The 56889-nt window shown below is 50.4% G+C and carries 57 protein-coding genes (1 of these 57 cut by a window edge); 24 read left to right on the top strand and 33 right to left on the bottom strand.

Annotated features, from left to right (window positions below; translation table 11 throughout):
* Positions 1-134: 134 nt before the first annotated feature.
* The 7 genes from ACO0LD_RS15100 to ACO0LD_RS15070 form a co-directional block, all read right to left on the bottom strand.
* Complete coding sequence (locus tag ACO0LD_RS15100) at positions 135-380, bottom strand: hypothetical protein (protein ID WP_423008184.1); 246 nt, start codon at positions 378-380, stop codon at positions 135-137.
* A gap of 279 nt (positions 381-659) precedes the next feature.
* Positions 660-2006: a TAXI family TRAP transporter solute-binding subunit gene (locus tag ACO0LD_RS15095; protein WP_423008182.1), complete on the bottom strand. Its 1347-nt coding sequence runs from the start codon at positions 2004-2006 to the stop codon at positions 660-662.
* Between the two features lie 2 nt (positions 2007-2008).
* Positions 2009-2809, bottom strand: coding sequence for a competence/damage-inducible protein A (locus tag ACO0LD_RS15090; protein WP_423008180.1), 801 nt, complete (start codon positions 2807-2809; stop codon positions 2009-2011).
* An 18-nt stretch (positions 2810-2827) separates the two neighbouring features.
* On the bottom strand, positions 2828-3682 hold the full coding sequence (locus ACO0LD_RS15085; protein WP_423008178.1) for an EI24 domain-containing protein: 855 nt from the start codon (positions 3680-3682) through the stop codon (positions 2828-2830).
* Positions 3679-4659, bottom strand: a complete 981-nt coding sequence (locus ACO0LD_RS15080; protein WP_423008176.1) for a sterol desaturase family protein — start codon at positions 4657-4659, stop codon at positions 3679-3681. The genes ACO0LD_RS15085 and ACO0LD_RS15080 overlap by 4 nt, the downstream gene beginning before the upstream one ends.
* Complete coding sequence (locus ACO0LD_RS15075) at positions 4659-5417, bottom strand: polysaccharide deacetylase family protein (protein ID WP_423008174.1); 759 nt, start codon at positions 5415-5417, stop codon at positions 4659-4661. The genes ACO0LD_RS15080 and ACO0LD_RS15075 overlap by 1 nt, the downstream gene beginning before the upstream one ends.
* A gap of 43 nt (positions 5418-5460) precedes the next feature.
* Positions 5461-6435 carry a cytochrome D1 domain-containing protein gene (locus ACO0LD_RS15070; protein ID WP_423008172.1) on the bottom strand — a complete coding sequence of 325 codons (975 nt, stop codon included), beginning with the start codon at positions 6433-6435 and terminating at the stop codon, positions 5461-5463.
* A gap of 437 nt (positions 6436-6872) precedes the next feature.
* Between ACO0LD_RS15070 and ACO0LD_RS15065 the strand changes: the two genes are divergently transcribed.
* A complete protein-coding gene (locus ACO0LD_RS15065) occupies positions 6873-7229 on the top strand; it encodes an FKBP-type peptidyl-prolyl cis-trans isomerase (protein ID WP_422951232.1) in 357 nt (118 codons plus the stop codon).
* 31 nt (positions 7230-7260) lie between these two features.
* The gene (locus tag ACO0LD_RS15060) at positions 7261-7695 is read left to right on the top strand and encodes a VOC family protein (protein ID WP_423008171.1); all 435 of its coding nucleotides are present in this window, start codon (positions 7261-7263) and stop codon (positions 7693-7695) included.
* Positions 7696-7778: 83 nt separating this feature from the next.
* Here the strand turns inward: ACO0LD_RS15060 and orn are convergent, their stop codons facing one another.
* Positions 7779-8375: an oligoribonuclease gene (gene orn, locus ACO0LD_RS15055; RefSeq protein WP_162040688.1), complete on the bottom strand. Its 597-nt coding sequence runs from the start codon at positions 8373-8375 to the stop codon at positions 7779-7781.
* A 42-nt stretch (positions 8376-8417) separates the two neighbouring features.
* Between orn and ACO0LD_RS15050 the strand changes: the two genes are divergently transcribed.
* From ACO0LD_RS15050 to ACO0LD_RS15035, 4 genes are read left to right on the top strand one after another with little or no spacing between them, the layout of a single operon-like run.
* Complete coding sequence (locus ACO0LD_RS15050) at positions 8418-9677, top strand: M48 family metallopeptidase (RefSeq protein ID WP_423008169.1); 1260 nt, start codon at positions 8418-8420, stop codon at positions 9675-9677.
* A 10-nt stretch (positions 9678-9687) separates the two neighbouring features.
* A complete protein-coding gene (locus ACO0LD_RS15045; protein WP_423008167.1) occupies positions 9688-10038 on the top strand; it encodes a 4a-hydroxytetrahydrobiopterin dehydratase in 351 nt (116 codons plus the stop codon).
* Entirely contained in the window at positions 10038-10943 is a 906-nt protein-coding gene (rsgA, locus tag ACO0LD_RS15040) for a ribosome small subunit-dependent GTPase A (RefSeq protein WP_423008165.1), read from the top strand. The genes ACO0LD_RS15045 and rsgA overlap by 1 nt, the downstream gene beginning before the upstream one ends.
* Positions 10944-10966: 23 nt before the next feature.
* Positions 10967-11602, top strand: a complete 636-nt coding sequence (locus ACO0LD_RS15035) for an SMI1/KNR4 family protein (RefSeq protein ID WP_423008163.1) — start codon at positions 10967-10969, stop codon at positions 11600-11602.
* A gap of 14 nt (positions 11603-11616) precedes the next feature.
* On the opposite strand, the gene ACO0LD_RS15030 is transcribed toward ACO0LD_RS15035, so the two are convergent.
* Genes ACO0LD_RS15030 through ACO0LD_RS15005 form a run of 6 tightly spaced genes read right to left on the bottom strand, consistent with a single transcriptional unit; the run spans position 11617 to position 16648 of the window.
* Entirely contained in the window at positions 11617-12360 is a 744-nt protein-coding gene (locus ACO0LD_RS15030; protein ID WP_423008161.1) for a Sir2 family NAD-dependent protein deacetylase, read from the bottom strand.
* 23 nt (positions 12361-12383) lie between these two features.
* Positions 12384-12716 (bottom strand): hypothetical protein, encoded by a 333-nt coding sequence (locus ACO0LD_RS15025; RefSeq protein ID WP_423008159.1) that lies wholly within the window; start codon positions 12714-12716, stop codon positions 12384-12386.
* Positions 12717-12742: 26 nt separating this feature from the next.
* Entirely contained in the window at positions 12743-13885 is a 1143-nt protein-coding gene (locus ACO0LD_RS15020) for an alginate O-acetyltransferase AlgX-related protein (RefSeq protein WP_423008157.1), read from the bottom strand.
* Positions 13886-13894: 9 nt separating this feature from the next.
* Positions 13895-15292 carry an MBOAT family O-acyltransferase gene (locus ACO0LD_RS15015; RefSeq protein WP_423008155.1) on the bottom strand — a complete coding sequence of 466 codons (1398 nt, stop codon included), beginning with the start codon at positions 15290-15292 and terminating at the stop codon, positions 13895-13897.
* 20 nt (positions 15293-15312) lie between these two features.
* The gene (locus ACO0LD_RS15010) at positions 15313-15969 is read right to left on the bottom strand and encodes an alginate O-acetyltransferase AlgF (protein WP_423008153.1); all 657 of its coding nucleotides are present in this window, start codon (positions 15967-15969) and stop codon (positions 15313-15315) included.
* A gap of 19 nt (positions 15970-15988) precedes the next feature.
* The gene (locus ACO0LD_RS15005) at positions 15989-16648 is read right to left on the bottom strand and encodes an SGNH/GDSL hydrolase family protein (protein WP_423008151.1); all 660 of its coding nucleotides are present in this window, start codon (positions 16646-16648) and stop codon (positions 15989-15991) included.
* Positions 16649-17180: 532 nt separating this feature from the next.
* Here ACO0LD_RS15005 and argF point away from each other — a divergent pair.
* From argF to ACO0LD_RS14990, 3 genes are all read left to right on the top strand, one after another.
* Positions 17181-18095, top strand: coding sequence for an ornithine carbamoyltransferase (gene argF, locus ACO0LD_RS15000; protein ID WP_423008149.1), 915 nt, complete (start codon positions 17181-17183; stop codon positions 18093-18095).
* A 298-nt stretch (positions 18096-18393) separates the two neighbouring features.
* A complete protein-coding gene (locus ACO0LD_RS14995) occupies positions 18394-19626 on the top strand; it encodes an argininosuccinate synthase (RefSeq protein ID WP_423008147.1) in 1233 nt (410 codons plus the stop codon).
* A gap of 83 nt (positions 19627-19709) precedes the next feature.
* On the top strand, positions 19710-20024 hold the full coding sequence (locus ACO0LD_RS14990) for a pyrimidine/purine nucleoside phosphorylase (protein WP_423008145.1): 315 nt from the start codon (positions 19710-19712) through the stop codon (positions 20022-20024).
* 71 nt (positions 20025-20095) lie between these two features.
* Here the strand turns inward: ACO0LD_RS14990 and ACO0LD_RS14985 are convergent, their stop codons facing one another.
* The gene (locus ACO0LD_RS14985; RefSeq protein WP_423008143.1) at positions 20096-21103 is read right to left on the bottom strand and encodes a helix-turn-helix transcriptional regulator; all 1008 of its coding nucleotides are present in this window, start codon (positions 21101-21103) and stop codon (positions 20096-20098) included.
* A 111-nt stretch (positions 21104-21214) separates the two neighbouring features.
* Here ACO0LD_RS14985 and ACO0LD_RS14980 point away from each other — a divergent pair, with 111 nt between their 5' ends.
* Positions 21215-21805, top strand: a complete 591-nt coding sequence (locus tag ACO0LD_RS14980; protein WP_423008141.1) for a hypothetical protein — start codon at positions 21215-21217, stop codon at positions 21803-21805.
* Between the two features lie 84 nt (positions 21806-21889).
* Here the strand turns inward: ACO0LD_RS14980 and ACO0LD_RS14975 are convergent, their stop codons facing one another.
* Entirely contained in the window at positions 21890-22288 is a 399-nt protein-coding gene (locus ACO0LD_RS14975) for a glutaredoxin family protein (RefSeq protein WP_423008140.1), read from the bottom strand.
* A 247-nt stretch (positions 22289-22535) separates the two neighbouring features.
* Here ACO0LD_RS14975 and ACO0LD_RS14970 point away from each other — a divergent pair, with 247 nt between their 5' ends.
* Complete coding sequence (locus ACO0LD_RS14970) at positions 22536-22724, top strand: hypothetical protein (RefSeq protein WP_423008138.1); 189 nt, start codon at positions 22536-22538, stop codon at positions 22722-22724.
* Between the two features lie 163 nt (positions 22725-22887).
* Here the strand turns inward: ACO0LD_RS14970 and ACO0LD_RS14965 are convergent, their stop codons facing one another.
* From ACO0LD_RS14965 to ACO0LD_RS14955, 3 genes are all read right to left on the bottom strand, one after another.
* Complete coding sequence (locus ACO0LD_RS14965; RefSeq protein ID WP_423008136.1) at positions 22888-23412, bottom strand: GFA family protein; 525 nt, start codon at positions 23410-23412, stop codon at positions 22888-22890.
* Between the two features lie 66 nt (positions 23413-23478).
* Positions 23479-23637, bottom strand: coding sequence for a DUF3096 domain-containing protein (locus ACO0LD_RS14960; protein WP_162040668.1), 159 nt, complete (start codon positions 23635-23637; stop codon positions 23479-23481).
* 187 nt (positions 23638-23824) lie between these two features.
* The gene (locus ACO0LD_RS14955; RefSeq protein WP_423008134.1) at positions 23825-24001 is read right to left on the bottom strand and encodes a hypothetical protein; all 177 of its coding nucleotides are present in this window, start codon (positions 23999-24001) and stop codon (positions 23825-23827) included.
* A gap of 139 nt (positions 24002-24140) precedes the next feature.
* Between ACO0LD_RS14955 and ACO0LD_RS14950 the strand changes: the two genes are divergently transcribed.
* Both ACO0LD_RS14950 and ACO0LD_RS14945 read left to right on the top strand, forming a co-directional pair.
* Positions 24141-24764 (top strand): glycoside hydrolase family 25 protein, encoded by a 624-nt coding sequence (locus ACO0LD_RS14950; RefSeq protein WP_423008132.1) that lies wholly within the window; start codon positions 24141-24143, stop codon positions 24762-24764.
* A gap of 380 nt (positions 24765-25144) precedes the next feature.
* A complete protein-coding gene (locus ACO0LD_RS14945) occupies positions 25145-25591 on the top strand; it encodes a c-type cytochrome (RefSeq protein ID WP_423008130.1) in 447 nt (148 codons plus the stop codon).
* Positions 25592-25677: 86 nt separating this feature from the next.
* Here ACO0LD_RS14945 and ACO0LD_RS14940 read toward each other — a convergent pair whose 3' ends face one another.
* Positions 25678-26337, bottom strand: a complete 660-nt coding sequence (locus ACO0LD_RS14940; protein WP_423008128.1) for an NADPH-dependent F420 reductase — start codon at positions 26335-26337, stop codon at positions 25678-25680.
* Positions 26312-26923 carry an FMN-dependent NADH-azoreductase gene (locus ACO0LD_RS14935; protein ID WP_423008126.1) on the bottom strand — a complete coding sequence of 204 codons (612 nt, stop codon included), beginning with the start codon at positions 26921-26923 and terminating at the stop codon, positions 26312-26314. Before ACO0LD_RS14935 ends, ACO0LD_RS14940 begins: the two co-directional genes overlap by 26 nt.
* 131 nt (positions 26924-27054) lie before the next feature.
* Between ACO0LD_RS14935 and ACO0LD_RS14930 the strand changes: the two genes are divergently transcribed.
* A complete protein-coding gene (locus ACO0LD_RS14930; protein ID WP_423008124.1) occupies positions 27055-27957 on the top strand; it encodes a LysR family transcriptional regulator in 903 nt (300 codons plus the stop codon).
* 328 nt (positions 27958-28285) lie between these two features.
* Here ACO0LD_RS14930 and ACO0LD_RS14925 read toward each other — a convergent pair whose 3' ends face one another.
* Entirely contained in the window at positions 28286-29275 is a 990-nt protein-coding gene (locus ACO0LD_RS14925; RefSeq protein WP_423008122.1) for a helix-turn-helix transcriptional regulator, read from the bottom strand.
* A gap of 143 nt (positions 29276-29418) precedes the next feature.
* Here ACO0LD_RS14925 and ACO0LD_RS14920 point away from each other — a divergent pair, with 143 nt between their 5' ends.
* The 8 genes from ACO0LD_RS14920 (at position 29419) to ACO0LD_RS14885 (ending at position 41992) form a co-directional block, all read left to right on the top strand.
* Entirely contained in the window at positions 29419-30087 is a 669-nt protein-coding gene (locus tag ACO0LD_RS14920; RefSeq protein WP_423008120.1) for a glutathione S-transferase family protein, read from the top strand.
* Positions 30088-30412: 325 nt separating this feature from the next.
* Positions 30413-32005: a DUF2138 family protein gene (locus tag ACO0LD_RS14915; RefSeq protein ID WP_423008118.1), complete on the top strand. Its 1593-nt coding sequence runs from the start codon at positions 30413-30415 to the stop codon at positions 32003-32005.
* A complete protein-coding gene (locus ACO0LD_RS14910) occupies positions 32002-32739 on the top strand; it encodes a DUF1175 family protein (RefSeq protein WP_423008116.1) in 738 nt (245 codons plus the stop codon). Before ACO0LD_RS14915 ends, ACO0LD_RS14910 begins: the two co-directional genes overlap by 4 nt.
* A 9-nt stretch (positions 32740-32748) precedes the next feature.
* On the top strand, positions 32749-37410 hold the full coding sequence (locus ACO0LD_RS14905; protein WP_423008114.1) for an alpha-2-macroglobulin family protein: 4662 nt from the start codon (positions 32749-32751) through the stop codon (positions 37408-37410).
* The gene (locus ACO0LD_RS14900; protein ID WP_423008112.1) at positions 37388-39163 is read left to right on the top strand and encodes a DUF2300 domain-containing protein; all 1776 of its coding nucleotides are present in this window, start codon (positions 37388-37390) and stop codon (positions 39161-39163) included. The genes ACO0LD_RS14905 and ACO0LD_RS14900 overlap by 23 nt, the downstream gene beginning before the upstream one ends.
* The gene (locus tag ACO0LD_RS14895) at positions 39160-39939 is read left to right on the top strand and encodes a YfaP family protein (protein WP_423008110.1); all 780 of its coding nucleotides are present in this window, start codon (positions 39160-39162) and stop codon (positions 39937-39939) included. Before ACO0LD_RS14900 ends, ACO0LD_RS14895 begins: the two co-directional genes overlap by 4 nt.
* Positions 39940-39944: 5 nt before the next feature.
* Positions 39945-40745, top strand: coding sequence for a YfaP family protein (locus ACO0LD_RS14890; RefSeq protein WP_423008108.1), 801 nt, complete (start codon positions 39945-39947; stop codon positions 40743-40745).
* 32 nt (positions 40746-40777) lie between these two features.
* Positions 40778-41992 carry a serine hydrolase domain-containing protein gene (locus tag ACO0LD_RS14885; protein WP_423008106.1) on the top strand — a complete coding sequence of 405 codons (1215 nt, stop codon included), beginning with the start codon at positions 40778-40780 and terminating at the stop codon, positions 41990-41992.
* 21 nt (positions 41993-42013) lie between these two features.
* Here the strand turns inward: ACO0LD_RS14885 and ACO0LD_RS14880 are convergent, their stop codons facing one another.
* The 5 genes from ACO0LD_RS14880 to murJ all read right to left on the bottom strand — a co-directional run bounded on the left by ACO0LD_RS14880 (position 42014) and on the right by murJ (position 50000).
* Positions 42014-44227, bottom strand: a complete 2214-nt coding sequence (locus tag ACO0LD_RS14880; protein ID WP_423008104.1) for a DUF262 domain-containing protein — start codon at positions 44225-44227, stop codon at positions 42014-42016.
* Between the two features lie 376 nt (positions 44228-44603).
* Positions 44604-45905, bottom strand: coding sequence for a right-handed parallel beta-helix repeat-containing protein (locus ACO0LD_RS14875; RefSeq protein ID WP_423008102.1), 1302 nt, complete (start codon positions 45903-45905; stop codon positions 44604-44606).
* A gap of 103 nt (positions 45906-46008) precedes the next feature.
* Entirely contained in the window at positions 46009-47307 is a 1299-nt protein-coding gene (locus ACO0LD_RS14870) for a right-handed parallel beta-helix repeat-containing protein (protein ID WP_423008100.1), read from the bottom strand.
* 310 nt (positions 47308-47617) lie between these two features.
* Positions 47618-47947, bottom strand: coding sequence for a hypothetical protein (locus ACO0LD_RS14865; RefSeq protein ID WP_423008098.1), 330 nt, complete (start codon positions 47945-47947; stop codon positions 47618-47620).
* 499 nt (positions 47948-48446) lie between these two features.
* Positions 48447-50000 carry a murein biosynthesis integral membrane protein MurJ gene (gene murJ, locus ACO0LD_RS14860; protein ID WP_423008096.1) on the bottom strand — a complete coding sequence of 518 codons (1554 nt, stop codon included), beginning with the start codon at positions 49998-50000 and terminating at the stop codon, positions 48447-48449.
* Positions 50001-50102: 102 nt separating this feature from the next.
* On the opposite strand from murJ, the gene ACO0LD_RS14855 reads away from it, so the two are divergent.
* The gene (locus ACO0LD_RS14855) at positions 50103-51197 is read left to right on the top strand and encodes a serine hydrolase domain-containing protein (protein WP_423008094.1); all 1095 of its coding nucleotides are present in this window, start codon (positions 50103-50105) and stop codon (positions 51195-51197) included.
* A gap of 72 nt (positions 51198-51269) precedes the next feature.
* Here ACO0LD_RS14855 and ACO0LD_RS14850 read toward each other — a convergent pair whose 3' ends face one another.
* The 3 genes from ACO0LD_RS14850 to ACO0LD_RS14840 all read right to left on the bottom strand — a co-directional run bounded on the left by ACO0LD_RS14850 (position 51270) and on the right by ACO0LD_RS14840 (position 53175).
* Complete coding sequence (locus ACO0LD_RS14850) at positions 51270-51803, bottom strand: glycine zipper 2TM domain-containing protein (protein ID WP_423008092.1); 534 nt, start codon at positions 51801-51803, stop codon at positions 51270-51272.
* A 120-nt stretch (positions 51804-51923) separates the two neighbouring features.
* Positions 51924-52589 (bottom strand): hypothetical protein, encoded by a 666-nt coding sequence (locus ACO0LD_RS14845; RefSeq protein WP_423008090.1) that lies wholly within the window; start codon positions 52587-52589, stop codon positions 51924-51926.
* Between the two features lie 46 nt (positions 52590-52635).
* Positions 52636-53175: a hypothetical protein gene (locus ACO0LD_RS14840; RefSeq protein ID WP_423008088.1), complete on the bottom strand. Its 540-nt coding sequence runs from the start codon at positions 53173-53175 to the stop codon at positions 52636-52638.
* 62 nt (positions 53176-53237) lie between these two features.
* On the opposite strand from ACO0LD_RS14840, the gene ACO0LD_RS14835 reads away from it, so the two are divergent.
* Entirely contained in the window at positions 53238-54236 is a 999-nt protein-coding gene (locus tag ACO0LD_RS14835; RefSeq protein ID WP_423008086.1) for a type II secretion system F family protein, read from the top strand.
* Between the two features lie 30 nt (positions 54237-54266).
* Here the strand turns inward: ACO0LD_RS14835 and ACO0LD_RS14830 are convergent, their stop codons facing one another.
* The 3 genes from ACO0LD_RS14830 to ACO0LD_RS14820 all read right to left on the bottom strand — a co-directional run.
* A complete protein-coding gene (locus ACO0LD_RS14830; RefSeq protein WP_423008084.1) occupies positions 54267-55220 on the bottom strand; it encodes an MBL fold metallo-hydrolase in 954 nt (317 codons plus the stop codon).
* 48 nt (positions 55221-55268) lie between these two features.
* Positions 55269-56018 (bottom strand): hypothetical protein, encoded by a 750-nt coding sequence (locus ACO0LD_RS14825; protein ID WP_423008082.1) that lies wholly within the window; start codon positions 56016-56018, stop codon positions 55269-55271.
* Positions 56019-56180: 162 nt separating this feature from the next.
* A protein-coding gene (locus ACO0LD_RS14820; protein WP_423008080.1) for a hypothetical protein crosses the window boundary here: on the bottom strand, positions 56181-56889 show its 3' portion. Its footprint extends 41 nt past the window's final position; only the last 709 of its 750 coding nucleotides appear in the window; the start codon falls outside the window, past its right edge; it ends in the stop codon at positions 56181-56183.

The raw sequence follows: 56889 nt of genomic DNA, 5'->3' as shown, positions 1-56889 counted from the left end.
CGTGAAAAAAATTAAATGTAGCTGCGATACTAAATTATTCTGCGCCTAAGCTTCATTAAATGCGATGAACTGCCAATTACCATGCACAGACTGCAAACACATCGTTTAGTTTGCACGGCAAACGCATGATGAAATCATGGTTTTGCCTTGTTTTGACGAACTTCCAGTGCCTTGGCCAGCAATTCATCAGCACTCCAGTGCCGCGTCAGCCACACAGTAAGTGCCTCGCCAGAGATGTGCCAATTCACCATACGGCGGTCTTGCAGATGATCGTAATTATAGTTTCTGGCAACATACCAGGCCAAGCGTAAGCCAGCAGGGTCAGACTTATCCAGCAACAGAGAATATATTTCATAGGGCGTTAAGACCTCTACTTGCATAGCTCCCTGCTCTTTCAATTCTTTCCAGATCAGCGCTTTGTCTTCCTGTCTGAGCACTGCGATCTTGGCATGTTCGGGCCGGTCTGTAATGTTTGATAAACCGTATGCATACAATAGCCAGGGGCCACACAGCAGCGCCAGAAATATCAGACATAAAACTGCAGCCAAACTTTTTAAGATTAGTCTGTATAAGCGAGGTGCGGCAAATTTGATTTCATTGATAGTTTTTTTCTCAAGCATAAATTTGCTTTAAAAATCCTTACTGGAAGTACAGTTCCATTACTGCGCCGCCTGCCCCATGGCTGCGGTCAGCATGGTTTGTACTCTTGAGCGTACGAAATGGATATGGCTGCGCAAGCCATATAATTCTTCTGCATAGGACAAGGGTATGGTGATGCGATTGACTTTTTCTTCTATCTCATCAAGATGGCGCAATTGTTTCTCTGCGACGCTCTGTTTGTCTTCAAGCGCGACTTCTTCTATCGCCTGCTCTACCAGGCGCAGTTGCCCATACCAGCGGTAAATGCGTGAGCGTATGCGCCAGACATACAGGGGCGGAATAATCTTGGACAGCGGCAAGAACAAGGCACCGAGGGCGACGATAACGACCCACATGCGTTCTATAAAATTCGCAATCCAGAAGCTCAAGTAGCGTTGCAACATGGGCGGGCCGTTTTTATAGAACTTCTCAGCCTCATGGGACACAGGTATTTCTGTATATTTATCGGACGGGAATTCACCCTGACGACTGAACCAATCGGCACCACTATGTATCCTGTGTGCTGCCTGCAATAGCAAACCCATCAGTGCCGGATGCAGGCTTTCATGGGCGACCAGGGTTGCTGTCGGCGCGATCAAATGATAATCATGGGCTGGGATGTCCTTGCCTATGTCTACGATGCCACGCGGCAGCACGACATGCGACAAAAACGGAAAGCGCCGGGTATAAGCTTCTGCCTGCACAAAATCAAACAGGCGTATACCGGGTGTCTGCAATAACATTTGTACGAGTGGTGAATCACTGGCTGAACTGAAGATCAGCACATCGACCTTGTTATCCAATAAGGCAACTGTGCCCGGCGTATCAGCCCGTTTTTGTATGGTCACGTCTTCTTCCGACATGCTGTTGACACTCAAAATCTGGCTGAACAGTTTGGCGACGCCGTTACCGTCAGGGCCGACATTGACGATCTTGCCCTTGAACTGGCTGATAGTGGTAAATTCTTTGGGGCTGCGGTAAAACACCCATATAGGCTCATAAAACAGGCTGCCCAGTGAAATCAGGCCGCGCTCGTGGGCTTGTGCTTCATCGGTAGAACCGCTGCGCACGAAACCCACTTCAATTTCAGAATCAGGGTCACTGATGCGGCTCAGGTTTTCTTCTGACCCCTGTGAGGATTGCTGGCGCAAGGTGATTTGATTTTTTTGCAGTTCTTGCGCATAACGCTTGGCAAAACGCTCATAAGAACCATTTTCCTGTCCGCTGGAAATATCAATCACACGTGGCGGTGCCGGGTCTACCAGCCAGTAGCCCACGCCACAGACTATCACCACCATCAGCGTGATCGGGCCAAATGCGACCAGCAGATCACGCAGATTGAAGAGAGTGAATTTGATTTTTTGCATGTTCAACTGGATTTGGCTGGAGTAGGAATGTATTCCGCCTTCAACTGCTGCAAGCCCTTCAGCATTTTCTCGTAGGCAACAGGCACTTGCTGCTCATCTCCCTTGACACCCAGTTCTATATGCCTGCGCTCTGTCTCACTGCCAACGGTGGGCAGGCTGAAAACTTTGATCAGCGGGAAATCAGCCTCCAGTTGCTCCATCAAAGGGGTGACGATGGATTCAGCCATTTCATATACCAGTACCGATTGTTCAAACTGTGCATGCTGATTGAACAGATGAGAAAAATGCGTATCGAGCACCCACTCCAGCATGGGCCAGGCCATGACCGGGAAACCGGGAACAAAGAAGTGGTTATGTATGGAAAAACCGGCGATCTTGTTGAAAGGATTGGGGATGATGTCGGCCCCCAGTGGGAACTCGCCCATCTTCAACCTGTGCAAATGGTCAGGCGTGGTCAGGTCGGCCACTTCGCCTTTTTCTTTGGCGATATCCATGATGCGTTCCTGTATCAGGAGTTTGGCTTCTGGATGCAGAACGACAGGCAAATCCAGCGCGGCTGCCGCGCACTGACGGGTATGGTCATCTGGCGTTGCACCTATGCCACCGGTAGAAAACACTACGTCACCGCTGGCAAAGCTGCGTTTCAAGGTCGCTGTAATGCGCTCGCGGTTGTCGCCTATATACTCAACCCAGTCTAGCTGCATGCCACGCGCCTTCAGCAAACCAATGACTTTGGACATGTGCTTGTCTTCGCGTTTACCAGATAAAATTTCATCGCCAACGATAATCAGACCGATTGCCACGATTTCTCCTTTTTAATATTACAGGCCGGGCAGCGTCTGCGGCACTGACGGCACAGGCGACCCTGGTTGAGGCTGCACGCTGCGATGACGTTGCAAGGCTTCCAGGCAATAATGCTGGAACCACAGGCCAGTGAATACAAACACCAGTACATAAACCCAGATCGCCACGCCTGCGATGACAGGCAAGAACAGGGTAGAGACAACACCGCCCAGCCACAACAAACCAGGCGCTGCGCCAAACAGGCCAGCAATGATGCCTATAGACAGCAAAGACCAGCGATGCTCCTGCACCAAACTGGCACGCTCATCAGCATCAGCATGCAGCGCCAGTGCATCGTACACCATGACTCTGTAAGTCAGCCAGCCCCATAAAAGAGGTTGCAGTACCAGGCTGACGAAGGGGATCAGGTTCAGCGGCAAGCTTACAAACCAGATCAGCGCAAAAATGAGGAAAGAAGATAAGGAATGCCCCATGCTACCCAGGAAGCTGCCGCCATTCTTTTGTTCCAGCTCAGGGTAATCACGCATACCGACATGTTTACTGATAGCAGGCATGGCAAACACCGCTATACACATCAATGAGCTAAATACCATCAGCGGCAAAAGTACCCACATGGCCACCAGCGGCACGACCACCATCTTGAGAGCCAGCAGGCCGACCATGGACAACACACTGCTGACCCGCGCAAAACCATCATGCTCGCCCAACCATGCCTGGATAAAATCCATCATGCTTTGCAAACCCCACCACATGGCTATGCCCCATAAAACGAGGGCGACCATAAAAGGTAAAAAAGTCAGTAGCAGCATACGGTAATGCAATTGCGCTGCTACTGCCCTACCCCATGCCCGCATCACGGATGCGATATTCATTGTTGCTTTTCCTTGTCAAATCCAAACATGCGCTTTAAACCCAGCCATTGCTGTGACCAGAATCCTTCGCCATAGTTACGTGCGCTACCCTCAGGTGCGGCTAACTGGTCACGTATGCCGGTCAGAGAAAATTCTTTGGCAAACAGGGCAGTACCAAACAATACATCCCAGACAGGGAACAAAACTGAAAAATTATGGCCACCCAGTGTGCCCTTGCCATGGGTCTCATGACCTATGCCTATGGCATGATGGGTGCGGTGATAACGTGGCGACACCAGCAGGTATTCACCTATGCGGCCAAAATGGACACGCACATTTGCATGTTGCAGGCTTTGCAGCATTTGCGATGCCATCACCAGCATGACATATTGCCCTGGCTCTACACCGATCACAATCGCAATCAGGCCCATATAAATATCGCGGATAAAATCGTCCAGCAGGTGATTGCGGTTATCACTCCACAAATTCATGTCGCGCTGGCTATGGTGCAGGCTATGCAAGGCCCACCACCAGTTGAATTGATGTTCGGCCCGGTGATACCAGTAATCAAAAAAATCCAGTACAAACAAATATACGCAGAACAGCAGGACTGGATACTGCAGCATACCTGGCCAGATGTTTTCCAGGTTGAAGGGATTGACACCCTGCAAGTGCAGGATGGCCGTCAACTGATCCAGCAAGGGATCCAGCACAAAAAACACCAGGATGGAAAAAGCCCCCAACCTGTGCAAGGCGGTGTAAATGAAATCATTCCAGCGTGCATAGCGGTTCTTGATTTCATGCACGGGTATCCACGATTCAAGAGGGCGCAAGATGATGAACAGCACGATCAATTGCAAGATGCCGAGCATGAACCATTCGACGCCCTCATAAGAGTCTTCCACAAATTCACCCAGCCCCAGATTGAACATCGCGGGCTGTACTATCGTTTCAAAAATCCAGGCTTGCAGATTTGTGAACAGATCGGAAATAGTCATTATTTTTTCTGCTGATTTAAATTTTGATATGCGGGGTGTTCGCGTAGAGTAGCAAAACAAAAGGATTTTTGCTCAAGGCCGCTAATCAGCGGCTCCAGGTTTTCTGGTGCCCAGGCCTGCTTGCGTGACCATATACCCAGATGCGCCATGAAAATATCGCCATCCCTGAGCTTGTCGAGAGCACGTCTCAGCAACATGGGATTGCTGAATTTTTCGCTGGACAATTCATCGCCAGAAAATCCGGCAGGTGACCAGCCCACATGCATGTAGCCGCATGCCTGCCCCGCTTTCAACAAATTGGGGGTCAGTTTGCCACCTGGTGCGCGCCACAGGGTATCAAGCTTTTTACCGGTCAGGGCAAAAAACCGCTGATCGACGCGACGCAGCTCCTGGCAATACTCCTTTGCCGTCCATTGCAGGGTTTGACCAGCTTGCGCTCCAAACTGAGGCTTGACGGCAATACGTCCGTCAGGCAAATCGCCAACGACATACACGTGATCAAAGCTGTGGGTGCCAAAAGCATGGCCTTCATCGGCCAGTTTTTTCCAGTAGGGCGACCAGCTCATGTCCAGCGAATAATCGCCTTGCACGGTCTTTTCATTCGCCAGGAAAAAAGTCGCCTTGATTTGATGGCGGCGCAGGGTAGCAGCTATCAGCTCGGCCTGCGACTGGCTGCCAGTATCAAAAGTCAGGTAGATGGTTCCCTTGCAATTGCTTGCTGCAGTCGTGGCAGCAGTAACTACAGGCAAAACCAACATGGTCAGCAAAGCCGCAACGGCCGCATGCGCAGGCCGCAGCAATTTACATATTGCCGGCACGATTGGCAAAGTAGACGCCATGCGGGGAACGGCCTACCGGAATCATCTTGATGACCTTGCGGCTGGCAATATCAATGACGGCCACTTTCTTGATCCAGCGCAGGGTCGCCCACAGGGTTTTGCCATCTTCGCTGACTTCCATGCAGTCAGGGCCGCCCGGAACAGGAATGGTGCCTACAATTTCCAAAGTCTGCTGGTCAAGGATATTGATTTCATTGGAAGTACGGTTGGAGACAAAAGTATGTCGTTTATCACCCAGGGCGCGGAAGTTATGCGTGCCCTCGCCTGCCTTGATTTTTTTGACGGTTTTCTGCGTGCGCCAGTCTATGACTTCAATATAATTACTGCCCATGATACCTACCAGCAAGTATTTATCATCGGGTGTCATGGATATACCAGCAGGCAATTTACCCACCGGGATAGTCCATTTGATTTTTTGTGTTGCCAGATCAATGGCAGAAATCTGGTCACTGCCTTGCTGGGTAATGAAAACCGTCGTACTGGCTGCATCAAAAGCCATGTGGCTAGGCAATTTCGCCAGTGGTACACGTTGTACCAGCTTCATTTCCTGTCCGTCAAACTTATAGAAATCAACACGGTCCAGGCGCAGGGAATTCGAGATAAACCACTTCTGGTCTGGTGAAAAGCCAATTTGATACGGGTCTGCAATATCCTTCATACGGCGCTGTATCTGACCAGTCTTTGGGTCAAGGAAAACCAGCTCATTGCCAACCGCATTCGCCACGATCAGGGATTTGTTGTCTGGGGTGGCCATCAAATGATGGGGTTCCTTGCCCACAGGAAAGGTGCTGATTTCTTTATAAGTGGCCTGATCAAGCAAGCTCACGGTGGCATCACGCGAATTGAGCACCACGACCACATTGGCCTGTGCAGAAAATGCAGAGAATGCGGAAACCAAAGAAAACGCCAAAGACGACAACAAGATACGACTACGCATGAAAAAGACCGCAAAAAAATAAATCGAACTGGCATTTTACAGCGCATGACAATAAGGAAAGAGCTTTCCTTCAATTGTTTTTCAGATTTTTCACTTAATTTGTCCAAAATCAAGCCTGAACCTATTGCTGTCAGAGCAAGAAAGCAGGTGTAAGTGACCAAAATCTTTTCTTTTGCTCTACAATTGCGCCAGCTTTTCAAGATCAGCGACGACGATTCCAGCGTTTTATAATTGAGCTTCTTTGAAAACCTCCACGCAAATTACCCAAGAGCAATATTGGATTGCATGGCGATAAGTCAAAATATCGTTCTCATAGATCGAATTGAAATACAGACTTGAAATCCAGGCTTGAAAACGGCATATCTGGAACTAAGTACGAACAACAAAATACCAGCAGTAAATTTAAAGCGTTACAGAACGCGAAACAAAGGAAAATAATGAGCACTATTACAACAGTAAGCGGTTTGCAATACGAAGATAAAGTCATTGGCGAAGGCGCAGAAGCAGAAGCCGGTAACCATGTCGACGTTCACTACACAGGCTGGTTGCAAAACCCTGACGGCAGTGCAGGCAAAAAATTTGACTCCAGCAAAGACCGTGGTCAGCCATTTTCTTTCCCATTGGGCGCAGGTCATGTGATCAAGGGCTGGGATGAAGGCGTGCAAGGCATGAAAGTCGGCGGCACTCGCCTGCTGACTATCCCTTCCAGCCTGGGTTACGGTCCACGCGGCGCTGGTGGCGTGATCCCTGGCAATGCAACCCTGATATTTGAAGTGGAATTGCTGGGCGTTTAATCTCTCTCTGCAAAATCCCTCAAAGATCAGCATGCCTGATTTGAACAAGCCCGTGGCAGCTGTCATGGGCTTGAACCATATTACGCTCTCAGTTGCTGACCTTGAGCGCTCTTTCCGCTTTTATGTCGATGTACTGAGTTTGAAACCAGTCGCCCGCTGGAAAAATGGTGCCTATCTGGAAGCCGGCAATGACTGGCTCTGCCTCTCGCTGGACCAGGATTGCCGTACCAGCGTTCCCCCTGAATACACTCATACTGCATTTTCTGTAAGCCTTGCATCCTTTGCCATTTTTAAGCAGATGGCAAATGCCGGCGAATTGACGCTATGGAAAATCAATAAAAGCGAAGGTGATTCGCTTTACCTGCTTGATCCTGATGGCCACAAGCTGGAATTGCATGTCGGTGATTTGCAATCATGGCTCGATAGTTTGAAAATCAAGCCTTATGAGGGACTGGTGCTGTTCTGAGACGTTCAAATAAGCAAAAAATAAACAAAAGCCAGGTCTCAGCCTGGCTTTTGCTTATTTGCTACAAATTTGGTGAATACAGCTTATTCTTTAATGAAATGCTCGCGATAGTATTTCAACTCTTCGATGGACTCCAGAATATCCGCAAGTGCGGTGTGCTTTTGATGCTTCTTGAAACCAGATGCCAGTTCAGGCTTCCAGCGACGGCACAATTCTTTCAATGTCGATACATCCAGATTACGGTAGTGGAAGAAAGCCTCCAGCTTGGGCATGCCACGTGCCATGAAGCGGCGGTCCTGGCATATGGTATTGCCACACATAGGTGATTTACCTGCTGGCACATAGGGCTTCAGGAAGGCGATCAGAGCGGCTTCAGCATCTGCTTCAGTCACAGTAGAGGCTTTGACCTTGTCGATCAGGCCTGAACGGCCATGCGTGCCCTTGTTCCAGTTGTCCATCTTGTCCAGGGTTTCATCAGATTGATGAATTGCAAATACGGGGCCTTCTGCCAGTACATTCAATTGTGAATCAGTTACCACCACGGCTACCTCAATGATACGATCAGTATCCGGGTCCAGGCCTGTCATTTCCATGTCCAGCCAGATCAGGTTCATTTCATTTGGACGGGCTGGCGTAGCAGGATTTGCAGTGTTTGTTTGAATGTCGGTCGCTTGTGACATAATTCTTCCTTGGCTATTACTTATCGAATGTCACATTTTCCCATGATTTCATCCGTTTTTTCGGTTTTATTCGTTTCCTTCCTGCTATTGACGCTGATTATTCAGTTCTGGCTGGCCTCCCGCCATATCCGCCACATCCTGCGTAACCGTGCTGCGGTACCTGCACAATTCGCAGAAAAGATAGGTCTGGCCTCCCACCAAAAGGCAGCGGATTACACCATTGCCAAGACCAAGCTGGGCATGGTCATGCTGCTATTGAATGCGGTAGTTTTGATGGGTTTTACCCTGTTTGGCGGCTTGCAATGGCTGTCCGTGCATCTGGTCAAGCTCACTGGCCCCGGCATGTGGTATCAGATCAGCCTGCTGGTGGCATTTACCATCATCAGCAGCATTATCGAATTTCCCTTTAGCTATTACTCACAATTCGTGCTGGAAGAAAAATTTGGCTTCAACAAGATGACGCTGGGCCTGTTTTTCACTGACATGGTGAAGAATGCACTGATAGGTGCGGTGCTGGGCCTGCCCCTGATCTGGGTGATACTGACCCTGATGGAAAAAGCAGGCAACTTGTGGTGGCTGTATGCATGGGCATTCTTCATCGCCTTCCAAATGCTGATCATGCTGATTTTCCCGGTCGTGATCGCCCCCTTGTTCAACAAATTCTGGCCACTGGACAATGAAGAAGTGCGCGAACGTATAGAAAACCTGAGCAAGCGTGTCAGCTTTGCTTTGAAAGGCATCTTTGTCATGGATGGCTCCAAGCGCTCTGGTCATGGCAATGCCTATTTCTCCGGCTTTGGTGGCGCCAAGCGCATCGTGTTTTATGACACCCTGCTGGAACGCCTCGCCCCAAATGAAATTGAAGCCGTGCTGGCGCATGAACTGGGTCATTTCAAGCTCAAGCACATCATCAAGCGCATGGCCGTCATGTTCGCCTTGTCGCTGGCCTTTATGGCAATGCTCGGTTTTTTTAAAGAGCAAATCTGGTTCTACACTGGCCTGGGCGTTGACCCTATGTTGCTGGCACAAAATGATGCAATGGCCATGATCTTGTTCATGCTGGTCTTGCCTGTGTTTACCTTCCTGTTTTCACCGCTGAGCGCGATCACTTCACGCAAACATGAATTTGAAGCCGACGCCTTTGCCGCCAAACATACCAATGCCAATGACCTGGTCACTGCCCTGGTCAAAATGTATGACGACAATTCATCTACCCTGACGCCAGATCCTCTGCATTCGGCGTTTTATGACTCACACCCATCAGCATCGGTGCGCATCAACCACCTGCTGGCAGCACAATAACGGAGACACCATGATCAAATCCACAGACTTGCTGGCGAAGAAATCCCAGCACACAGAAACCGGTCTTGACGACGCCAGCCTGCCCGCCTACTTTGCCGCGACACCAAAGTGGACGCAAGATGGCCCGCGCATCGTGAGGACTTTCCAATTCAAGAATTATTATGAAACCTTGTCCTTCATCAATGCAATTGCCTATGTGATTCATGCCGAAGACCACCACCCTGAACTGGTAGTGACCTATAACCGTTGCGTCATCAAGTTTGATACACATACCGTCAACGATGGCAAAGGTGGCATTTCTGAAAATGACTTTATCTGCGCTGCCAAAATAGATGCAATTTTCGAGCAGAGTTTTTCCTGATGGCGCGTTCACAAGCTTTAGTCATTGCTGCCCATGGCCGCCATTATCTGGTACAGGCAGAGATAGATGGCGTGCAAGTCAAGCTCCATTGCGTCACCCGCGGCAAGAAAAGCGATGTCTCGGTTGGCGACATTGTTGAATACGCCCTGACATCCAAAAACCAGGGTGTGATTGAAGCCATCACCACACGCAAGACTTTGCTATACCGCTCTGACCAATACAAATCCAAGATGTTGGCGGCCAACCTGACACAACTGCTGATCGTGGTTGCGACAGAACCCAGCTTTACCGATGACCTGGTATCGCGCGCCTTGGTGGCGGCGGAGTCATCCGGCATCAAACCACACCTGATCTTGAACAAGGTGGACGTCACCGCCTCTCTGCCCAAGGCCAGGGAACGTGTCGGCCTGTATGCCAAGCTAGGCTATCCAGTACATGAAGTATCGGTCAGAACAGATCCAGAAGGTACACGCCAGCTAATGCATAATCTGATGCAGGGCCAAAGCACTATCCTCATCGGCCAGTCTGGCATGGGCAAGTCTTCACTGATCAATTTGCTGATCCCCGACGCAGAAATCGCCACCCGCGAAATCTCGGCAGCACTCGATACCGGCAAACACACGACCACCTTCACCCGCCTGTATCACATGGATGCGAACTCTTACGTGATCGACTCACCAGGCTTCCAGGAGTTTGGCCTGCATCACCTCAGTGAAGGCATGCTGGAACGCGCCTTTCCCGAGTTTTTGCCGCACCTGGGCAAATGCAAATTCTATAATTGCCACCACCATACCGAGCCTGGCTGTGCAATTCTGGCGGCAGTCAAAGATGGGGAAATATCCACCATGCGGCATGATATGTTTGAACAGCTGGTACATGAATCGAAGCAGACGATAGGATATTGATATCTGGATTTAGTAAAATTACTATGCAAGACGAATTGAGCTCAGACCACTGGCCACCATCAGGCTGCCCAAGTTTAAGCTGGCCAACATTAACCTCAGCTATTGAACGCGCAGACTGGTATCGTGCCGTCATTACTGCCTACGCCGCATTGTGGGGAGGGCATGTCACCCAGCCCCGGTTCACCCCTGTCAGCGAGGCTGAACTTCTCGATCTGGAAGCGCGTTTATCTTGCCAGTTACCACCTGCATTGAAAGCCTACCACCTTGAATTTGGAGCCCTGTCACTGGCAGAAAAATTATGCAGTGTCAGCCAGGATAATGATACGCCTATCCAGCCTTTGCTGGAAGCCTATCCTGGCATCATTGATATGCTGGAACACGAAGATGAGCAAGTGCTGGAGCTGCTTGAAGACATGATAGTTTTTGGTGACTACCTGGGCAACGGCAATATGTTTTGCTTTCTCCGTGAGAGCGGCGAAGTCTTTTATTTTGACCATGATGATGGCAGCATGCTCAGCCCTTTCTTCGCTTCAGTGGAAGAATATCTGGATGCGCTGATGATACGCTGCCTAGCAGAAGTACACGAGAACGAAGAAGCAGGCCTTGAACTTTTGACCCAGCGCTATGGGCCAGGGCTTGTGAAGAAGTGGCTTTATTAATTACTGCATTTTCTTCAGGAAACGGTCGTATTTGAATCAGAATATGGATCGCCATTCTGGCCTCCAGCCAACCAGCCTTGACATAAGAACGGAACGATACTGGTAGCCTTGCCACGCATGAACCTGAAGCCATAAGGCAGTTTGTCCATCGCCAGCGCAACCAGTATTTTCTCCGCCCTGCTCCGCGCAGCCTTGACCAGCGATGCGGCAGGGAAAACAGACAGTGAAGTACCAACCACCAGCACCTTGGCCGCAGTCTCAAGGTGTCGCCTTGACTCTGTCATGTACTCGACATCTTCACCAAACCAGACAATATCAGGGCGGAGCTGTGTGCCGTCTTCGCATAACTGCCCCATGGATATGGGGGCATCATTAATGCGGTAACGCTTGCGCCCTTCTGAAGTACCACGCGCATAGTTCAACTGCCCATGGACATGAATTACATTGGTGGAACCAGCTCTTTCATGCAGGTCATCGACATTTTGAGTGACCACGATTACTTCGTAGGCTGACTCAAGGGCAGCAATCGCACGATGCGCTACATTCGGCTGTGCCTCTGCAGCATGCTTGCGCCGCTCGTTATAAAACTCCAGTACGACTTCTGGATGCGCTTGCCATCCAGCAGGGCTGGCAACCGCTTCCCAGGAGTAGTTATGCCACAAGCCATTCGCATCGCGAAAAGTTGGAATGCCGCTTTCGACACTAATACCAGAGCCGGATAAAATAACGATTTTGTTGGCTTGTATTTCAGGTTTCATGCTTCTGACTTCAATCTAAGACATCAAAGAAGCATCAACCTACCATCACCTGCACGGACGATGTCAATTTCGTTTTCATCATCGTCTTCGTGCCTGCATGTATATTTCGCAATGCCATCCGGTTTGATGGATATACCTATAATCTGTAAATACAAATTATTGCCTGCGAACTTGCTTGCCATGACCTCGACTTTTGATATCTCTGCCAAAAGCGCAGGAAAGATGGCATTGGCCTTTGATAAGCGCAATAAGCGGTCATCCCCTTCAAGGTAGTAAACCCAGACCAGCATGCGGCCTATCTGAAACTCATCCCTGTCCGGGTAAGAGCCTAAAGGGCCGCTGAGTTCATCATCCATTCGCAGGTCCAAAACCGCTTATGCCATCAAGTTTTGGAGCCGAATGACTCCAGCCATTTTTTCTCAGATGCCGTCAGCGTTTTTTGCAGCATGCGTTCCGGCACTTCCCAGACCACGACTTTAGGTGGCTGGGTTTTGAATTCTTTGCTGTTCAGATAGGCAAAGGCAGCGCCATCAAAATCACCACCGTCCTTGGCCAGATTGGCGACTGGGGCACCCAGATGCTGGCTCAGGAAAGGAACGAAATTCGCAGCGCGGCTGAAGGATGTGCCAACCAATGCTACTGTCGGCAAACCTGCATCACCAAACAAATCATCACTGGCAACTGCCACGGGGGCAACCTTGCTGACCTGGGTAACTTCTGTTGCTGGGCGCATCCATGCAGGCAGGCCTTCAAGGTTGGAGACGCGCATCAAATCACCAGAGCGTTCAGTCGTATTACTTTGTATGGACTTGGGGTCAAGTGGTGCAGCCGGTTTGTTGACCAGCCTCAAGGATTGCAGGTGTTCTGCCAAGGTCATTGCGGCCACGTTGGCCCCGCGCTCATTCCAGTGCGAATCACTACGGTAGTAACGCTCGCCCGTCATTGCTGACAGCGCTGGTGCAAAGTTCAGTACTTCGACTTTGTTATTTGCCAGAGTGCCCACCCAGTCATTCAAGCGACCGGAAAAACCTGCTGGGCGATGCAGGCCACATAAATGGCTTTCTTCTATACGGGTTTTATCAGGTACTACAGCAACCACCAGCTTGATGCCACGCATTTGCAGGTCAGCGGCAGTCTGAGTAATGATCCTGGCCCTGGCTGCAGCATTCTCTGCTGCATGCGCATAAGGTGTCAGCTCATCTGACAAAAACAACCAGTCGTCACAACCACGGCGCACAGAAGCACCGGTATCACCTGCGACTGTCCAGCTCACGCCACGTTCAATTTTTGCAAATGGTTTACTTAACAGGAAGTGTTCATTCAACTGGGTTGAAAACTGTCGCGTTGCTTCACCATCCAGCACGCGGCTGATTTTACCTATGCCATCCCATTTTTCTTCGGGTACATTGCGTAAAGATGTCTGGGTAACGGCAAAACCACCCAGCATGATGACACTAAACGCAGCGACAGGAATAAAGCGTGTCCAGCCGGCTTTGTTGGGATCAAAATTAAAACACTCACTCATGATGATCTCCTAAAACTGGAAATACAGAAAGGGAATCGCTTTTTGCCCGGCCAGGACCACGACGGCATAAGCAAAGGTAAGCACTGGCCAGGTCATGCTCCAGCCTGCAAAACCCAGGCCGCCCTGCTTACCTATTTTGGTAGCAGGATAGACAACGCAGATCAGGCCAAGCACAAAGGTCAGGATGATGCTGGGGCGCAGTGCCTGGGCAATCGCATCGCCCATGGCGATACCATGCAGACCAAACTGTCCAGCCCATATGTCAGTCGCGGTGGCAAAGCTGTCGGCACGGAAAACTGTCCACGCCAGCATGACGACCAGTAAGGTCAAGGTGCGCGACAAGTAATTGGGCATGGACAAACCACGCTGGGTAAATGCACGGTCACAGCACAGGGCTGTTCCCTGAATAATGCCCCAGATCAGGTAATTCCAGTTTTCACCACCATGCCAGAGACCACCTATGGCCATGGTCAGCAAAAGATTGATGTAAGTACGGGCCGGGCCACCACGATTACCACCCAGACTGATGTACAGATAGTCACGCAACCATGACGACAATGTCATGTGCCAGCGCCTCCAGAAATCCTGTATTGATACGGCCAGATAAGGATTGTTGAAATTTTCCTGGAAATCAAAACCCAGCATCAGGCCCAGGCCTATGGCCATGGCGCTGTAGCCAGCGAAATCAAAGTACAGTTGCAAGGTGTAGGCAGCACAACCAGTCCAGGCATCTACAATGGTCGGATTGTGCAAACCAAATGCCAGGGTTACGATGGGTGACAAGGTATCTGCAATCAGCACCTTCATCGAGAAACCGACCATGAAGCGGCGTACGCCTGCAGCAAACTTGTCGATAGAAAAAACCCGTTCGCGCAATTCTGTATCAATGACTTTATAACGCACTATCGGGCCAGCAATCAAATGCGGGAACATCGCCATATAGGCGCTGAAAGAAATGATGCTGTACTGTGCTTCTACAGTTTTGCGGCGCACATCGACAATATAAGAAATTGCATGCAAGACCGTAAAGGACAAACCTATAGGCAGCATCAGGTTTTCCCACGGTATGGTGGGCATGTCACGGCCAGTCAAAATGGTATTGAGTGAATACACCAGCATATTGGTGTATTTGTACCAGACCAGTGAAGACAGATTGAGGACGATGGCGATCACCATCAAGCGGGTTTTGCGCTGTTCGCTCTGGCTCTTGTCTATCAGTATTGCGGCGCCCCATGCAAGCACCGTCAAAGCGATGATCAGCAATAAGAATTTGGGTGTCCACCACGCATAAAACAGCCAGCTACCGACCAATAAAGTATGGTTACGAAAACGCTGGGGCGTGACAAGATAAAGCGCAAAAAATAAGGGTAGGAAGAGTGTAAGGAACTCCAGAGACGCAAATACCATAGCCAGACCCCGTATTCAGATCAGGACGTACTGTCGCGTACAAAGAAAGTCTGGCGCGCTTTTTTGCCAGGCATGAGGACCACGCTATAACGTTCACCTGGTTGCAATTGCCCCAGGTCCACAATTTTGCCAGCATCCTTGGTATCACAGATCGCCTGGGTTTTCAGGTTGATGGGGTTAACCAGACGACGCTGCAAACTGGCTGGTTTGACCGCTTCCAGTATCGCTGTATTTTTTTCTGCCACATTCAAACCGGCGGCACTACAAGAGCTATCCAGATTGAGCAAGGCAACAGAAGCTTTACTGGCATTGAAATCTGTCGGTGAGTCTTTGACCACCACTGTTGCTATACCTGTGCCATTGCTGACAATGGCGATGGTGACAAACTCACCTGGCTTGGCGACAACTTCCACCGCTGTTTTTGCGCTGCCGACCTGCACATTAGCTGCCAGTTTGGCACCCGCCTTGACTGGATAAAAACGGGAAACCCTGCCATCACCCTGAGCAGCCAAAGCCACTTTGGCTGCTCCGTTGACCACACTGGCTTTATCTTCGCTCGCATTGAGGAACCTGACAAAGGACGAATCCTGGGCAGGCCCGGTTTCATACAAAGGATTGTCAGCATGCGCCGCCAGAGTCAAGGTTGAAGTCAGGCAAGCAAAAATAAGCTTTTTCATGTGAGGTCAGAGTCCGTAATTATTTTTTAATGTTTTGCAAAACCGCAGGAGAAGAAATGGCATTGCCAATTGCCGTACCCCAGGCTTTGTAGCCTGCCAGATCAAAATGCTGACCATCAGACGATGCCCACTCACCCGGTTTGGACATAGTCAGCGAATCGATATAAGTACAGGGAGCGACGATCTCGGACAAATAACCTGACATTTCTTTGGCACGGGCAAAAGTCTTGTTGAATTTGCCGCCTTCCGTACCCCAGGCCGGGCCAACCCAAACGCAACCTACTGCATTGTTTTTGACACCCTTGGTCAGGCGTGACACTTGTTGCCAGATCCAGGTCTTGGGCAATTCAGGAGCGGCATAAGATGCCATGGTGTCACCGTTGACCACGACAACCAGGTTAGGCTTGTAGGTTTTGACCAGTTCATTGAATGGACGGGTCATCGCATCCTGCCCCGTTTTCACTTCTACCGGACCATCCTTGAAACGTGTAGCACCACCGCAAGGTGATTGACTCTTCACCATCCAGTCACCTGCTGCAACGCCGCAGGCACCAAAGGAATACACTACGGCACCCTTGCTCATGAGATCATCGTGCAATGTGGTGATCAGGTAATCAGGGGTGGACATGTGGCTATCGCCAATGATCAGGACGGTCAGTCCGGCTAACAGTGCGCTCATATTTTGTTCACTTTACAAATTCATTTTAAAAATATTCGCTTTTTTGCATGTCATTTTTTAAGCCGACATGCCGGCGAATTCCAGTTCCAGATTTTGCATTTATTAACACTTGGTTGCATTTGCTTACAATTTACTGCGAATGTCGCCCAACCTCGGCGCTTATCACTAACATTTATGCAAATACAGCAATGAAATCTAGTTTAAACAAACCAATATGAAATTCCAGCTAGTTGACGAAAGTTCACAAATGCAATTTTCCACAGGGAAACTTTAGATAAATAGCAACAATCCTGGTGGTAAAACTCCGGCACCAAAAACTGACGCAAAATCAGTATTAACTGGCGTAAATAATGCTAAGCTTAGGCTGGGCAATATTTAAGAAGCCCGGCAGCTTCATTAGCTGGCAAAACCCAAGTAAAATGGGTCAAACTTGCCTGCTCCCAGAATTTAATATGGGCAGCCCTGATTAATCCCTTATAATTAAGCAGTTATGACAAGCGGCGGCAAGCTTAATTTGCTGCCCGTTTTATTTATGGCTATCAAACATTTCCTGCAGTTCTCCGATTTCTCCCTGTCCGAGTTTGAATATGTGATGCAGCGCGCCCGCATCATCAAACAACGCTTCAAGGCTTATCAGACCTATCACCCATTACTGGATAGAACCCTGGTGATGGTGTTCGAAAAAAATTCCACCCGTACCCGATTGTCATTTGAAGCAGGCATGCATCAACTGGGCGGCGCTGCAATTTACCTCAACACCCGTGATAGCCAGTTGGGCCGCGGTGAACCGGTAGAGGATGCAGGCCAGGTCATGTCACGCATGTGCGACATCATCATGATCCGCACTTTTGAGCAGGAAATGATAGAACGCTTTGCAGCGAATTCGCGCGTGCCCGTCATCAATGGCCTGACCAATCAACATCACCCCTGCCAGGTATTGGCGGACGTGTTTACCTATATTGAGCACCGTGGCTCCATCACCGGTAAAAAGGTGGCATGGATAGGCGATGCCAACAACATGTTGTACTCCTGGTTGCAGGCAGCCCAGGTATTCAACTTCCACCTGCACATCTCTACGCCCAAAGGCTATGACATCGATATGGCGCAGGTAACGGCAGACAAATCGCAATACACGGTATTTGACAGCCCGTCTGACGCTTGTGCCGGTGTTGATCTGGTGAATACCGATGTCTGGACCAGCATGGGTTATGAAGATGAAAACCAGGCCCGCCTGAAAGCATTTGATGGCTGGATAGTCGATGAAGCCAAAATGGCCCGCGCCCATCCTGACGCCCTGTTCATGCACTGCCTGCCAGCACACCGTGGTGAAGAAGTCTCTGCCGGTGTGATAGATGGCCCGCAATCAGTAGTCTGGGACGAAGCCGAAAACCGCCTGCACGTACAAAAAGCCTTGCTGGAATATTTGGTGGTTGGCGAGATTCGCTGAGTTTGTCATTTTAAGAAAAGACCTCTCAACACAGAGGCGCGGAGACACAGAGTAAGCACAGAGGAAAAACCGAAGAAAATCTTGTTGGTACGAGATTATTCTTGAATCAGTGGCCTGTGAATGAAATCGTTTCTCTGGGAATCGCATTTGTATTGGAAAGGTAAGCTCAAATAAATCTCTCCATCGAAGTAACGTGGCTGAAAAATATGATGTTTTTCCTCATGCTTTTCTCTGTGCCTCTGTGTCTCCGTGGTGAGCTTTTTGGTCTTCCCTTATTATTTATTTTTGAAAGCACATCATGAGCGATACTAAAAAAGTCGTCCTCGCCTATTCTGGCGGTCTGGATACCTCTGTCATTTTGAAATGGCTGCAAGATAATTATCAGTGCGAAATCGTCACTTTCACTGCCGATCTGGGCCAGGGTGAAGAGCTGGAACCAGCGCGTGCCAAGGCCATCAAGTTTGGTATCAAGCCTGAAAATATTTACATCGATGATGTGCGTGAAGAATTCGTGCGCGACTTCGTCTTCCCTATGTTCCGCGCCAATACCGTGTATGAAGGTGAATACCTGCTGGGTACCTCCATCGCCCGTCCACTGATCGCCAAACGCCTGATCGAAATCGCCAAAGAAACTGGTGCCGACACCATTTCCCACGGTGCGACCGGCAAGGGTAATGACCAGGTGCGTTTCGAACTGGGTGCCTATGCGCTGATGCCAGGCATTAAGATCATTGCCCCATGGCGTGAATGGGATTTGCTGTCCCGTGAAAAACTGATGAAATATGCTGAAGATGCAGGCATAGAAATCGACCAGAAACATAAAAACGGCGGCGCGCCCTACTCCATGGATGCCAACCTGTTACACATCAGTTTTGAAGGCCGCCACCTGGAAAATCCAAGTGCGGAAGCCGAAGAATCCATGTGGCGCTGGACTGTCAGCCCCGAGGCTGCGCCAGACCAGGCAGAATATCTGGATGTAGAATTTGAGCGCGGTGACATCGTTGCCCTGAATGGCGTACGCATGTCGCCAGCGACGGTACTGACTGAACTGAACCGCCTGGGTGGCAAGCACGGCATAGGCCGTCTGGACCTGGTCGAAAACCGTTATGTCGGCATGAAGTCCCGCGGCTGCTATGAAACGCCAGGCGGCACCATAATGCTGCGCGCCCACCGCGCGATAGAATCCATCACTCTGGACCGTGAAGTCGCCCATCTGAAAGATGACCTGATGCCACGTTACGCCAGCCTGATTTACAACGGCTACTGGTGGGCACCAGAGCGCGTCGCGCTGCAAACCCTGATTGATCATACTCAACACACAGTCAATGGCTGGGTACGCCTGAAGCTGTACAAGGGCAATGTCATCACGGTCTCGCGCGATTCCAAAACCGATTCGCTGTTCGACATGAACATCGCAACCTTTGATGAAGATGGCGGCGCCTACAACCAGGCTGACGCTGGCGGCTTTATCAAACTGAATGCATTGCGCATGCGTATTGCTGCCAATGCCCGCGCAAAACGCGGTCAGTAACGCAGTCAATAAAATCTGAATACTTAAATTATTCCCGACCCGCCCATTCACTTGCGCGGGTCTTTTTTTCGGAGTTATCCTACATGTCTACCCAATTTGATCAAGTCAGCGTCGTTAAAAAAGCCAATCTGTATTTCGATGGCAAATGTGTGTCCCACACCGTATTGTTTGCCGACGGCAGTAAAAAAACCATAGGCGTCATCTTCCCGTCCAGCCTGGTATTTAATACCGCAGCAGCCGAGATCATGGAACTGAATGCAGGCAAATGCCGTATTCGCCTCAAGGGCGAAACTGAATGGAATACTTATGAAGGCGGTCAGCAATTCAATGTCCCTGCCAATTCCAGCTTTGAAATTGAAACCATTGATACGCTGGATTATGTTTGCCACTTCATCTGATGAGGCGTAGATAGCAGCGATACATCATCGTTGTTACAGGTAAAAGTACGATATAAAGCAACTGAAAAAACTTAGGCTTGATCAGTTGCATCACCATGCAATTGGTAACAGTGCAAAGCCAGTTCACGCAAACGCTGGCGCAATGCCAGCGGTGCGATAACTTCCAGCTCCGGCCCTATTCCCAAGAGCATTTGCGCGGCGTGCTCTATGGTTTCTATGGGCAAGCTCATGGTTTGCCATGCTTGATCCATTCCATGGACTATGGATTCCCTTTGCATTTCTACCGCCTGTGCTGCAAAAGCACCCAGTTTGCTTATCCTGTCCAGACCTGTCGCTGACACACGCAAATGCGCAGTGTTTGATCGCAGTTCGGCTTCAAACCTTGCTGTCGCTTCACTCCAGAAGCCGGGCAAATCAAAATCATCTGGTCTGTCAAAAAGTTCATCCAGTACTTGCATGTCGGTGATATGTATAACTTTGAAAATGCGGATTTTTTTGGAGCTACTGGCATGGCTCTGACTATTCGCCACCAGGTACCATGCTCCCGCCTTGAGCACCAGCCCCAAAGGCTCCATTTGCCATTGCCGCAAGCCAGACCAGCTTTCATAACTGCTTTTCAATTTCTGCTGCGCCAGCACGGCACGCGCGATACGGGGTAATTCCATGGCGCTTTGCTCACTGCGGTACCAGTCATTGGTATCCAGGTGAAAGCAGTCGGCGATACGGCGCGAACCTTCGCGCAAGCTGGGTGGCAACGATGCCATGAGCTTGCGGCTGGCGCGCGTGGCAGCATTGCCCAGTCCCAGCGCAATGGCCGGCCCTGGCAGGCCTATCATGAACAGGGCTTCTGCTTCGTCATTTTCCAGGCCGGTAAACTGGCTGCGATAACCTGCCATCAATTGAAAGCCGCCATGTGGCCCCCGGTCGCTCTGCACCGGGATACCTGCCGCACTGAGTTCATCAATATCGCGATAGATGGTGCGGACAGAGACTTCAAACTCGGCGGCCAATGCCTCTGCAGACACCCTGCCGCGCAATTGCAGCAAGATCAGGATGGAAAGCAAACGGCTGGCACGCATAAATGACAACTCCTGAATAATTCCTGACATTCCTTGTCAAGAATTGCAGCCTATCATGGCTACGCTTTTCAAAACAAGCTCAATTCACAAGCTCAATCAAGGAGATACGCCATGAGCGCAACCAACCACGACCCGCAAAGAAGAGTCTTGCTGCAAACCGCTGCGGGAATAGCTGTCAGCCAGTTAGCCGCCAATGAAGCAGTAGCCACAGAAAGCACAAAATCTATGAGCAAGAAACAGCACAATGGCAAACCGGGTGAATTTGATTTCCTCAGCGGCTCATGGAAAATCAGTCACAGGCGTTTGAAGAACCGTGTCACCAGGGAATGGGATGTGTTTGAAGGTGAAGCCACTTGCTGGAGTATCCTCGGCGGCGTCGTCAGCGTTGAAGAGTTGCGCATACCGGCACGCAATTTCAGTGGCATGGGCTTGCGCACGCTGGATGTGGAAAACAAGCAATGGTCAGACTTTTGGGTAAATGGGCGCGCAGGTGTACTCACGCCACCCGGTGTCATCGGCGGTTTTGAGAATGGTGTCGGCTTATTTGTTTCAGATGAAGAAGAGGAAGGCCAACCCATCAAGGTACGGGGCATCTGGGACAACATCTCTGCCACGACTTGCCGCTGGCAGCAGGCGGCTTCCCGCGATGGTGGGAAAACCTGGGAAGACAACTGGATCATGGATTGGGTGCGTATGAGCTAAACCCACTATCCCGCTAGCTGCATGATGAGTTGCAAACTGCGGCAGGATCACTACCCTGCCGCTATCTGGAAACCCACCAAACCATCAATGGATTTTTTCCAAAGCTGAATCCAGTACTTCCGGTTTAAAGCCGCGAATCTGACGATTGCCAACCAAAATCATGGGGACTATTTCCCCTTTCAACTGCTTGAATTCTTGCTTGGCTTTTTCAGATTCGTTAATGTCTAATTTCACATAGGCAATATTCTTGGCTTTCAGGTAATCCTGGGCTTTTGCACAATATGGGCAAGTCGCGGTGGAGTACAGCACGACTTTCGTTTTAGCGTCTGGGAAATAGGCGCTGTAATCCCCTTCGATATAAGAAGGCGTCAGCCAGCGCGGAACATTCGCTGCTGCCAACCCCACGGCCAAACCTGCAACAAGTATCAAGGCATATGAAGCGATTGATTTCAGTTTCTGTTTTAGCATTTTTCCATCTTTCATCGATTGGTCAAACTAGGCTGCACACCAAGTTTCAATAACTGTCAGGCCAGCAAATGTATTGTCTGAAATTCATGGCAACTAGTATTGAACAATATTCCGCCAAAGCAAATATTGTCAATATAAATATTTAATAAGTATATTCAATAAATACATATTGACTTGATGACATCGTTAAAATAATATCAACGAGTTGAGATTACTCTCAATACCACGGCATTTGACTTTCATACAACCACAGGAGTCAGTAATGAGCAAAGTGAAAAAAGCGTTGTTTACATTTTTTGTCGGTGTTGGCATTTCCTTCGGTATCGCAGGAAGCGCATCCGCATTAGTTCCATGCGAAACTTGTTACGCATGGTATGAAGAGTGCCAGAATGGCAATCAGGATTCTTGCAACAACTTTTTCAACCCACGCTATCGTTGCGCAGGTTGCTGATTTATTGATTCAGGTTTGAAACAAGCGGCCAGCTACATTCAGTGCTGGTCGCTTTTTGTTTGGGTATCTCTCTTGCCAGAAATTAAACCAATGGCTTACATCGGCAGTTCGTCACATCTTGCGGGCTTGTTCAGACTTATCCGAAAGACGAAATGAGTTCTGCTTAGCCTTTTGCTTTTTTCTGTTCCGCCTGGTAAGCCTCAATTTGCGGCAACAGCGCAAGCCGTCTCTCCAGACTGGACTCTGACCAATATAAGTCCCTGTCATAGTATTGAGCCATTACTGGTACTCCCCCGGTCAAATTTACCCAGGGCTGTTTTGATTCAGTATAAATATGGATATCTGGCGGCAGATGATCCGGCTGGTCGAGTGTCCCTACCCGCACAAAACGCAGCAATGGACCAGCGCCAGCATAATTACTCCAGATAGCAACGCGACATGCAGGACAACGGGCAAACAACTGCCCCTTGCCGCTTTCAGAAGGGGTATCCACCATCTCCGGCTCGGCACCCAGATTTTGCATGCGATCGGCTTCAATCACTGCATTCAAGGCAAAGGCAGTGCCACTTTCGCGCTGGCACCAACGGCAATGGCAGCAATGCACAATCAGCGGCGCACTGAGCATGCGATAACGTAACTGACCGCAATCACAAGCGCCTTCGAGTGGGTAAATCGATGCAGATGTCATCTTGCGTTTCCTTTTTGCATCCTTTGTGTCGCCTGTCTTTGCCTGGGTAAATGATGCCTTTGCTACTTACAAATGCAAACCAAAACGCCCGAGGCCCAGAATGCCTATGAGGCCGATGGCAATCAGATACAGTGCCACGATGAAACTGACAAGTTTGGGTTTGATCAATATGCAAATTCCAGCGACGAGGGCAAGGATGGGCATGAGGGACAGGTGTATGTTCATGTATAGCTATTCTATGGTTAACTAAGTTGGTGGTGCATGACAGTCTTGCCTGTCATGCATGCCATATAGTTCCATAGAGTCACGGGATGTTCAAGTCTCAAGCACCTGGTTTTTTCACTAATCCTTTCATCAGATAGCTGGAAAAATCCTGTAGCAATTATTTACTCAGCACATCCTCCACTATTTTCTATAGCTCTCCAGATTTTTTCATGTCGATCAAAATCTGGTTCAATACCCGCATGAAATCAGCCTTGTGGGGATGACGTCCATTATCGCGATTGGTATATCCCAGATAAGCCTGCTCCTGATTGATGACTGCCGCTTCGACAATGACCTGACTGGTATCACCATAGACATAGGTCATCCTTGATGCGCTCTTTTTTCCACAAGATGGACAGACGATCATTGACATAAAAGATAGCTTGTTTTTTACATAATTTACAATATTTCTGTTATCTTTATAACTTGCTATTTCATCTAGAATTCATCAGTGGAGAAAAAATATGGCGACCAATAGCACTGTTCAAGGAATTGACGTTTCCCATTATCAGGGGACAGTCAACTGGGCTGCTGTCAAAACCGCCGGGATAGGCTTTGCCTTTGCCAAGGCCACAGATGGCAATACCTATACTGACCCGCAGTTCAAAACCAATTGGACAGCGATAAAGGCAGCAGGATTATTGCGCGGGGCTTACCACTTTTATGAGAGCAATGATGACCCGGTAACGCAGGCTAATAATTTCATCAAGGCGGTAGGAAGTATTGCAATTGGGGACTTGCCCCCTGTAGTGGATATTGAAATCAACAAAGGTGGATTTGGTAGTGCGACGCTGGCTGCCAATCTGCAAATATGGCTCAACACTGTAGAACAGGCGCTGGGCCGCACACCGATGATTTATACCGGGCCATCATTCTGGAACCAGAATATGAACAACAGCTTTTCCAGATATGCACTGTGGATCGCGCAATATGGCGCATCACAGCCAACAGTGCCGAAAGGCTGGAGCAAATGGACATTCTGGCAAAATTCAGAATCCGGTAGCGTGGCTGGCATTACTGGAAATGTCGATACCGATATCTTTGCGGGCTCCATGGCTGATCTGCTGGCTTTTGCCGCGAACAAATAGCAGTGCACATTTTCCAATTGAACCAGACAGAAGTTGTCTGGTTCAATTGATACTGAATTGCTGCACTCTCCGTCTTATCCCTCTTCCCCCCAAAAAACCGCCACATTCTTGCTCCCCGGCCTGAAGCATGACAATAAGTCTTCATCAAAATTTTCTTTCAAGCAATTCTTAAAAATTGTGAATCCACTCTGTAACTGCCCGCGTATATATCCGTGCAGTAACAAGACTGCGTACTTGAAAATGAAGAGGACATCATGACAGATTTGAATATTTCTACTGTGGCTGGCAAGCGCCGCCATTTTTTTCGCGTTGCCTCCGGCGTCGCTTTATCGACGTCAGCACTGCGCATTGGTGCATAAGTAATGATGGATCTTTTCAACATGAACTCTTCCTCAGCACAGCAGAATAAATTAAACAAAGATAACTGGCTGAAAAGCCTGGCCATCTGCCTGCTGCCATTCAGCATTACCTGCATAGCTGCTGATGCACTGGCAGCAAGGGCAGATGAAATACAAGCTGGCAAGGTCACATACGAAGCACGCTGCCTGGGTTGTCATTCTGTAGATGCCAACAATATTGGTCCCAGGCATGCCAATGTGTTTGGCCGCAAGGCTGGCAGCATCAAAGATTTTGAATATTCACCTGCCTTGCGCAATGCCAACATAGTCTGGAATGAAAAAACCCTGGACCGCTGGCTGCAAGACCCGGAATCTTATATCCCCGGCCAGCAAATGGATGTCAGCGTCAGCAAAGCCGACGACAGAAAAAACCTGATCGCTTACCTGAAAACCCTGGGCATGAAAAACGATAAGCTCCATCGACATTAGTTGAGTTTCTGAGGGCACAGTTTTTAATCCCGACTTTTAATCCCGCCGCCTGATCCCGCCATGCCCCCCAGCGGCCAAACCACCAATTAGCCCAGCTTGATCAAATTCTGAAGCAAGAGTGGCCCGTTCAGTTTCAGCAAACGGCCACCCTCATCTATCCTGCCCAGTTGTATCGGTGCAAAACCAAACTGGGTAGCGAGATGGGCAATGCTGGCACTGGCTTCGGGATCATCAGCCGCAACAAACATGACACGACGACCTTGATCCTGTGCTGGGTCAGTGGCCAGCAATGCGGCAGGTAATTGGTTAAAAGATTTGACCACGCGTGCCCCTGGCAATGCCGTCGCCAGCACTTCTGTTGATGCCATGCCCTGCAATTCTTCCGGCGCAATGCCATAGGCGTTCATGGCATCGACGACGACTTTTCCGTTCCAACTGGCTAAAGCGCCAGCGACCTCATGGTGCGCGCGGAAGGGTATCGCGAAAATGATCGTGTCAGCAGCAAGTGCATCTTGCAAGCTCACTGGCGTCACTGCAGGCCCCAGCTCTTTCGCCAGATCTGCCAGGCTGGCAGGGCCACGGGTATTGGCAATCGACACTTCGATACCTGCGTGTGCAAAGTGGCGAGCGAGTGCAATGCCAACTTTGCCTGCACCAATAATAGAGTAAGTCATGTTTATTTCCTTGATCAGATTTTTTGGATTAAGTGGTTTTTTGGAATCAGGCGGCCAGCGCAGCGATCTCATTCAAGGCCTGCTTGATAGCGGCTTCTTTGGCTTCAGGGCTGAATGCCAACCCCTCGGCGCGAATAGCGGTGATGTCAACTATTCCCAGAAATGACATCAGCCCCATCAAATAACTGTCGTGATGTTCATAAGCAGCGGCGGGGCTACCTGCCGAATACACACTGCCACGCGAGGCGGCAATGATGAGCTTTTTACTCTGGGATAACAGGCCTTCAGGACCATTCGCACCATAGCGAAAAGTCTTGCCAGCGACAGCAACCCGGTCTATCCAGGCCTTGAGCTGGGTAGGGATAGAAAAGTTATACATGGGTGCGCCTATCACTACGATATCTGCAGCGATCAACTCTTCCACATAGGCGTCGCCCTTGGCGATGTCCTTACTCAGGGAAGTATCTTCCAGCGCTACCCCCTGGCGCACTGCCATGTGCGTGCCGGATAAGTGAAGTGCGGCATCTGCCGCCAGGTCACGGTAAATGACTTCAATACCCGGATGCAGGGCAACTTCGCGTGCCACGATTTCGGCAGACAATTGACGGCTGACGGAGTAAGCGCCAAGTATGCTGGAATCAAGATGCAAGAGTTTCATGACAGAACCTTTAATGTAGAGTAGAAAAAGTGAACTGAATGATGCTGCCAATCTTTGAATCTGAAAAGATGATATATTGAGATATATACCATCTTTATTTGAGATGGATTAAAGAGATATGAGGACCAACCATGCTGGACGGTGTGTCACTGGACCAACTCCGCACCTTCATCGCAGCCGTAGATGAAGGCAGTTTTTCCGCTGCAGCGAGGAAGCTGAACCGGGTGCAGTCTGCCGTCAGCGGTTGGGTCAATAGCCTGGAAGAACAGATAGGTGTACGGCTGTTTGACCGTTCCGGGCGCTACCCGAAACTCACGCCCGAAGGTGTTTTACTACTAGCCGATGCGCGCAATATCGTAGCAGGCGTCGATACCTTGAAGGCGCGTGCCAAGCTCATGGCATCCGGGCTGGAACCAGAGTTATCGGTAGTAGTTGATGTATTTTTTCCTACTGCGGTGATTGCCGCTGTAGCCAAGGATTTTGCCAGGCAATTTCCTCATACTCCTTTGCGGCTGTATGTTGAGGGCCTGGGCGCTGCTTATCAGCCTGTGCTGGATGAACGCTGCAGCATAGGTATAGTGGCATCCCTGCCCATCGATTTTCCAAGCTTGAGCACCAGGACCCTGGGCGAAGTGTCACTGTTGATGGTGGCTTTGCACAGCCATCCATTAGCGACAATCAACGGCACCATCCCAAAAGCTGAATTGGCAAAGCATACGCAACTAGTAATCACTGACAGGTCAGAATTAATGGCGGGCCAGGACTATGGTGTGATGTCACCCCATACCTGGCGGCTGGCGGACTTGTCGGCCAAACATGCGTTCATTCTCAATGGCGTGGGCTGGGGTGGTATGCCACTGCACATGGTAGAACACGATCTTGCGGCAGGCATCTTGCAGGTGCTGGATGTAGAAAGCATGCCCCAGGGTGGCAAAAAACTGGCCATGCAGGCGGTGCATCCACAAGCCGCGCCACCCGGCCCGGCCGGGCGCTGGTTTATCGACCAGGTGGACTTTTATCTACATCAGGCTTGAGCCAGACTGAGATGCAACACTCGCTTGTTTGGACATCAGTCCTTAAGCCTGGTATCCCATGCTGTATCTGGCTTTCTAATATTGCCTCCAGTTAATTTTAAATCAGAGCATCCCATAAAAGCCACAATAAAATCATTTTATCGATATTTTATAAATAAAACGTATATAATTAATCCGTGATTTGATTTTTTGTTTTATCTGAACGAGCGTGAACAGTTTGCTCTTCAGGATTTAAGGTATTCCTCTCCAAAAGGTGTTCGCCCACAACTGGCAACGGTTGTGGGATTTTTTTTATTTTCAAGGGAATTATGCTGGCTTATTTAATTGCTCAGTTACTTACTTGCTTACTTGCAGGCTTGCTGTAAATCATCGCCATTTTTTCTACATGCTCTCTCACCTTGCTCACCAACTCTGGTGGTTCCAGCACTTCGGCATCTTCACCAAAACGCAGAATTTCTGCGCATGCCATCATTAAAGAACCGACTGGCATGGTCGCCCTGCACCAGCCGTCCGCGTCAAGCTCACTGGCCAACTGCATTTCAGAAAAAACATAGGGTGACAAAAAGTGCTCCCTGAATTTCACGCCTCTTGGTGACAGGCGCACGGTTGCCACATTCCTGTGCATGTCCTGCTCCAGCCGCTCGGTAGATTTGCGCCAGTAGGCTGCCAGATCGAAAGGCGCCGGTCTTTCGAAACGTTCTTCAAGCACAGCTAATTCCAGCATGCGTGAGATGCGGTAAGTACGTGGCGTGTCATCCACCTGCCCGACCAGATACCAGGAACCGCTTTTCATGACCAGGCCCAAAGGCTCGACGACGCGCTCTTTGATACCTTTCCAGCTCTGGTAACGTATCTGTAGGCACTTTTGCTCCCACACCGCATCAGCAACTTTGGGCAAGTGCGCAGGTTGCTCTGACTGACCAAACCAGGCTGGTGCATCCAGATGAAAGCGCGAACGCATTTGCTGCGCGCCTTCACGCAAAGAAGCTGGCATAGCGGATAGCAGCTTGTTTTGTGCCGCCATCATGACAGAGCCCAGCCCCATATCCGTTGCGGCCCCTGCCAGCCCGCTCATGAACAAGGCCTCGGCCTCTTTGGCGGACAAACCATTGAGTTGGGTGCGGTAGCCATCGAGCAAACGATAGCCACCGCCTGAGCCACGCTCACTATAGATGGGGATGCCCGCCTCGCTCATGGCGTCGATATCACGATAGATAGTGCGCAGGTTGACTGCGCATTCATCGGCCAGTTCTGGCGCAGTGGCAAAACCACGCGCCTGCAGGATAGTCAGGATGGAGATGAGTCGACTGGCACGCATGGTAAAAACGGATTCTTTTGCCGTATTTTTAAAAATATAAAAGAATAATAAACCAACCTGACAAAAGATGTCAGGTATGGAGGCATATTCTTATATCAACGGCCAGGCAATTCCGCCTCCGCGATAAAAAGAAAGGTCTTATCATGAGCAATGCAGACAACATCACCCTGTTCTACTCCCCACAAACACGCGCTACCGGAGCGCTGATTTTGCTGGAAGAATTGAGTGCGCCTTATCAATTGCATGTCTTGAACATGAAAGCTGGCGAGCAAAGACAAAGCGCCTATCTGGCCATCAACCCCATGGGCAAAGTGCCTGCAATACAGCATCGTGGCGAGCTCATTACCGAGCAAGTGGCAGTATTCTTGTATCTGGCAGACCTGTTCCCGCAGGCAGGCCTGACACCCGCACTGGATAGCCAGTTGCGCGGTCCTTATCTGCGCTGGATGGCCTACTATGCGGCATGCTATGAGCCCGCATTGGTAGATAAGTTTGCGCAACATCTGCCAGCAATGCCTTCGATGTGTCCTTACGGTGATTTTGACACCATGCTGGGTATCATCAAGGCGCAACTGGAAAAAGGGCCATATCTACTGGGTGAGCAATTCACTGCAGCAGATGTACTCTGGGGCAATGCCTTACGCTGGGGTACCATGTTCAAGCTCGTGCCTGAATCACCTGTCGTCATGAATTACATTGAACGCGTCTGCAGTCGTCCGGCCTTTGTGAAAGTCGGTGCCATTGATGCAGCCTGGGCAGCAGAACACGAGCGCATCGTCAGTGACGCTCAGTCTGAAAGCAAGGCTGCCTGAATTGCAAGCTAAAAAGTAGCGTATATCGCCCGCTTGTCTCTCCGGGCGATATACGTGTACGTGAAATTCAATCATGAAATTCATTCCAGATATTTTGTTTCCTCGCCTTCAGTTTCTCCTCTTCTGAAACATGCCTCGCATGTCCACAAAAAAATATTGCAACAATATAAATTCCCAAGGCTATGCATGGCACAATTGCCAGTTGCAGTCTTTAGCTGCACGCTTACAGAAAATTACCAAATAGACAGCCGCAAACGATTGTCTTGCAGGCCTGCTTTGGATAGTATCCGTGCAATAAAAAAGCCATACCCCAGAGGGAGAATTCATGCGTCGTATTTGGATCGTCACCGGTACTGTTGTTACAGTTGCCGCTGCTGCTGTTGCCTACCAGATGAGCAAGCACTGGAAGGATTACCACTATGCAGGTACCCGCCTTATGGTGGATATCTCACAACCGGATGCCTTGATACGCACCACGAGCTTGTCCAAACTGCCGCGTGACTTGCTGCAAGTGCCGATAGCCAAAGATGTATTGACCGAAGACCTGGCCTTCTATTATGAACAGAATGAAGACCGCCTTGGTTTGAACGGCGCCGTCAAACGCATCGCCTACGAGCATGACCTTGATTGGCAGGACAAGCTGTATGCCAGCATTTTTAATGAACCGGCTGAAGTTGCCTTCTGGCGCGATGGCAAAGGTGCCTTGCGCCACTATGCCGTTGTCATGCGCATGGGCCTGTTCAATAAAGCCTTGCAGGAAGCTGCCAAGGTAGCGATGAAAGATGGTCAGCTCAAACTGGCTGGCGATATCAGCACCAGCAATGGCAAAGCCCAGATCATGGCGCTGGAAATCAATCCACGCCGCACCCTGCTGTTGATCAGCCAGGGTGATCGCGTTGTTGTATTGTCTGACCCTGGCCTATTGTTCGATGGCAGTAACAGCATCGTAACGGAAGCGCGTGCAGCAGTCGCCAAATGGCTGGAACATGATGGCGCGCTGTCGCTGCAATTTGATCTGGATAATATTGCACCTGCGCCCGCTCAGGCTGCGGGTACTGCAAAACATACGATGGCGATAGGTGCACCAACCATGGCCCTGGGTTACGGCGCCTTTGTATCCGGCTTCAAGGGCATGCGCTTTGATTTTGGCGGCAACTGGTCAACCTCGGTCTGGCTGGATTCCAAAAAGACTTCTTCGGCACAATTGCTTGATCCTGCCCTGTGGACTGCGGCACCAGCCAACCCCAGCGCATGTATCACCGTACCAATTGACTGGAGCATGGTCAATACTGTCTTGAAACAAGCTGATGCCAAACCCAAATTGCCAGAGCAGGCATTGGCGCCGCTGACTGGCCCAGGCCTGGCTTGCTGGTACCGTGAATCGAATCTGTATTCTCCGGTGTTTATCACCAAGCTACCACTGAACACTGCCAACCGCGATGCTACCTTGCAAGCCATGGCGACCTGGGCAATTGCCAGCGGTGAACAGGCGGCACCAGGCAAAGGCACAACCAAGGCCAAGCCTGATCAGAAACTATGGCGCAATACCAAGAGCATGGCTACGCTGGCCGCCAGTGGCGACTTTGTGGTGTTCTCACCCGACGGCGGCCTGGTAGAAAAAGTGGTGGATACTATTGCACGCAGCAACCCAAGCGTGGCTGACCAGGCATCTGGCGCGCAAAACACCCTGGGCCTGATCACACCGCGCCCCTTGTCAGAAATGGCACAACGCGAAATCTACGCTGCCCTGGCAAAACCTGAAGATGCCAGCTTCCTGGAAGCCGCAAAGACACATCTGCCTGCCCGCATCAAAGCCCTGGCGACTTACCCACCGATACGCCTCGAACTGAGCAAGGCACAGGCCAGTGGTAAGGCATGGCAAAAAGTGGAATGGGTCAGCAAGGAGAAATCCAATTGAAACGCCGGCATGTACTGACTGGCATGCTCGCCACCAGCACCGTGCTGGGCTGGCACAGGCTGGCGCTGGCCAATAAGCTCACGGCACCGGCTGTGCCATTGCCTGCCGCAAATGCTGCCAAAGCTGGAACAACTACCGCGCCTGCAGTTACTGCACCAACTACTGCACCAACATTGACACCCGCCCAGTCGCGCAGTTGTCGCGCCTGGATGACACGTATCATTGCTGCCCAGTTGACTGCAGGCCCGACACCACGCTGGCAACAGCGTGACTGCGTCGGACTCGTGCGTTTTGCGGTGGCAGAATCCCTGCGTGAGCATGATGAAAAATGGAAGCGGGCGAACGGTATGCTGGGTACTGCGCTGCCGCCAGAAATCGATCTCGATCAAGGCACGCAATCAGTGCGCCATCAATGGCGGCTGGCTGACGGCAGCACCTCTGCCTATGTCAGCGCCATAGAAATGGTGCAGGAGAATGCCAGATTTCGTGGCAAGGACTGCAATCTGGCATCCCCCGGTGACCTGCTGTTCTATGACCAGGGCGACGCCCAGCATCTGATGGTGTGGATGAACTCTTACATCGCCTATCACACTGGCACAGTCACACCTAGTGACAATGGCCTGCGCGCAGTCAAGCTGCGCGACTTGCAAGCCTGGCGCGATACGCGCTGGCACCCTACCCAAGATAATCCCAATTTTGCTGGCGTGTATCGCCTCAATTTCTTGTCCGCCTGAAAGCGCCCAATGAAAGCTACATTCAAACAATCCCGTTATTTCACCCTGTTGACTGCGCTGTGCGCGATGCTGCTCTTCATGCCTGCCCTGGCACAGGATGGCGGCGGTGGCTCGTCTTTCTTCCTGCTCAGCGATGCAGCCTATGGCTCTGGCGACACTGCCATGGTGAGGCTGGAAGCCCAGGACATGGGGCAGATTTCTGAGCTAGGCGGTGTCGATGTCTATGTCTACAAGGTCAAGGACCCGCTGGAATTTTTAAAGGCGCAAAAGAATTTGCACCGCATTGATGCCCAGGGTAACTACAAGGGCAAAGGCGTATCGGATGCGCTGGCACGCACCTGGGATAACTGGTGGGATGCCTCACGCCGCATGTGGCGCAAACTGTTTTCATCCGATGCCAGGAAAGCCGTGACTTCACAGGCGCCGGAAGTACGTCTGCACCCGCTGGTGAAAGCGCCAACACCGCAACAAATGAACCCGCTGTACCAGCCACTGAAGGCGCATACCCTGGTTGATAGCTTCCGCTACCCTGTGCATATCGCCCAGCCCATACAACCACCAAAAGGCGTCAAGCTTGATGGCAGCAGCAGTGAATTCATCATGTCGCCCAAAGGCAATGTGCTGATACCACTGGGTAAAAAAGAACCTGGCCTGTACCTGGTAGAAGCCATGGTTGGTAGCTATCGCGCCGTGACTTTGGTGTTTATATCTGACTCTATCGCTGTCACCAAGGTATCAAGCAAGCAAATGCTGGTCTGGGTGGCTGATCGCCGCACCAGCCAGGCTGTGGCAGATGCAAAAACAGTGTGGACAGATGGCGCCGGTATCCTGAGTACAGGTGCAACAGATGCCAGCGGTATCGTCAATTTTGAACGCGATGCACCAGAAAAAACTTATGTATATGGTGAAGATAGCAAAGGCGGTGTGTTCGTCGCAGAAAATTATTACTACGATAGTGAAATCTATAACACCAAGCTGTATGCAGTGACAGACCGTCCCTTGTACCGCCCGGGTGAAACCGTATATGTGAAATTCCTTGGCCGTACTTTTGTGTCGGCACGTGAATCCACTGCCATCACCGCAGGTGAATTGAAGCTGCAGGTATTTGATGCAAATGGCTTCCCAGTCGCGGCACAAACCCTGCAAATGACACCGCAGTCTGGTGGTGATACGGTATTCCAGTTACCTGACAATGCCGTGGCTGGTGGTTATGAACTGCGCTTCAGCTACAAGGGCAATAGCTATGGTGCTGCTTTCCGTGTGGCTGAATACCAAAAGCCACATTTTGAAATCAATGTCATGCCCGGCAAAAAAGATTACAAAACAAATGAAGAAATCAAGGGCAAGCTGCAACTGGTCTATCCCGATGGCAAACCTGTCGTCAATGCCAAGGCAGACCTGACAGTACGCGCCCAGCGCCTGACCATCGTTGAAGGTGACCTCGGTTACGCAGGCCAGTTCCCGGTACAGATGAGCACAACGACATTTACGACCGATAGCAGTGGCTTTGTTGAATTCAAACTGCCTGCAGCGACTGAGCCCAGCCGCTATATTTTGTCCGTGCTGGCGACTGATGGCGCAGCTTATCGTGTGCGTGCCACGAAAGAAATTCTGGTGGAACGTGGCGCTGGTACCTATAGCCTGAAGGCCGACCGTGCCTTCTCTGCCGTTGGCGAAAACATGAACTTTGCCCTGACTGCCCTGCCTGTACCTGGCAATACTGTCAGCACAGTGAGTGCCCTGGCAACATGGGACTGGGTAAGACTGGAGAATCAAAAGAAATCAAACGGCAAGCTCGCTAACACCAATAAGCTGACACTGGCTTTTGCCGAACCTGGTACCTATACCCTCTCTGTGCGTGATGCAGCAGGCAATATCCTGGGTGCGTCTTCGCATTATGTCAGCGGTGCTGGCGTCAGTGCGCCTCAGGGTTCGATAGAGATGGTGTTTGACAAGGCCAGCTACAAGCCGGGTGAGACTGCCAGTGCGCTGATCACCTTCCCGCAGCAAATCGACCAGGCGCTGTTCACGCTGGAGCGTGACAAGGTAGAAAAAACTGCCTTGATGAATGGTGTCAACTCGAATGCCAGTGGCTGGCTAACTGCCAAACGTTTGTCACCCATGCAATGGAAGGTAGAACTGCCTGTACAGGATACTTATGGCCCCAACATCACCCTGTCTGTGGTGTATGTCAAAGGCGCTGATTATGTTTTCCAGAACCTGGGTTTGAAAGTAGAACAACCACGCATCAATGTCGCTGTCAAAGCCGACAAGGCCGTCTACGCGCCTGGTGACAAAGTCACGCTGGACCTGACCGCCATGGTCGATGGCAAACCAGCCGCAGGCAGCCAGTTGACCGTGGGTGTTGTCGATGAAATGATTTATGTGTTGCAGCCTGAAATTGCACCAGATATTTCTGACTTCTTCTATCACCCGCGCCGCAATAATGTGCGCACTTCTGCCAGTCTGAGTTTTATCGCCTATGACCTGGCGGTGCCGCCATCCAAGCTGGCCTTGCCTGCCAATGGGCAAACCCATGAGCGCGCCATCAAGGTATTGGAAAGACCACGCCGTGAAGACAAGGATACCGCCCTGTGGCAACCGAATGTCACCACTGATGCCACAGGTCGCGCACGCTTGACTTTCACCATGCCAGACTCGCTGACGCGCTGGCGCATTACCGTGCGTGCGACAGAAGCTGGTGGCAATGTAGGCCAGAACATCGCCTACGTGCGTTCAGACAAAGACTTTTACGTGAAATGGACCAGCCCTAACTGGATGCGCGTGCAGGATGCACCGAATGCCAGCATTGCCATCTTTAACCAGGGCAACCAGGATGCCAGTGCCAACCTGAACATCACGGGTTCCGGCGTCAACAAGCAAGAAAGCCTGAAACTGAAACCGGGTGCGAATTTTGTTTCCGTGCCGTTGAAAGCCAATGGCCTCGATAACAAGATAGACCTGTCCCTGGCTGTGGGTGGCAAGACTGTTGATGCACTGAATGTACCGCTGAAGATCATCCCAGTGCACTGGCTCAGCCAGCGCTCAGTCAGCGTACCTGTGACTGGCAAGGAAACAGTATTGAAACTGCCCCCTGACGCCAGCAACCTGCAATTACAATTTGCTGACAGTGCCAGCACACAGTTCCGCCGTTTGATGGATGACTTGATTGACTACCCATATGGCTGTGTCGAGCAAACTTCCAGCCGCCTCATCCCTTACAGCCTGGCCTTGCAATCAACCTTGCCTAGTGAAGAAAGACTGGCTGCACAATTGACGCAAAGACTGTATAGCTACCGCTTCCGTCTGGCGCAAATGGCAGGGCCAAATGCGACTTTTGGTTGGTGGAGTGTGCCAGAAAAAGATGGCGATGCCCTGCTGACCACCTACGCCTACTATGCTGACTGGCATGCCAGCCGCGCCTTGAAACTGTCACTGCCAGAAGGTCACTTTGACCGCCTGAATGATGTCTACCGCAAAGATGGCGTCAAGCAATCACATTGGCAGCGCGCCCTGATGCTGTACTGGATGCAGGATATGGGCTTGCCGGTAAAATCGATGGCCGAAGCCCTGAGTGAAGAACTCGGTGCCAAAGGCGCGTTTGCCAAACCTGTCGTGATCACCCCGCGTTCAGGCATGAACAGCATGATCTTTGCCAACAAGGATGATGATGTACAACACGCCATGAGCACCTTGCTGGCTGCCTATGTAGTACAGCAAAGCAAAGGCAACCTGACTGGCATTACCGTCACGACTTTGCCAGAAGCAGCAGCCCGCGTACACCAAGCTGACCTGCCTTTGGGTGAAGCCTTGCTGATACTGACAGGCAAACGCCCAGCCAGTGATGCTGCTGCCGTGCTGGAACGCGTGAGGTCAGAGTCACCTACCATAGACCGCGCCCTGAGCCTGCTGTGGACTTACCGTGCACTGGGTGGCAAGTCTGGCAGTAATGATCCTCTGTTGCGCAATAATATGGCCAAGGTGGAACTGGAAGCTGGCTGGTTGCCACGCGAAACCATCACAGGTCAAAGCGTATATCGCTGGAATAGCACAGCCGCGACGCCAACCCCGTCTGTGATCAAAATGGTTTCCAACCCAAGCGCAGGCATGATTGCCATTGCCCAGTTCGACAGCCGTGAACCAGAAAAATCCAGCTTGCCAGTAAAAGTGGAACGCCGTATTTATCGTCTGGTACCAGAAGCAATCACTGCACCTGTTGCCGCCAGCAAAGGTGCTGTGACACCGCCAGCAGTCGCAGGTAAGGCAGGCTTCAAACTGGAATTGCTGGGCAATGGTGCGGCACTGAAAACAGATGAAGTCTATCTGGATGAAGTGGTACTCACCCGCACATCCGGCCCTGAACTGAACTTTGGTATTGTTGAAGTACCTCTGCCACCAGGCACCTCGGCTGACCGCTCTACCTGGGGTATCAGCCTGCGTTACCCAGGCGGCAAAGATATGGAAGCCATGGAACGTGCACGTTACGAGCAAACGCCACGCGGCTATGCCGTGCCAGTGGATGCACTGGATGGCCAGGTCGTAATACGTCATCTTGTGCGCGCAGCGCAAACCGGCAAGTTCGCCTTGCCGCCAGCACGCTACTACCGCATGTATCAGCCAGACCAGAAAGCCTTTGAGGACAAGCCACGTGCGTTTATGGAAATCCGCTGACCCTGCCCGCAAAGCGATCAGCACCATCATGCTTGCCAGCGCGACAGTAGTCACGCTGGCTGCATCTGCGCAAGTCACTCATGCAGCAGATGCAGCCAGCCCGGCCACCGTCGCATGGCTGCGTGATGGCCAGGTGGAAATGCGCTCCCTGAATTCTCAGGATGACAAAATCACAGAACAAAAGATACCTATGGGTAGCTTGTGGAAGTTATTTGTCTACGCCTACCTGCAAGACAATCATGTGCAGGAAGCCGCTTATACCTGTACAGCAAAAAAAGATTTACGCAAGAATGTGCGTGAAGAACAGGGAAAAAACGAAGACCTGTATTGCTGTGAACCCGGTGAGCAGGTAGAACGCGACCCTGCCCTGGCACGCTCCTGCGCGCCCTATTTTTCACCAGCGCGATTAGGTGTCAATGACAAGGCATGGAAAGCCTACTGGCAAACCCGCAGTGACGCCAACTGGCTACAGCGCACAGCACAATTACAGCCCGACACCCAGATCAGCGTAAAAGACTTACTGGAAACCCTGAGCAAGTTTTCCCCGCAAGCCCGCGCTGCCGCACGCACAGCATTGCTGGAAACCGCAGTGCAAGGCTATGGCCGCGAAGCCTGGACGCAACTGGGCACAGGCATACGCTACAAAACCTATTCCTGGCATTTGCCTGACAACAGCGCCTTTGGTGGCGCAGCAGGCTGGCTGGCAGATGGCACACCATTCTGGTTTGGTGCCCGTGGTTCCAGCCGCTCTACCCTCACTACCTGGGCTAGTGCTCTGGCAACTACCTTGCCCGCACCGCGCTGGGCGGGTATCAACAATATGGACAATGTCGGTGATGAAGCACATTGCGTGGATGTGGATTTTTTTGCGCGCTATCCACTGCGCGAAGTATTGGCGACATCGGCAACAGCGGGCACGCCAGTTCGCGCAGGCACTTTATCCGGCAAATACAGGCTGCAATTCGTCAACGGCAATAGCCTGGACATCAACAGCAATGGCAGCCTGACACTGCAACGCACCCCAGGCATGGCTCCACAGATCACCGGCCGGGTCAGCATCAATGATTATGTCGCCCGCGTCATAGACCGTGAGGGTGACGCCAGCAATATACAAGCCGCCCGCAGCCTCGCGATTGCGGCGCGTAGCTATCTGGTACAAAATGCCGCTCTTGATCATGGCTGCTGGCGTATTGCCGACAGCACTACCCGCCAGCGCGTCAGCGCCAATGCTCCCACCGATGCTGCCCTGGCTGCCGCCTGGTTCACGGATGACCTGATATTGCAAGGTGCTAACATTCGCTATCACAATGACAGCGCAGGCAACAACCGCATGTCATTGAAAGAAGCGACAAAGCAGGCAAACCAGGGCTGGAATTTTGAACGTATCCTGGCCACCAGTTATCCGCAAGCCAGCATCGGCAGCTTCAATGGAAAATCCGATTGCAAACCACTGGCAGCAGCGCAAACCTGGTTGACGACTACCAGTGCCAGCAGCAAATGGCAAAGCATATTGCGTCGCGAACCCGGTTTTGAGCAACCAGATACCCCACCAGCAATTTGCTCGCTGGCAAGCGGCAATCCCTACTCAGACCAGAAGCGCATGCGCATCTACGCCCGCGGCTGGCGCAGCCTGGACGAGCGCATCACCCTCGCCCATGAATACCTGCACCTCGCTTTACGATTTCATCCGAACGGCGCCAATGAAGACTATGTAGAAAAACTGGCACGCCGTCTCATAGAAGGAACAACATGATCAAGTTTTACCAAAAGCGACTCATCATATGCATCACAGGCAGCCTGCTTGCTGGCTTTCACTTAAGTGCATCAGCAGACGCCACGATAGAACTGCCGCGCGGCGGATGGCGTAATAGCGGTGGCGAAGCCTCTGGCTTTAAACAGCCTGTGCATTACCCTGCGTCCTCGGTCAATACCGAAGGACAAAGTGAAATGGCCTTGATCAAGGGCCGTATCAGCACCAGCAACAAGAAGAAACCTGGCAAGCTCATTGTCAACGGTGCCGCCATGCCCCTGGCTATTGGTGAAACTGGCGAGTTCTCCCGCCCTTATTCTTTCAGTTCCGGCTCGAATAATGTAGAAGTGCGCAGCCCCGATGGCACTGAAGTCAAACGCGTACAGTTTTATGACACCAATACCAGCCGCCCCAACCCACGCCTGCGGGTAGTCTTGTCCTGGGATAGTGATGGCACCGACCTTGACTTGCACGTCATCTCACCCGATGGTCAGCATGTGTTCTATGGCAACCGCGTCGTTGACAATGGCGGCGCACTTGATGTTGACGTCACCACTGGTTACGGACCTGAAATCTATGCCAATACTGCTCCGCCTAAAGGCACTTATCACGTCTACGTCAATTACTATGGCAGTGGTGGTGAGGACAAAAGCCTGACCATCGCCAGAGTTGCCATCATCAGCCAGGAAGGCACGCTGGCAGAAAAGCAGCAAAGCTTTCAGGTGCCCATGCGCAAAGCTGGCGAATTGACGCTGGTTAAATCCTTTACCTATCCGTAATGATCATGCAAACAATGATGAAAACCGCACTGCTGGCATACACCCTGTTCGTCGCTGCCGCCAATTGTGTAGCTGAAGACCAACCCACCATCAACAGCCCGCGTGGCGGCTGGAACTATGGCGGTCTGACCGATAAATCCAGCGACACACGTGCCTCCTACCCTTTGCCCCCTATAGACCGTGGCACGCAAAAAAACCGCACCCTCATCGAAGGCCATATCCGCGATGCGGGCAAACAGCGCAAGCATACCCTCATCGTCAATGGCAACCCCATGGTGCTCAATTACGGCACAGATGGCCGATTTGAACGCCACTATGCCTTTGGCAGCGGTTCCAACAATATAGAGATCAAAGGGCCAGACGGCAAGAGCCTGCAACGCGTGCAATATTACGAAGCCAATACCCAGCAACTGTCACCACAGCTACGCATCATCTGCTCTTGGGATGCACCTGAGGCAGAAGTCGATCTGCACATCATCACCCCTGATGGCCAGCATGCCTTTTTCGCAGCGCCCATACTGAATGGAGGCGGCGGGCTGGATGTGGATAGCGTCGATGGCCCAGGCCCCGAAATGTTTACTACTATCGCTCCAAAGCACGGCGCTTACCATGTCTTTGTCAATTACTGGGGTAACTATAGCGCAGGTGGCTATAACTTCGATGAAGGCCAGCGCAAGCAACCTATCATCACTACCCGCGTGACACTGGTGTTTTATGAAAACACTGCCAGAGAAAAACGCGAAAGCTTCGTCATCCCGCTACGCAAGATCGGCGATTTGAACCTGGTGAAATCGTTCATGTTTTGAGAGCCTGATTCTACTGTTATCCGGAGAACTGCATGACGTGGCATAAACCCCTCACCACCTTTCTGGTTCTCCTTTGGCTGACTTGCACAAATTTCCCGGCACTGGCACAAGCTGTCACGATCAAGCGCCTGGATGGTTCCAGTATCTCATCCATAGAGATAGAAACCAGGGTCGCGCGCATGATGGCATCATCCTGCGTCACCGGCCTTGGCATTGCCATCCTCAATGACAATAAAATTGTCTACACCAAGAGCTTTGGCCTTCGCGATAAAGACAGGCAATTGCCATTGACCGAAGACACCGTCATGTACGGCGCATCCTTCACCAAGGCAGTATTTGCCACCCTGGTGGCGCAACTGGTGGTCGAAGGCGTGCTTGACCTGGATGTGCCCATACAAAGATACCTGCCCAAGCCACTACCGGACTACGACAACTACCGCGACCTGGCCGATGACTTGCGTTACCAGACAATCACGCTGCGCATGCTATTGAACCATACCGCCGGCTTCGCCAACTTCCGCTGGCTGAATGCCAGCAAAAAACTGGAAATCAAATTTACCCCCGGCAGCAGATATGCGTATTCAGGCGAAGGCATCAATCTGGCGCAATTCGTGATTGAAACCACCACCGGCAAACGTGCAGGCGATTTAATCCAGGAACGTATTTTCAACCCGGCAGGCATGCACAACACCAGCTTGCAATGGCAAGACCGCTTCAATGACAATCTTGCCGTCGGCCACGACAAAGATGAAAAATCACTGGGCCACACGAAAAGAAAAAAAGTAAATGCCGCGGGCTCCATGGACACGACCCTGAACGACTACGCCCATTTCATACAAGGCGTCATGCAGGCGAACATCATCAGCAAAGAAGCCAAAGCCATCATGCTGGCACCACAGATCGCCATCAACACACCCACCCAGTTCCCCACCCTGTCCACCGCATCAAGCGACGACAACAAGCAAATACAACTATCCTACGGCTTGGGCTGGGGCATCTTCCACACACCCCACGGCAAAGCCTACTTCAAAGAAGGCCACGACGACGGCTGGGAAAACCATTCCGTCGTATTCGACGAACAAAAAATCGCGGTCGTCATCATGAGCAACAGCGCCAACGGCGACCACATCTTCAAAGACCTGCTGGCCCTGCTGATACAGGACGTGTACACGCCATGGAAATGGGAGGGGTATGTGCCTTTGCAGTGTAGTAATGTGGTGGTGGGGAGTTTGGGTTTGGGGTGGTAAATTTTATAATTTAAAACCATTTCACGTTATTATGCTTACAGGAAACCATTCCTTGAAGTTCAAATCCTCATAATATCGCGCATACAAATCGCAGGTTCGGTGCTCTACTGCTGTTTGAAATGCCAGTGCACGTTCCTCAGTCCAAACATCCCTACTATCCGTTCCAGAGCAAGAACTCCAATATCCGGAGTGGGACATTTGGATAGCACTGTCCTTCAGACGATCAGGGCCAGGTTCAACTTCGTTGCCGACAAGGTTCAGTTTAACTTCAGCCGGGCTATCACCATCACCACGGTTATCGCTCGCATACCAGACACGCACATTACCGATGGAATTTCCAACATGAACATGCCCGCGGTTTCCATCCTTTGCCAGGAAGTCCAGCAAGCGATTGTTTGATCTAATTCCCGTCCAGTCCCTCCAATGACTGGCGGGACAAATATGGTCATAGTCGTAAGGCACTTCATCATCCGACCTGACTTCATTTGGATTTTTTTCTATTCTATCTATATAACTTCGTTGAAGCCAAAGTAGCAAAGCATGTTGATAACGGTCTCCACTTCCCCACCAGCGCTGAAAAATTCTCATGCGCAAGAGGGTAAATTCATTTTTTGGTTGAAATCGCTCCCAGCCTAGCATCGGCCTTGCGATGTCATAATTCTTGGTAATTGCCAGTTCATCGAACTCCTTCGTTGAAGGAAGAGGCAGCGCCATTTCCCTGTTTTCGGATTCACTTCTGCGTAAAAGATGCTCAATCAACTGTCTTCCGGGGAACGAAGGACCTTTATGCGACTCAGTGTCTTTCAGCCAGGTGAAAGCCCATACGCTTGCTTTTTTGCAGTCTGGAATTGCGAGATACGCATAAAGGACAAAGCGAAGAATCTCTTCACGCGACTGCTCGAGAACCGTCCTGATGTCATGCAATTCGGAAACAGAAAGCAGCCAACGAAGCACAATTTGCAGCGCTGGTCTGGATACAAGAATAAAACCATGCATTGGCAGTCCTGGATCGCCTTCCTGATTATCTGGATTGTATTTCAAAGATTCTGTCAGCAAACCAAATGCACCACTCAACTTGTCCGACTTTACCAGGTCCAAAAATCTTTCAAGAAAAGCAGGATTCTTGCGTAAGCTATCAAAATTAGCTTTACCCGGACTTTCGAAATCACTCAAGCGAAGGTCTGCAGCGACAAGCCGGACCGCCGTCATGACTATGTCCGTAGGCCCTAGCAGCTGGGCAAACCCCTTTATCGAAGCGATGGACTCAACAAGTTGAAAAGTCTCCGGCAGATGATGTTTGATTACTGAATACACATAATCCGCATCACTTAATGGAGTTCCTCCTGTGCCTAAGCGCTTGAATAAAATAGCCAGAGCCGGATCCTCGTCTTCTTTTGTTTGAGACTCTGTAAAGCACTTATCAGGAACTGCAATGAGAGATATCTTAATGTTAAAAAGCGCTTGTAAACATGACGCAAAGCGGTGTATCACTGGCACGGCATCAGACTCACCTTCTTCCCAGGTCCTGCCGCGATGATTCTCTCTTTTCCTTAACGTTGAGATAACCCACTCAGCCCACCGATCGACATCTTGATCGACAGCTACATATACCCGAATGAGTTCGGTTAACATTATTGGGAAGTGACTTTCCCAGGGAAACTGTTTTCCATTGGGATTGGCTAATTTTGCAGCGCGTCTTTCGCGCAACGAAAGTCTGGAATTCGGTTCTGCTCTTGCAAAACCATGCGGATGGGCTGTCGTAGTAAGGTGTAGCCGAAAAAGATGCTCGGACAAAGGCTTGTCGGCGAAATCGACCCACAGCGTACGGTTCTGGATTTGACTTTCATTGAAATAAGGCCAACCCAATAGCATCGCCAGGGTTCGCTGTTGTCCATCAATGAGGGCAGCCCCACCACCTTCAGGTACCGACTGAAGGTCCTTGCTACCAACAGGACGGACCAAGACGTCTTCGCCATTTCTGTTTTTGGCAATGAGGCGACTCAACATTAAACTGCCAATTGGCATTCCACGGAGCAGAGAATCCCACAGCGTAATGATCTGCCTCGACTTCCACACCGAGCCGCGCTGGAGTACTGGCAACGCGACGAAGTAATTGTGATCTTTACCCGATACCCAATCCAGCCACTCCGTCAGTTTTGGACGAATAAATTCATCGCTAAACAACTTATTGAATTCATTTTTTATTTCTCTGTTACTGGCGATCTGCTCTTCCATTGCTTCTTTCACTATCGATTACTTGCGATTTATCTTTCAGGCACAGTTGACCTGATTCAAAGTCCCAGCCTGCCAGCTCGTATACGCGAACGGAAGCACCCATCTATCTTTGCAGTTAATTTATCACTAAATCCGCTTTTACTATAACGTCATCCATGCACTTGGGCCAGCCATGGAAGCGCTGACGACTTGGTGGAAAGAATATGGAGGCAGCCTGCCAGTGAAAAATAACCCGAGAGGTCGCAAACCCACAAGCTAGTGAGCGTCATGACTGAAAACATCATGCCTTAGGCTTGCGCGACAACAAAAACTACCGTGCGTGTAGACCGCTATAGAATATTTTCTCACTAAGCTTTGTGCCCTCTTATTTTAAATATCAGTTCTCAAACGCCCCCAGATCAGGTGCTCCCACATTGAAAGGCAGGCCAATATTGCTACCTTTGTTTTTCAGCAAACTGCCTGGCACGAGATGAAAACTGGTGAGCACAGGCAGGCTGCCATCGGCCTTTCTGGGTGCGTCCCAGCCGATACTGGAGATGCTTTGAAAATCTGCTGCGGTGACGCCAACTGGCAAGTTCCAGGAATTGAGCTGATCATCTGCGCCCTGCATATTCGAGAGTTGTTTGCTGCCGAACGCGATGTTATTGCGCAGGGTACCCAGATTGATGGGTTTACCGTTTTCGTCTATGCCCAGCATATTGAAATCAGTGTTGTTGCCAAAACTGGTGTTGTTGTAAAAGTCATTCGCGATGGGATGGTGATTGGCATAAAAACCCGATGCCTTGTTATTGAATGCAACTGAAAAACGTATAGTGTGCTTGGCTGCATTCGGCACATATTTACCACCATAACCACCGAGCTTGAAACCATTGCCGTTACCGGCTGGCAGCGATATGTTGGTGCCAGGCAGATAGCCTTGCGACCAGGTCCATGAATTTTCTATCAGTACCGGCGAAAAAGCATTAATGAGATCAAAGCCGTCATCTGAATTGGACCATGCGCGACAGCCACGGAAGACATTGCCTGGATTATCGGCTTTGACGTGTGCACCAAAACCGTCGGCACTTTGCCCCGCTCCATTCGAGGTGTACGGGTCGTAGTTGTGGTGGGAATCGCTATTGAGGACCAGGTTATAGCTGCCGTTTTTGATGAAAACGCCCGGCCCCATATTGTGATGGGTATTGAGCTGTTCAAAAATATTATGGCTGCCGTTTATCCACACGCCCCATGACTCATGGTTGAGGCGATTCTCTGGTTGCTGCGGTACGCCAGTGACTTCCAGCCCTTTCAAATGCACCCAGTTAGCAACGACGTTAAAGCCTTTGACGCGGCAATCATCTTTCATTTGTGAGAAGTCAAAGACGGGGGTTTCGCCCGGATAAGCCCAGTAATGAATAAGGCTACCAGCACTACCGCTTTTGTCGAGCGTGACAGCATTGACGGTATCGGTACGGGTGGCGCAAGTATTGACGCCTGCCGTGTAGGTATAGTTACCACCTCTGAAGTAGATGGTGTCACCAGCAGCAGCGGCTGCCTGGGCGCGGGCGATGGTTTTCCAGGGGGCGTCTTTGCTGCCTGTTGCAGCATCGTCACCAGCGGGTGCCACATAATAGGTGGCGGCATTGCTGGCTGTGGACAAACCCAACATCAGGCTTGCCACTATCAATTGCTTGTTCATCTTGCGACTTACCTCTTGGGTATTTGAATAAAACAGAGAGACAAGATACACAGACTACATGTACCTCGTCTCTCTTATTCCTACTAGGCCTGTTAAATATCCATCAGTTTTCAAACGCTCCCAGGTCAGGTGCAGAGCCGTTGAAAGGCAGGCCGACATTGGTACCTTTGTTGATCAGGTCACTGCCCGTGGCGAGGCGGAAATGTTTCAACACTGGCAAGCTGCCATCGGCCTGGCGTGGTGCATCCCAGCCAGTGGTGGAGATGCTTTGGAAATCAGCTGAGGAAACCGTGACTGCCAGGTTCCAGGAATTGAACTGATCATTTGCCCCTGTCATATTGGACACCAGAGTACCGCCAAACGCGATGTTGTTGCGCAGGTTGCCCAGGTTGACTGCATTGCCATTTGCATCAATGCCCAGCATGTTGAAATCGCTGTTGTTACCGTAGCTGGTATTGTTGTAGAAGTCATTCGCGATCGGGTGGTGATTGGCGTAAAAACCTGCCGCCTTGTTATTGAAGGCAACCGAGAAACGTATGGTGTGCTTGACAGCATTCGATACATACACGCCACCATAACCACCCAGCTTGAAGCCATTACCGTTACCCGCCGTCACTGGTGTGGTGGTACCGGGCAAATAGCCTTGCGACCAGGTCCAGGAATTTTCTATCAACACGGGTGAATAGGCATTGATCAGGTCAAAGCCATCATCCGAATTGGCCCATGCGCGGCAACCACGGAAGACATTGCCAGGGTTGCCTGCCTTGATATGAGCACCAAAACCGTCGGCACTTTGACCAGCACCATTCGAGGTGTAGGGGTCGTAATTGTGGTGGGAATCACTATTGAGAACGAGGTTGTTACCACCATTCTGAATGAATATACCCGGCCCCATGTTGTGATGGGTATTCAACTGCTCAAAGGTATTATTGCTGCCGTTGATCCATACAGCCCATGATTCATGGTTGAGGCGGTTGCCGGGTTGTTGTGGCGCACCAGTGACTTCCAGCCCTTTCAAATGCACCCAGTTCGCAACCACATTGAAGGCTTTGACACGGCAATCATCTTTCATTTGCGAAAAATCAAATACCGGTATTTCACCTGGATAGGCCCAGTAGCGAATCGGGTTGCCAGAACTACCGCTCTTGTCCAGCGTAATGGCGTTGACGATGTCGGTGCGGGTGGCGCAGGTATTGATACCTGCGGTGTAGTTATAGTTGCCGCCCCTGAAATACACAGTGTCGCCTGCGGCAGCAGCAGTCTGGGCGCGGGCGATGGATTTCCATGGAGCGGCTTTGCTCCCCGCCGCTGCATCATTGCCTGTTGGTGCGACATAATAAGTGGTGGCATTGCTCGCCGCCGCCATGCCAAACATGAGTCCTGCCAATATGATTTTTTTCATTCCGTAAATCCCCTTTGTCTCCATCGATAATAAACATCCACAGATGAAAGGCGAAGTCAGGTGCTGGATGCTCACAAATACGTCGCGTTTTAAATTGTGAATGCCGCTAATGAGTTCTTCCTGACTCTTCAATATCAGTTTCCTGATCTGTTCATTATCGGATGTATATAAAAGAAATTGTAAGGAATTAGCCTCGTTTTCCAATCATCTTACTGATTCTTTTGCGGCTTGGAATTGTCGAAAAAAGCTAAGACCCGGATGAAATTCCAAAACCAGCCATTCATACATTTAAAGAAAAATGTATATCCATCTATTTCATGCAGTTTAAAAATTCTTCTGTATGCAAAGTATATTTACGACCGAATTTCCCTGTCTTATGTGATTCAGAATGCAGTTCCAGGCAGATATCCAATTTTGCTTTCACGATCGCAAGACAGGTAGCATCGCCACTACAGGCATTCTCTGCCAGGCCGCGTGATTCATTAACGAACTTGGCTTTCTGGTCGCTTTTTAAACCTGCAATAAATTGGGCAACAACGATCAAAATAATGATGGATATCACCCAGCCAATTATCTTGGACAACCAGGATTTTTTCGGTGGTTCATCGATCTCAATTATTTGAGCATTGCTATTGGACATGGGTGTACCTTTCTTGAGTATCTGGGTCTGTGAATACTTGCAGAGTACCTGTGACTTCGGGCCACGGTGAGTATAGCGATGACAGGCTTCAACAAGACGCAGGCACACTGCAAGTTGAACTCATTTTAATCAGGTAGGAGCAACGTAACAATGACGACTATGTCAAGCAAGAGAAACATCGCTTGACATCATGTCAGGTGACACAGCGGATTTTAAGTCCGATGCGAGGAGAATCTTTTCGCTTACTTATGCAAGCGAGATGTTGTGAAAGATCGTGATCAGATAAAACGAAATCACGCACAGCAAGACGGTGGAGATAAAGCCGACAACGATTTTACCGCCATCCCCTAATGCAAACTTTGTTCTAAAAATAAAATTAAAAAATCGAACATGAAACTCCCTATGACTTCAAAAAACAGGTCAACGATTTCCATGATTCATCAAATAATTTCTGTATTTTTTCTGCGTAGTTGAAGGTGAGACAGGCATGAAAAAGGCTTTATACCTTGGTCACCTTCCTGAAATCTTTGGGCCTGAAACCCATGAGTGCCAATGCAGCAAAATACGTGCTGGCACAAGCCAACAGCACCAGAGCCAGGGCAGCAGCGCGCAAGACAGGGGTATTGCGCATGGCCAGCCAATGAAACTGTTCAGAAGTCCACAAGGCCACACCGGCCATTAATACCAGTGCAGCAAAAAGTTTGACGAGGAACATGAGCCAGCCCTTTTGCGGCTGGTAAATGCCACGCTTGCGCAAACCCGTGTACAAGAAAATCGCGTTCACGCAGGCACCAAGACCAACGGACAAAGCCAGACCGGCATGAGCAAGATAAGGTACGAACACATAGTTTAATGCTTGTGTCACCAGCATAACGGCCACAGCAATCTTTACCGGTGTGCGTATATCCTGTTTACCGTAAAAACCTGGTGCCAGGATTTTAACGACGATAAGACCAAGAAGACCTATGCCATAAGCGACCAGGGCATTGGATGTCATTTGCACGGCATGTGCGCTGTATTTGCTGTGATGATACAGGGTAGATGTCAATGCTTCAGGTATGGTTGCCAGGCCAACTGCGGCAGGCAAGGCCAGCAGAAAAGTCAGACGTAAACCCCAGTCGAGCAAGGCGGAATACTCAACCGTGTCACCATCTGAGTGCGCTTTGGAGAGGCCGGGTAACAAGATGGTGCCCAGAGCAACACCCAACAAGGCCGTAGGAAATTCCATCAGCCTGTCGGCATTCGCCAGCCAGGTTACGCTACCTGGCGTGAGTTTGGATGCCAGGCTGGTATTGATGGCAATGCTGATCTGGGTAGCCGACACCGCCAGGATGGCTGGCACCATATTGCGCATGATGCGGCGCAGTCCTTCGTCCTGCCAGGCCGTACCAACACGCCAGCTTATCCTTGGCAGCATGCCTACCCTGATCAATGAGGGTACCTGCGCCACCAATTGCAAAACGCCGCCAACAAAAACGGCAATGGCCAGCGCATAAATGGGTTTTTCAAGATAAGGCGCAAGAAACAGCGAACCAGCAATTGAAGATAGGTTGTATAAAACTGGCGTAAATGCCGGCACCTTGAATTCACGCCAGGTATTAAGTATCCCACCCGCCAGCGCCACCATGGACATGAAGCCGATATACGGGAACATGATGCGGGTCATCACCACCGCCATGTCAAAGATCTCTGGCTTGTCTTTATAACCTTCGGCAAAAAAATAAAGCAAAATCGGTGCGCCAGCGATGCCCAGTATGCAAGTCAATACCAAGGCCCATGTCATGACGGTAGAGACATGATCGATCAGTTTCTTGGTTGCTTCGTCTCCCTTGTTGTTCTTGTATTCAGCCAGGATAGGCACAAAGGCTTGCGAAAACGCACCTTCCGCAAACATGCGGCGTAACAAATTGGGAATGCGGAAGGCAATATTGAATATATCGGTATAGGCGTCGGCCCCGAAGCGGGTAGCGATCAGTACGTCACGTACCAGTCCGGTAATCCGCGACAGCATGGTCATGCCACTGATGGAGGCAAGGGTTCTTAATAGATTCATAGTGCGGCATTATAGCCTGAGGCTAAACGCACATCACAAAGGCTAAACTTTTGTTAATATTCAGGCCAGAGCATCTGCTTGACTACTGCACCGGAGCACAATATGTCTTACCTTCATCGCCACCTTGCTATTTTTGCCAGTTTCACCGTCATTACCGCCAGCCTGCTCAGTCCAGCCAGCTATGCTGCACCGGCCAAGGCTATCCCTAATCTTGAAGAAGCAGCTAAAAACCTCAAAAATACTGGCTTTCAAGGTTTGGTATTCGCTGCACGTGGCGATAAGATCTTGTTGGAAAAAGCTTTCGGCAATGTCACTGATATCAAACAAACTTTCCGTTTTGCGTCTATCACCAAGCAAATGACTGCCATTCTGGTCATGCAGGATGTTGAAGCGGGCAAACTGCAACTGGATCAGTCGCTGGGACATTACTGGCCGGATTATCCCAATGTGCAGGCGCGTAGCGCCACCCTGCGACAATTGCTGACGCATTATTCTGGCTTGTACAATGAGATGGTCAATCCTGCGGTGCATATGCTGGATGCCAATAGCGGTGACGATATACAGAAATTTGCCACAGGCCTGTGTGCCGGGCCATCCAATGCCGCACCTGGCAGCAAATTCGACTACAACAATTGCGACTACGTCGTGCTGGGTGCGCTACTGGAAAAGATCAACAAGCAAAGCTTTTCAAGCCTGCTGCAACAACGCATCTTCAGCCCGGCTGGCATGCAAAACGTGGGTTACTATACTGCGGCCCAACCAGATGTTAAAACCCATATCCATGGCACGCTGGGCGGCAAGCCTGAACCTGCGGTGAACTTTGCCAGTTATGGCCCTGCTGGTGGCAGCTTTGGTACCCTGCGGGATTTGTATGCTTTTGACCTGTCTTTCATGCGCGGCAAATATATGTCTGCCAAAAGCCGCGATGAGATGGTCAAGCCGAATAATGTAGGCGGTGCGATAGGTGTCTGGTCTTATCCATTCAAGGCTGGTGAGGATGGCGCTTCAGCCATGATAGTCGAGCGTCAGGGCTGGATAGCTGGTGTGCGCATCTTGAATCTGGTGGATTTGCAAAACCAGAATATCCTCATCATTGTCAGCACCAATGGTGATCTGGATTTGTCGCAAACCTGGGCCAATAAAGGCATTGCTGCGGATTTATTGCGGTCACTGATGAATACAACTAATGCGCGTTAAATTAAAACGGAGTGCCAGCTTGCAGGATGGCACTCCGTTCAAATCACGAATTTACTCGAATCCTGTCGTTAATCAAGGATTTCTTTTTGCGACCTCATTACCTACATAACCGCCACCAACTGCACCAGCAATAGTTGCCAGTGTGCGGCCATTGCCATTACCTATCTGGCTACCAACCAGGCCACCGATCACTGCACCCACACCTATACCAACCGGGCTATTCTGTGCCTGCGCTGGCTGAGCCTGGTAATTCCTGGCAGGCTGATGGCGATTGCTGCTTTGTGCGACTTTGACTGGCGCAGGCGCAGGATAATTATTTTGCGCAGTATTGGCATACTGAGGGCTTGCATACTGAGAATTTGCATAATTAGCTGCTGGCTGGTTTCCATTGTTTGAAACCGGCATAGCAGTATTGACTGCGGGATTCGTCAAATTGGCATTGCTGCCCATAGTTGGCATCGTATTGCCACCCGACGTAGCAGTGCTATTGGAACTTGGCAATATGCCTGTAATGGCAGCGGCACCCAAAAGGCTCACCAGTATGACTGAGCAAGCTGCACCTGCTACCAAGGGGTGTATGCGTTTGCTGGTATTGGCTAATTCCATGTTGTTCTCCTTCTGTTTAACAATGACTCATGCTCTAACAACGCATGGGGCTGTTAAAAAGGAGACATAAATAATGTTACGCAGGTAAGCAAATGTAACTTACACATATGCGATGCAAAATTAACAACCAGTGCTTTTGCGTGTGGCTACGAGTTTTAACAACTCACCTTTTGCCGCTTGCCCCGACAAATACAGTCGCAGTTCTGTGACGTTATAGTGATTTGATGTATCGATGATGAAATCGAGTTTGCCATCATGGTCGAGGTCACCCACCCAGATCAGACGGGCATTATTGTCTTCCTTGTTTTCGACATAGTCGAACAGATATTGTTCAGTGCTCGCATATTTGAGGTAGATTTTACCTTCGCGGTTTTGCAGACTATATGCATTGCCTTGCAGGTGCATCAGCCTTTCCTGTCCTAGTGATGGCAAGGTAGATAACTCGAATTCCTCATCTATAGACCCGCTGACCAGCTTGACTTCGTCAGAGACACTGACAGCGCCCGCCTTCAAACCCGGGTCAGACAACAACATCCTGACATTGGATGTGTTAGCCGCAACCCGCACACCTTCACCACTAATGGGATCCGGTATTTTTTTGAAGCTGGGCTTGACCGCCACCAGACGCCAACGCTTATCTGTCTGCTGCAAACCCAGCCAGGGGCCAGTCTTGCCCACTTTGGCCTCGCTGGCGTGATAATCCTGCAGTTCAAGTATTTCAGATGCCTGGGCTTGCCAGGCGCAGGTCAGGCATAAAATTGTAAGGGCTAATTTTGCGATGGACATCAGGCTCTCCTGTTTATTTTCAGTATTAAAATGCCGTTATCAACATCTATTTTTTTGTGTACAGACCATCAAAAGCGATTACCCATATGCCTTTGGCGTCAGTGGACTCCCATAATTGACGTACAGACCCATTTGCATTCGGCGTCCAGGTGATGCGGTGCAAAATTGTATGTCCCTCAGGAGCGAGGTTTTGCCCTTCCAGCACCATTTTACCGTTCTGCAGCCGCCCTTCAAGTAATAATAAAGTACCGCTATTATCTACCCAGCTCTGGTGCCAGACTTTACGCGGTACATCATAGATATTCAAACTTTCGCCGCTATAACCGCGCCCCGTGGTATAGCGCTCGTGGATGACGCAACCATCGTATTCACGCTTGATACTATTTGTTCCAGCCAGTTTACCGTCAGGGGTATGCACCTGCCATTCCCCCAGCCAGAAATCAAATTCGCGCATGGCAGGATGTGTGCAGGCCAAAGTGGTAACATTCGCTGCGCTGGCGGCAGTGGCACCTGCCAATCCCAAGCTGGCGGCCAGGCTGGTGGCCAAGCCCAGCAGCAAGCGCTGCACGCTCAATAATGTAGGCATGGTCTTCTCCAGTTGCATTGCAAGGAATTTGTTCTAGTTTAATCCATGGCACAATAGCATGCATGAAAAATAAGTCACCACTGGCACTGCCCTACCGTATCCGTGCAGATTTGCTGCAACAACTGGCGGCATTGAGCCATGCAGGCATCCCGGCGCTGCAAGCGCTGCCCATGATTAAATTGCCTGCCCCTTATCAAAGCAGGATGGTAGAAACCCTGCAAGCCGTTAAACGTGGCAAAAACCTGGCTGACGCCGGTTTGCAAAGCGGTCTGTGGACACCACTGGAAGCAGGCTTGCTGCAGGCTGCGTTGGCTGCCGGTGACCCAACCCCGACCTACCGCCACCTGGCCAGCTACTATGAAGAAAAAGCGCAGCAGATAGCCACGATCAGATCAGGCATGATGCGACCCGCTTTAATGAGCATACTGGCCTTGTTTATTCCACCCTTGCCGCAACTGGTTGCTGGCTCGCTGAGCATGGCGGCTTACCTTTGGCATGCTGCACGCAGCATACTGCTGGGTGCGGGTTTGGTCGCTGGTGGCATTTATGCTTACAGACGCTTCCAGATGCGCCCTGCGGATGCGCCTGCATCCTGGCTGGATCAGGTATTACTCTCTCTGCCCATTGTTGGGAAAATGCACAAAAGGCGCAATCTCTGCGATTTCTGGCAAACCATGGCCTTATTGCTGGAAGCAGGCCTGCCCATGTTCGATGCCTTGCCACTAGGTTTGCAAGGTGCCAGCAATGTCTTGTTAAGACGCGAACTTGCGCGCATTTTGCCACGCATGCAAAAAGGCGCGACGCTGGCAGAAGCTGTGCGGGCCTTGCCCGACATCAATGACGACACACTATTGGGTTTCATACAAACCGGCGAAACCAGTGGCACGTTGCCAGAAATGCTATCCCGCTATGCCAAGAGTGAAAATACCAGTCTGGCGCTGCAACAAAAGCAGGTAGCAGAATGGATACCGAGAATAGCGTATGCACTGATAGCGTCAATCATTGCCTACGGCATTTTAAAGAGCGGCGCTTTTACTCCACAAGTGCCCAAGGATCTTTAGGGTATGCTTCATCTACATGCATACCCAAATTTATTTGCCACCGACGATAATGCGTTGCATATCATTGGCAAACAAAATAGTCCCTGCATAATTCTTGCGTATTGCCGTCGTGCTTTCCATCTCATGCCCGAGCGTGCGTTTCATGCGGTGTGACAAAACCAGCTTGCCCGCTTTTGTAACGCCTGCGATGCGGCCAATTTCTGTCGGCATCATGTGCAACAGCCTGGCAACTTCATCGGGATCATTTTCGCGAGCAGCATTATGGGCAACCAGTACATCGGTGCCTTGCGCCAGTTGATCCAGCGCCTGATCGGTGTTGCTGGTATCGCCGCTGAAGGTGACGCTACAGCCCTTGCTTTCCACACGCCATGCCAATGAAGGTACTGGACCGTGCAAGACGCTGACAGCACTCACTGTCAGACTCTCATCAATATCATAGCGTTTGATTTCTTTTGCCTTGACACTTACTTCTTCAAGCTCCATTTTGAACTGGCTACTGACATCAGGGTCTGCATAATCTGCCAGATAGGCATAAGCACCGGTATCGCGGTTAAACAGGGCATGCATGAATTCTTTCACGCCAGGGAAAACGCCCCGTTTGGGCGGTCCAAAGACCCGCAGTTCTTTGTCATAGCCAGCAAATGGCAAGCCCTTGACCAGTGCTGGAAAATCCGCCGTGTGATCAACATGAAAATGCGAGAAAAGCACCGCATCCAACTCAGCCGGATTGGCACCGGATTTTTCATAATTCAGCGCCGCGCCACTACCAAAATCGACCAGTATCCTGGCCTTTTGATCCACCCACACCAGATAAGAAGTAGAAGCACGCTGATCACTCAACTCAGGGCCGCCCGAACCCAACACTTGCACTACCAGTTTGCCTGGTTGGCAAGCTGCGGCCTTGGCAGAAAATGCACTACCTAACAAATAGCTGCCCAATACCAGACTTAAGCTGAGGTTTAAGAGCCGATTTTTCTGAAGCATATTCTTACTCCTTGTGGCCAACAATACATCAAAAACATGCATTACCATTTACAAATAGCGTTGAATATCCGCCACTTTAATCTTACGGCCTAATTTGTGCTTGCGTTCTTTCATATCCCGCACAATGACATTTAATTCGCTGACTTTGGGGCGCAAGGGTTTTAGTGACTTTGCAAGGACCGGAACAATTCGTTTCCTCACATAGCGGCTGCCCTGTGTCAGCAACTGCCAGAAAACCAGCAACAGGCAAAAGATCAGGGCCCCGATATAAACCCTGTCTGATTCAGCAGGCAAATATCGATCGGCAAGACCGGGCACGGTTTTCAGGATAAGGATGCTGGCACCAATGGCCAGCCATAATTCCAGATCAAAAAACAATTTGGAAAGCCGTCTTTCCACCGTAGGTGACAAAAGATAGAAAGGACTACGGATCAGGGCAAAGCGTAATTCGTCATCGAGCGAAGTGGGTGCTTTGCGCACGACCTCTTCCAGCGCAAGGCGGTCTTTCAATAGCTCCATCATGTGTGGATTGGACATATTTACTAATGCAGGCAGTGGCTCATTTTTCTTGGGAATACATTCGTAGTCATTCAAATCTGCGGCCAGTATCGTTTTGCATTTCAGGCAGGTACGTTCATAGCAGACCAAGTCACCCTGGCTGATGGTGACGTAATAAATATGCTTGGCCAGGCCAGTACGCCTTAGCGAAAAAGCCCTGGGTCTGCGGCATATGGGACAAAAATCAGCAACATATCCCATTTTGCTATAAACATATTTGGTACCCCAGATATAAACCATTACCTATTCACTTTTTTAACATTTAATGAGGCTGTCAACATGTGTCATCGAGATTGCACGCTGTAGCGCACGGCAATATCAGTATCTAAAATTTTTCGAGAGAAAGAGTCGCATTGCTTCGACAATTTACTCCAGAATTCCATGACTTACTTTTGAAAAATGTCAGGTATATTTCAAGATGTCTGTGACCTTGAGTTTACGAACCACCTTGTTGTCGTTTTGCCCGAGCTCTTTAAATGCTGCAGTCAGTTCAGCTTCAGTGGGTTTCAAGATTTTGAGGCTGATCCCAAGTACAGGTGCAATCTCACGCACTACATAACGTCGGCTCGCAGTGGCGACTTGCCACAGCACCGACAATATTCCCAGTGCCAGGCAAGTCAGATAAGCAGCCGGGGCATGTTCAAACGAAAAGCGTTCGATCAAAGGGGGCACAAGCATCAGCATTGCAATCATTAGCACCACGGCAATGATCATATTCAAGTCAATACGAAATTTGTCTAGCCTGCGCTGAGCAACTGGCGACATAACGATGAAAGGATTGCGAATCAATGCTGCGCGTTCTTCATGGGTCAGTAGAGCCGGGGATTTTTGTACTTTTTCTTCCAGATCGAGCCTGCTCCTATAGGCTTCTTGCAAATCAGGATAAGTCAGCTTGAGCAATTCGTCCATCGGCAACTGCTTATTTGGTATGGATGCATAATCTGCCAGATCCGCATTTAAAATCACCGGGCACTTCTGGCATTTACGCTCAAAGCCAACTTCCTCCCCATCCCCGACTGAGACGTAATAGATATGACCGACTAGTCCAACGCGCGTCACTTTAAATGCGCGTGGTTTGCGGCATATGGGACAAAAATCAGCAACATAACCA

It is taken from the genome of Undibacterium sp. Ji83W (genome assembly GCF_049340385.1).
Taxonomy (GTDB): domain Bacteria; phylum Pseudomonadota; class Gammaproteobacteria; order Burkholderiales; family Burkholderiaceae_D; genus Undibacterium.
Note: the sequence above shows the minus strand (reverse complement) of the source record. Positions and strands in the feature narration are given on the sequence as shown.

Coding starts and splice junctions, on each gene's coding strand:
- ACO0LD_RS14950 (WP_423008132.1), top strand. CDS start 24,141: ATGGCGACCAATAGCACTGTTCAAGGAATTGACGTTTCCCATTATCAG.
- ACO0LD_RS14890 (WP_423008108.1), top strand. CDS start 39,945: ATGCAAACAATGATGAAAACCGCACTGCTGGCATACACCCTGTTCGTC.
- ACO0LD_RS15025 (WP_423008159.1), bottom strand. CDS start 12,716: ATGGATGATGAACTCAGCGGCCCTTTAGGCTCTTACCCGGACAGGGAT.
- rsgA (WP_423008165.1), top strand. CDS start 10,038: ATGGCGCGTTCACAAGCTTTAGTCATTGCTGCCCATGGCCGCCATTAT.
- ACO0LD_RS15020 (WP_423008157.1), bottom strand. CDS start 13,885: ATGAGTGAGTGTTTTAATTTTGATCCCAACAAAGCCGGCTGGACACGC.
- ACO0LD_RS14920 (WP_423008120.1), top strand. CDS start 29,419: ATGAGCAATGCAGACAACATCACCCTGTTCTACTCCCCACAAACACGC.
- ACO0LD_RS14995 (WP_423008147.1), top strand. CDS start 18,394: ATGAGCGATACTAAAAAAGTCGTCCTCGCCTATTCTGGCGGTCTGGAT.
- ACO0LD_RS14835 (WP_423008086.1), top strand. CDS start 53,238: ATGAAAAATAAGTCACCACTGGCACTGCCCTACCGTATCCGTGCAGAT.
- ACO0LD_RS14980 (WP_423008141.1), top strand. CDS start 21,215: ATGAGCGCAACCAACCACGACCCGCAAAGAAGAGTCTTGCTGCAAACC.
- ACO0LD_RS15010 (WP_423008153.1), bottom strand. CDS start 15,969: ATGAAAAAGCTTATTTTTGCTTGCCTGACTTCAACCTTGACTCTGGCG.
- ACO0LD_RS15095 (WP_423008182.1), bottom strand. CDS start 2,006: ATGCAAAAAATCAAATTCACTCTCTTCAATCTGCGTGATCTGCTGGTC.
- ACO0LD_RS14925 (WP_423008122.1), bottom strand. CDS start 29,275: ATGCGTGCCAGTCGACTCATCTCCATCCTGACTATCCTGCAGGCGCGT.
- ACO0LD_RS14930 (WP_423008124.1), top strand. CDS start 27,055: ATGCTGGACGGTGTGTCACTGGACCAACTCCGCACCTTCATCGCAGCC.
- ACO0LD_RS14830 (WP_423008084.1), bottom strand. CDS start 55,220: ATGCTTCAGAAAAATCGGCTCTTAAACCTCAGCTTAAGTCTGGTATTG.
- ACO0LD_RS15035 (WP_423008163.1), top strand. CDS start 10,967: ATGCAAGACGAATTGAGCTCAGACCACTGGCCACCATCAGGCTGCCCA.
- ACO0LD_RS14945 (WP_423008130.1), top strand. CDS start 25,145: ATGAACTCTTCCTCAGCACAGCAGAATAAATTAAACAAAGATAACTGG.
- ACO0LD_RS14865 (WP_423008098.1), bottom strand. CDS start 47,947: ATGTCCAATAGCAATGCTCAAATAATTGAGATCGATGAACCACCGAAA.
- argF (WP_423008149.1), top strand. CDS start 17,181: ATGGCTATCAAACATTTCCTGCAGTTCTCCGATTTCTCCCTGTCCGAG.
- ACO0LD_RS14895 (WP_423008110.1), top strand. CDS start 39,160: ATGATCAAGTTTTACCAAAAGCGACTCATCATATGCATCACAGGCAGC.
- murJ (WP_423008096.1), bottom strand. CDS start 50,000: ATGAATCTATTAAGAACCCTTGCCTCCATCAGTGGCATGACCATGCTG.
- ACO0LD_RS15045 (WP_423008167.1), top strand. CDS start 9,688: ATGATCAAATCCACAGACTTGCTGGCGAAGAAATCCCAGCACACAGAA.
- ACO0LD_RS15030 (WP_423008161.1), bottom strand. CDS start 12,360: ATGAAACCTGAAATACAAGCCAACAAAATCGTTATTTTATCCGGCTCT.
- ACO0LD_RS14855 (WP_423008094.1), top strand. CDS start 50,103: ATGTCTTACCTTCATCGCCACCTTGCTATTTTTGCCAGTTTCACCGTC.
- ACO0LD_RS14940 (WP_423008128.1), bottom strand. CDS start 26,337: ATGAGATCGCTGCGCTGGCCGCCTGATTCCAAAAAACCACTTAATCCA.
- ACO0LD_RS15050 (WP_423008169.1), top strand. CDS start 8,418: ATGATTTCATCCGTTTTTTCGGTTTTATTCGTTTCCTTCCTGCTATTG.
- ACO0LD_RS15065 (WP_422951232.1), top strand. CDS start 6,873: ATGAGCACTATTACAACAGTAAGCGGTTTGCAATACGAAGATAAAGTC.
- ACO0LD_RS15075 (WP_423008174.1), bottom strand. CDS start 5,417: ATGTTGGTTTTGCCTGTAGTTACTGCTGCCACGACTGCAGCAAGCAAT.
- ACO0LD_RS15070 (WP_423008172.1), bottom strand. CDS start 6,435: ATGCGTAGTCGTATCTTGTTGTCGTCTTTGGCGTTTTCTTTGGTTTCC.
- ACO0LD_RS15015 (WP_423008155.1), bottom strand. CDS start 15,292: ATGGTATTTGCGTCTCTGGAGTTCCTTACACTCTTCCTACCCTTATTT.
- ACO0LD_RS15080 (WP_423008176.1), bottom strand. CDS start 4,659: ATGACTATTTCCGATCTGTTCACAAATCTGCAAGCCTGGATTTTTGAA.
- ACO0LD_RS14905 (WP_423008114.1), top strand. CDS start 32,749: ATGAAAGCTACATTCAAACAATCCCGTTATTTCACCCTGTTGACTGCG.
- ACO0LD_RS14990 (WP_423008145.1), top strand. CDS start 19,710: ATGTCTACCCAATTTGATCAAGTCAGCGTCGTTAAAAAAGCCAATCTG.
- ACO0LD_RS14870 (WP_423008100.1), bottom strand. CDS start 47,307: ATGAAAAAAATCATATTGGCAGGACTCATGTTTGGCATGGCGGCGGCG.
- ACO0LD_RS15085 (WP_423008178.1), bottom strand. CDS start 3,682: ATGAATATCGCATCCGTGATGCGGGCATGGGGTAGGGCAGTAGCAGCG.
- ACO0LD_RS14845 (WP_423008090.1), bottom strand. CDS start 52,589: ATGTCCATCGCAAAATTAGCCCTTACAATTTTATGCCTGACCTGCGCC.
- ACO0LD_RS14960 (WP_162040668.1), bottom strand. CDS start 23,637: ATGAACATACACCTGTCCCTCATGCCCATCCTTGCCCTCGTCGCTGGA.
- ACO0LD_RS14975 (WP_423008140.1), bottom strand. CDS start 22,288: ATGAAAGATGGAAAAATGCTAAAACAGAAACTGAAATCAATCGCTTCA.
- ACO0LD_RS14885 (WP_423008106.1), top strand. CDS start 40,778: ATGACGTGGCATAAACCCCTCACCACCTTTCTGGTTCTCCTTTGGCTG.
- ACO0LD_RS14850 (WP_423008092.1), bottom strand. CDS start 51,803: ATGGAATTAGCCAATACCAGCAAACGCATACACCCCTTGGTAGCAGGT.
- ACO0LD_RS15060 (WP_423008171.1), top strand. CDS start 7,261: ATGCCTGATTTGAACAAGCCCGTGGCAGCTGTCATGGGCTTGAACCAT.
- ACO0LD_RS14825 (WP_423008082.1), bottom strand. CDS start 56,018: ATGGTTTATATCTGGGGTACCAAATATGTTTATAGCAAAATGGGATAT.
- ACO0LD_RS14970 (WP_423008138.1), top strand. CDS start 22,536: ATGAGCAAAGTGAAAAAAGCGTTGTTTACATTTTTTGTCGGTGTTGGC.
- ACO0LD_RS15100 (WP_423008184.1), bottom strand. CDS start 380: ATGCAAGTAGAGGTCTTAACGCCCTATGAAATATATTCTCTGTTGCTG.
- ACO0LD_RS14985 (WP_423008143.1), bottom strand. CDS start 21,103: ATGCGTGCCAGCCGTTTGCTTTCCATCCTGATCTTGCTGCAATTGCGC.
- ACO0LD_RS14955 (WP_423008134.1), bottom strand. CDS start 24,001: ATGACCTATGTCTATGGTGATACCAGTCAGGTCATTGTCGAAGCGGCA.
- ACO0LD_RS14875 (WP_423008102.1), bottom strand. CDS start 45,905: ATGAACAAGCAATTGATAGTGGCAAGCCTGATGTTGGGTTTGTCCACA.
- ACO0LD_RS14965 (WP_423008136.1), bottom strand. CDS start 23,412: ATGACATCTGCATCGATTTACCCACTCGAAGGCGCTTGTGATTGCGGT.
- ACO0LD_RS14880 (WP_423008104.1), bottom strand. CDS start 44,227: ATGGAAGAGCAGATCGCCAGTAACAGAGAAATAAAAAATGAATTCAAT.
- ACO0LD_RS14915 (WP_423008118.1), top strand. CDS start 30,413: ATGCGTCGTATTTGGATCGTCACCGGTACTGTTGTTACAGTTGCCGCT.
- ACO0LD_RS14935 (WP_423008126.1), bottom strand. CDS start 26,923: ATGAAACTCTTGCATCTTGATTCCAGCATACTTGGCGCTTACTCCGTC.
- orn (WP_162040688.1), bottom strand. CDS start 8,375: ATGTCACAAGCGACCGACATTCAAACAAACACTGCAAATCCTGCTACG.
- ACO0LD_RS15005 (WP_423008151.1), bottom strand. CDS start 16,648: ATGAGCGCACTGTTAGCCGGACTGACCGTCCTGATCATTGGCGATAGC.
- ACO0LD_RS14840 (WP_423008088.1), bottom strand. CDS start 53,175: ATGCCTACATTATTGAGCGTGCAGCGCTTGCTGCTGGGCTTGGCCACC.